Genomic DNA, 57,671 nt, shown 5'->3' with positions numbered 1-57,671 from the left:
TATTTACGCCTACGCAGGGGTGGCCGTTGGTTTTCTGACACAGGGGGTTTTCTTTCCGAATATCTTTCAGGGAACGCAGGTAGTTGGGTTGTTGACGCTGCTGATCTCGTTATCACAGGTACTGGCGCAGGCGTCCAATCTAGGGTTAAACGGAGCGGGAGGACGCTATTTTCCTTTTTTTCGGAATGCAGAACGGCAACATAACGGTTATCTGCTCATTGCCTGTTTGACTACACTACTTGGCTTTTGCCTTTGCGTATTCGTCCTGTGGTTGGCACGTCCATTGGTTATCGACTGGTATCAAAAAGATTCGGCCCTGTTTGTTGAATATTATTATCTGCTCATTCCACTAACGCTCTTTACGGTCTATTTCACGGTATTTGACAACTATGCCCGGCTGTTGTATGATCCGGTTACTGGCACAATCTTACAACAGTTCGTCCAACGGGTACTCATCCTGCTAGCGGGTGGATTATACTGGCTGGGCTGGGTTACGTTGCCGCAATTTCTGGGTGTATGGCTGTTGGCTTTCTTAGTCCCGCTATTGGTCATGATCATCAGCGTAGCCCGTGACGAAGCGTTGTTTTTCAGTCGTCAATTTATATCTATTGATGCCGCGTTGCGCCGGAATCTGATGCGTTATGCGGGCATTACACTCACTTCAGCCCTGTCGACCCAGATTGTCTGGACCATCGATAAAGTGATGATTAACAGCAAGCAAGGGCTGGGCGATACGGGTGTGTACGGTACGGCCTCGTATTTTGCGGCTGTGATCGCCATTCCGGCCACCATGTTGTATAAAGTGTCGGGAACGCTCATTGCCGAATCCTGGAAAACCAACGACATGAAAAATATTGCGATGATTTATCGCAAAAGCTGTCTAAATCAGTTGATTGCAGGTTGTCTGGTATTCGTGGGTGTAGCAGCTAATCTGTCGAATGTATTTCGATTTCTGCCGCCCGATTATGCGGCCGGTTACTACGTCATTTTATGGCTTGGTCTGGGCAAATTGATCGACATGGCCACGGGTGTAAACGGCATTATTCTGAACACATCCCGTTTCTACGCCTACGATTCAGCTTTTTTTGTTGTTCTTATTTTCATTACCATTGGAGCGAACCTCTATTTAATACCTCGTTTTGGTATTAACGGAGCAGCTATTGGCGCTGCGCTGGCGACGTTTCTGTATAATTTTGTTCGTACGCTGTTTGTCGGGATTGCTTTTAAGCTACAGCCCTTCACCTGGCGAAATCTGGTCGTCATTATCCTGGCACTGGCTGTCTGGTGGGTTTCGGTGCAAATCCCCTCCCCGACGGCCGATGCACCAAAATGGAAAGTCATTCTCGACGTTGCCTGGCGCTCTACGCTGATTACTGGACTTTTCGGTGGGTTCGTTATCGGTCTCCGTTTGTCGAGCGATATAAACGAAACAGTGATCGGATTGCGAAAGCGGTTTTTTAGTAAGTAACTAGTTATAACACAGAGATTCGCAGAGATAAAAGAGATTCACGGAGAAAACGTTGTGTTTCTTCCCTTCCTCTGTGAGTCTCTGTGTAACAAGATAGCCTATGTGGTTTTTTAAATTCTTATTCACCGAAACGGCCCGGCTTCTGCGCTCGGTAGAAGGCCGTCGGTTGCTTTGGCTAGCGCTTCAGTATGGTGACCGTCCACGTAATCAGCCCGTCGATGTTACGTTTGGGCGGTACCGATTTCGGGTGCCAGATGCTCTATCATTTGTCTGGCAGTATCGGGAGATTTTCGTCGATGAGTTTTATAAGTTCACGGCAACAACACCGAATCCGGTGATTTTCGACTGTGGTACGAATATCGGCACCAGCGTTGCTTATTTCCGTGAGTACTACCCGACAGCCCGTATCGTAGCGTTTGAAGCGGATGAGCAGATCAGCGCTACACTGCAAAATAACCTGAGCCAGAACCAGATTTCGGGCGTAGAGGTCATTACAAAAGCCGTCTGGACCAATGAAGAGGGCATCTGGTTTGGCAGTGATCAGGCTGATTCAGCGTCTATTTTTTCACAGACGGATCGTAAACTCGTTCCCTCGGTTCGCCTTCGCGACTACCTGCTTCGCGAACCCCGAATCGACATGCTCAAAATGGATATCGAAGGAGCCGAGACGGCGGTATTGACCGACTGCCAAGATGCGCTCAACAACGTCCAGAATCTGTTCGTCGAATTCCATGCCTACCTCGACCATCCGCAAACGTTAGCCGAGGTGATGAACGTCCTGGAAAACAGCGGTTTTCGATATTACATCAACACCAGCCAGTACCGTCCGGCTCCATTAGTCAACCATCGCTATAAAGGCAACGACAGCATGGACTTACAATTGAATATCTTTGCGTACAGAAAATAGTCATTAATTGTCATTTAATGGTCATTGGTAGTCATTAATGGTACGTAACAAATGACAATCAATGATTATAAATGACCGTTGAATGACCATTCAATTAGATGATCGACAAAATCCTCTCCCGTCCTGAGTTTCAGACCGAACCGCCTGTCCTGGTGGATATTGGCGCATCAGGGCAGCTACATACCCGCTGGAAATCATTTGCCAAGTATGCCATCTGCATTGCCTTCGATGCCGACGATCGTGACTTTGGCTATGTCGAAAGCGAATCCAGCCACTTTCGGAAGCTGTACACCTTCAACCACATCGTTACCAATACGGAAACCGAAACCGCTGATTTTTACCTGACCGAATCGCCCCACTGTTCCAGCTTATTGAAACCTCGTCCCGACTGGATTCAGGAATATGCCTTTGCGCCAAAATTTGAGCCGACAAAGGTCGTTCAGTTGAAAACCGGTAGCCTTCGCTCAACACTCGACAGCCTAAGCATCGGACAGGTGGACTGGTTCAAAACCGACTCCCAGGGAACTGATTTACGACTATTTCGCAACCTTGGCGACGATCGGGCGCGTCGTGTACTGACAGCCGAATTTGAACCCGGTATTGCGTCGATTTATGAAGGCGAAGACAAGTTGTATACCGTTTTGCAATACATGGAAGAAACGGGTAGCCACTGGCTGGCGGAGTTGCTGCCTAAAGGATCTCCACGCATCACCCCCGCCTTACTTGACAGTTTCACGAGCCAGCCATTGATCAAGAAATTCGTCCTGTTCTCGTTGAAAAACAGTGCGGTCTGGGGCGAAATGACCTACCTGAATCGCTTTGCTGATGAGGCAACCCTAACCCAACGCAACCTACTCCTGGGCTGGGTATTCGCTACGACGCTAAAGCAACACGGCTTTGCCCTGATTCTGACCCAGAAAGCAAAAAGTCGTTTTTCCGATCCAATATTTGCCGAAATGGAAGCCTATTCCCGTCGGCGCATCTGGGGGCGCGTGTTCGGGCTGGGCTTCTGGCCGGAAGTCGTCAAGAAATTCGATAAACTTTTGGGACGGTGAGAGTTACGCACCTGAGCACCTACCACCTTTTCGGAGGGGCCGCCGTAGCCGCCAATCGACTGCATCGGGCTCTGCAAAAGCAAATCTGGGGCAGCACTCCCATCGAAAGCACCCTGCTCGTTGGCACTGCCAACCGACTTGAAACCCACCGTCCAGAATCAGGTGTACTCTATCTGGCCAATAACTTCCTGGCTGAACAGACGGCCTTTGGGCGGTTCGTAGCCGAACGGTTGTACTTCCTCCCTCACGAACGTGACCATTCGGTTAGATTTCAGTTTTCACCCGCCAAATTTGGTGCTGCGCTTGATTTTCATCCGGCCGTTCAGCAGGCTGATGTCTTGCACCTGCATTGGATTAACTTCGGTTTTCTGTCGATTAATGGCCTCCAAACGCTATTTAAGTTAGGCAAACCGATTGTCTGGACGTTGCATGACCAATGGGCATTTACGGGTGGATGTCATTACTCGCGGGGCTGCGATCATTTTCTGAGCCATTGCTGCCAATGTCCATATCTGAAAAAGCCATCGGAACACGATTTATCGAACCGGGTATTCAATCAAAAGAAAGACCTATTTAGCAGGGCTCGTATCCATTTTACACCACCCAGCCACTGGCTGGCGACCGAGGCACAGCGAAGTACCCTCCTACGCGATTTTCCGTTTACGGTGATTCCATACGCCATCGACCAGAGCGTTTTTAAACCCATTGATCGAGCCGAAGCTAACGTTCATCTGGAACTACCCGATACCAATCGACCACGGTTGCTGTTTGGCAGCGCCAACGTAACCGACGTTCGGAAAGGGTTCAAGTATTTTGCCGAAGCGTTAACGCTACTTCATCAGCAACACCCTGACTTAACGCCCGAAATTTTGGTTTTCGGAAAAGGCCGCTCCTATTTGTTCAACGAACTTCCCTTTCCTATCCGACACTTGGGCATATTAACCTCAGCCGAAGACATAGTTGCGGCTTATAATGCAGCCGATGCTATGATCGTTCCGTCGTTGGAAGACAACCTACCGAATACAGTCATCGAAGCAATGGCTTGCGGAACCCCTGTCGTTGGATTCCGAACGGGTGGTATTCCCGAAATGATCGACCATCAGCAAAATGGCTACCTGGCCGATGTCGGTTCAGCCGAGCAGCTCGCCGATGGTCTGGCTTTTATCCTGACGAACGAAGCTCCCGAAATTCTCCGTCGGAACGCACGCCAAACCGCCGAAAATCGTTTCTCCGAAGACGTCGTAGCCAAGCAACATATAGACCTCTATACCCAATTGTTGAATGAGTGAATGATAGAATGATTGGATAGCTGGCGCAAACCCTATTCAATCATTCTATCATTCACTCATTCTATCATTAAACTATGCCATCCGTTTCCATCATCACCATCACCTACAACGCCGAGCGGTTTCTGGAGCGCACGATCCAAAGTGTGATTGCTCAAAAAGCGACCGATTTTGAATACATTGTAATTGATGGAGCTTCGACCGATGGAACGTTGGAGATTATAAAACGGTACGAACGTCAGATCACCCATTGGATTTCGGAGCCCGATCAGGGGCTTTACGATGCCATGAACAAAGGGCTTCATCAGGCGAAAGGTGAGTACGTCTGGTTCATGAATGCGGGCGATGAATTGCATGATCCCCAAACGCTGGCAAATCTGTTAAGCCAAATCAAGGCGACCAACGCGGATGTATATTACAGTGATGCCTTATTTGTGCAGGATGAGGGCGGCCGACGTTCCGGAAGCCCTATTGGGTTACGCAGTCAGATTACTCCACATACCCTACCCCATACGCTGACCTGGCAAGACATGCAAATGGGCATGAAAGTTTGTCATCAGGCTTTTGTTGCCCGGCGAACGATTGCTCCTGATTACCCAACCAATAACCTGAGTGCCGATCTGGATTGGGAAATTCGTTGCCTGAAGGAGGCCCAAAAAATCGAATTTCTTCCTTTTGTGCTGTGTAAGTACCTGGTGGGTGGCCTGTCGGTGCAACAACATCGGCGCTCCCTGATCGATCGATTTCGTGTGTTGGTTACCCATTTTGGGCTAACGAAAACAATACGCAACCACATTCGCATTTTTGTTCGTGCCCGGCGATTTCAGAAACGATGATCGGTTGAAAGAGGCCGAAAGACATATAAAATCTATGGTAACGCTTGAGTAATCAGAATGGCTCACAATGGTCTGTTGTCTGAAAATCGTATTTAACTATTTTGTAAAATTTAGCTAGAAACAATGGGATTATTACGGGTTCGATGCCATTAGATTGCGAAATGCGGATAAATTTGCGGGGTTTATTTAGAGACCCTACCGACCTTTTTGTGAAATTCCGTTAAAAAATTGTTCTAACCTATGAAACGAATAGCTGTTTTTACCTCGGGTGGCGATGCACCGGGTATGAACGCATGTATCCGGGCCGTAGTCCGGGGTGCGGTCTACCACGGGCTTGAAGTATTCGGTATCCGCCGGGGGTACAGCGGTATGATAAATGGCGATATTTTTCAGATGACCTCCCACTCGGTGAGCAACATCGTACAACGCGGTGGTACTATTCTGAAATCGGCCCGCAGTAAAGAGTTTATGACGCCCGAAGGCCGCGCTAAAGCTCATGACCAGATCAGAAAGTTTGGTATTGAGGGCCTGGTTGCTATTGGTGGTAACGGAACGTTTACAGGCGCAACGCTTTTCTATGATGAATACGGTATTCCAACCGTTGGTGCGCCCGGAACGATCGACAACGACCTATACGGTACTGATTATACGATTGGGTTCGATACGGCCGTAAACACCGCCCTCGAAGCCATCGACAAAATTCGGGATACAGCCGACTCGCACGACCGTATTTTCCTGATCGAAGTAATGGGACGCGACTCTGGGTACATTGCGATTCAGTCGGGTATTGCGGGAGGAGCCGAAATGGTCATGGTGCCCGAAGTGTTGACACCCATTTCTGAAGTGGTCGAAGCGCTGAAGTCGGGCTGGAGCCGTCAGAAATCGTCGTCGATCGTTGTCATTGCCGAAGGCGAAGAAGCCGGTAATGCAACCGAAATTGCTGAAAAAATTCGTCAACAGGTAGCGTCCGACATCGACATGCGCGTAACCACGCTGGGCCACATTCAGCGGGGCGGTATTCCAACGGCCTACGACCGTATTCTGGCCAGCCGTCTTGGACTGGGTGCTCTAGAAGGACTCATGAACGGTGAAAAGAACGTGATGGCTGGCATTGTCAATAATGAACTGGTTTACACGCCCTTCCGCGACACCATCCGCCTACCCAAGCCCATCAACGAGGACCTGTTGAGAATGGTAAAGATTCTTAGTGTTTAAAGATTGAATGTTGAATGATTGAATAGTTAGTCTCAAGAACCTATTCAATCATTCTATCATTCAACATTTAATCATTAAATATACCCCACCGCCCAATACGAAACGAAGCCTACTATTTCGCGGGTGAGGTAGTAGGCATTGAAAAATTCTTCTTCACGAGGCAACAGCCAATCACCCGGCGCGAATGACCGTTTACTGGTCAGAAAACTGGCTGGAAATGGTATTACGGTTACGCCTGCCTTCTGAAAACAGGCCAATGCCCGACGCATGTGCCAGGCCGATGTGATGAGGACGCACTCATTTTGCTGAAAACGTTGACGGAGCATTTGGGCCGTAAAGACCGCATTCTCGCGTGTATTTCTGGATTTATTTTCCAGCACAATATCGCCCGGCCGAACACCACCAATGGCCAGAAAACGGGCTGTCATTTGGCCCTCATCGTTTACGCTGGTTGCTCGAAACGGTAAATTGCCTGAGCCTCCACTGATCAGAATTTTTTGTACCGCACCGATCTTATAGAGATATAATGCCTGAGCTACCCGGTCGGCTTCGCGCCAGAGCATAAATTGAAGCGTATGGGTTGGATCGGTTTTCGCATCGGGAATCTCTTTTCGCCCATTCATCATTCCTCCGGTCAGCACAACGGCTACCCGTATCGTCGAATCCGTAGTGGCCACCGGTACTTTTTGAATCGGATATTCCCACCATAAAGCCAGCTCATTCATCAGAAATGGGTTTCCAAATACCCAAAATACGCCCAACGCAACCCCTACCAACCGACGGCGGAGCAGCATCTTTTTCGTAAAAAATGCCCACACCAAGAGCAGTACAAGCCAACCGGCAGGGGTCAAAAAAAAAGAGAGGGTCTTAGAAAAGAAATAAAACATAGACTACGAACGGTGTGGCAAGCGTTTTGTAGGAATATGAACTGTTTACTGTTTAGGGTTGACCAACGCGAGACGAACTGATGCGTCAGCCAACCTGATATGGTAAACAGTGAACCTAAAAGTATTTCTTGCCGTAAATTTGTCTTTATTCATTTGCGAAGATACGCACCCATTTTTATGAAAAACCCTCTCCTGATCGCTCTGTTTGGCTTTTTCCTGCTTCCGGCCGCCTGGGCACAGTCGACCACCGATACCCCTACCGACGGCTTTAAGATTACTGGTCATATCAAAGGACTGAAGGACACAACCTGTATTCTGGCCCACTACTTCGGCTCAACCCAATATATTCCAAAAGATACCGCCCGCGTCGATGCTGCCGGGAATATGACCTTCGAAGGCAAAAAGAACCTGCCACAAGGTTTGTATATGGTAGTAGTTCCCACCAAAAATCCGTATATCCAGTTTCTGATTACCGCCGATCAGCAGTTTTCGTTCGATACCGATACGGCTAGTATCGCCAAAAACATGAAAATAACCGGCTCGAAAGAAAACGAGCTCTTTTATGGGTATCAGCAGAAAATGGCCCAACTCTCCGAAGAAGCACAGGCACTTAATCTTCAGAAAAAAATTAAGAATGATGCCGTTTCGGTAGCGATGATCAACAAGCAGATGGGTGACCTGCAAAAACAGGCAACCGACTATCGTACGCAGTTTTTGAAAGAGAACAATGGCGCGTTTGCCGTCAAGTTGTTCAGTGCTACTGCCGAACCAGATGTTCCCCCCGCCCCCAAAGCCTCTAATGGACGGCCCGATTCGACCTGGACTTTTAACTACTTTAAACGACACTTCTGGGACAATTTTGACTTCTCCGACGAACGTTTTGTCAGAACGCCTTTCCTGCAACAAAAAATAGAGCGGTACATCAAAGAACTGACGGTTCAGGTTCCTGATTCGCTCATTAAAGAAGCCGACTTCCTGGTCAGCAAAGCTATTAATGGAAAAAACAATGAAGTAAAATACTACACCATCTATTACATCACAAAAGAGTACGAACAACCCAAAGTCATGGGTACCGATGGCTTGTTTGTGCACATGTTCGAAAAGTATTACAAAACGGGTGTAATGACCGTCTCTGATTCGTCGACGCTGAAAGCGATTGGCGAACGAGTGGCCACCTTAAAGCCGAATCTTGTTGGCAAAACACTGGTTCCGCCCGTCATGAGCGATACGCTTCGTCGGCCGATTAATTTCTCAACCCTTAAGTCGGATTATACCGTTGTGTTCTTTTACTCCCCCACTTGTGGGCACTGCCGCGAAAGTGCGCCCAAAGTACAGAAACTGGCGGATACGTATAAAGGGAAAGGCATTGACGTAGTAGCCATCGCCATTGACCAAAGTCCCGAAGACTGGAAGAAATTCATTAAAGAGTTCAAACTCGGCAATGCCATCAACGGCTACGACTTCACCTACCGAACGGATTATCGTCATCAATACGATGTCTGGACAACGCCAACGATCTACGTACTCGATAAGAACAAAAAAATCCTTGCCCGCAAACTACCCGTCGAGCAAATGGAAGACTTCATTCAGTTTCACAAGCGCCAACAAGCTGCCCAGGCTACCAAAAATCCTGCTGTAGCACCCACTAATGCGAAGGCGAGTGTGAAGAAATAGTATTAGGAGCGAGGAGTTAGAAGTGAGAAGGGCTGACGCATCAAGAACTATCTTGCGTCAGCCCTTCTCACTTCTAACTCCTCGCTCCTAACTACCTCATTTTAGTCCGTTTCACCAGATACGCCGTCAGAATCTGGTCGAAACCCTGGGCAATGTCAGCTTCGATGAAGTCGATTTTATACTGACCACATTTCATTTTTAGCTCCTGAAAATAGGATTTAACCGCCTGCTGGTAGGTCTCGCGAACCTGCCCTGGCTGGAGTTTGACTTTCTCACCTGTTTCGAGGTCGATGAATTCATAGGGACGTTCGTCAAACGCAAAGTCTTCTTCGGTTTTCTTATCCGTAACATGAAACAACAGCACCTCATGCAGGTTATGGCGCAGGTGCTGAAGGGACGAAAACAACGCATCCGACTTATCGGCGTTCTCAAACATATCGCTGAAAATAACCACCAGCGACCGCTTATTAATTTTTTCGGCAACCTGGTGGATCACGTCAGCCGCCGAGGTCCGACGCAGGGGTTTTGGCTGATGCATCAACTGGTCCAGTTGGGTAAACAGCTTATGTACATGCGACGGTGTTGATTTGGTTGGCGTTTGCAGGTCGATCTGATCGGCAAAGGTTGTCAGACTCACGGCATCCTTCTGACGCTGGAGCATATACGCCAGACAAGCAGCGGCCATCACACTAAAGGTTATCTTCCCATAGTTGGCATCCGGGTAATACATCGACGACGACGTATCGACCAGCAGATGACAGCGTAAGTTCGTTTCTTCTTCATACCGTTTGACGAACAATTTTTCGGTCTTACCAAAAACTTTCCAGTCTATATGGCGGGTTGTTTCACCGGTATTATAGAGTCGATGCTCCGCAAATTCCACTGAAAAACCGTGAAAGGGCGATTTGTGCAGCCCGGTAATAAATCCTTCGACCATCTGGCGGGCCAGGAACTCGACATTACCAAACGAACGTACCTGACTAAGATTAAGGGGTTGCTTCATGTAGTCTAAAGAGCGAAAGAGTGAAAGAGCGAAAGAGCGAAGGGCTGGGGCGCCAGCAAAAACCATCCGGCAGGTTTTCGCTCTTTCGCTCTTTCACTCTTTCGCTCTTTAGATTCGCTCTTTGAAATTAACGCAAAAACCGAACCGTTTGACATCTCCCACAGGAATTGCACAGGGAAATTCAAACGGTTCGGTTGGGTACAGCTTACCAGATGGGTTAGAGTACAGGTTCCAGCATAAACTGGTAATCAACAGGGGTATCGAATGCTGTAGGCGCCAGCGCTATGGCCTGGCCTTTTCCTACAACCCGAAGTGACACATTGGCGATTCCTTTCGAAACCATGCCCAATGCACGGGCTGCCGCATGCGTAAGATCGATGATCCGTCCTTTTGAAAAAGGCCCTCGATCATTGATTCGTACAATTACCGAACGGTTGTTGTCAAGGTTTGTAACTTCAACCAGGGTATTGAGTGGCAGGCGGAGATGAGCGCCTTCAAGGGCTTCGGAACTAACGCGCTCACCGTAATAGGTCTTCCGCCCATTGAACTTCTTGGAATAAAAAGACGCTTTGCCTTTCTGTATGAGGCCCGGAAGGGCCTCCGCCGGTTTCATGTTGCTAAAAAACAACATAAGGGACATGATCAAACTCATACAGCTATTGGTTACGTGAAAAAAATAAACGGGGCATATGCAGATCAGCATCTCATACACCACCCGTCCCCAAAAAGTGCAATTCCTGTATAACAAAGATAACCCAGAGGGACTTAATAACCAAGCATTTAGCCAAAAAACTGTGGAACGGCCTCCACAAACCCCGTTTCATTTTGTGGCAATTCTACCCCAAAATATATTTATTGGCTTTGTTTTTGTTCTTTGGTTTATGACCGTACTTTAGTGGTTGTGAACTCACTAAACCTAATTGATTGTGGACGAAAGAGACCGCGAGAAGATCTATTCCAGGCGTGTTCGGGCGGGAAAACGAACGTATTTTTTCGATGTTAAATCGACCCGTACCAACGATTACTATTTAACCATTACCGAAAGTCGCCGACATCCGCAGGGAGATGGCTTTATCTATGAGAAGCACAAAATGTTTCTCTATAAAGAAGACTTCGACAAGTTTGTTGAAGCATTGCAGGAAACCGTCGAGCATGTGAAAACCGAACTAATGCCTGATGTGGATTTTGCGCAATTCGTCCAGCGCGAACGCGATGAGCAAGACGACTTCGCCAGTGAATTAAAATGGGAGTAAACCCAAGATTTGCCATGGCCCACCGTTGCCATTATGAATTTTGCTTACAAGCTACTGTATGACGTAAACTTTACATCCCAACAAATCTGCGGCTTTATAGCTCAACTTACCCTTAGCCTTCAGCATTCCACCGAAGGCTTTTTTTGCGGTCCGCCATTACGGGTGTATTTTTGCAAAAATCAATGAGCGATTGAGTAATTGAGTGCTTGAGTGAATAGCTGACACAAGCAATATTCACTCAAGCACTCAATCGCTCATTCACAATTAACTATGGGTTTACAATGTGGAATCGTGGGTTTGCCGAACGTAGGCAAATCGACGCTGTTTAATGCGATTTCGAGTGGAAAGGCCGAAGCCGCCAATTATCCGTTCTGTACAATAGAACCAAATGTCGGTGTAGTGACCGTTCCCGACGAACGACTGGATATTCTCGAAGGGCTGGTAAAACCACAAAAAGTGGTTCCAACCATCATTGAGTTTGTCGATATTGCCGGGCTTGTCAAAGGAGCCAGCCAGGGCGCTGGTTTGGGCAATAAATTCCTGGCCAATATTCGTGAGGTCGACGCCATCGTGCATGTGATCCGCTGCTTCGAAGACGACAACATCGTACACGTCGAAGGTAAGGTCAATCCGATTGCGGATAAGGAAATTATCGATGCTGAATTGCAACTAAAAGATTTAGAGTCGGTCGACAAAAAAATCCAGAAAATTGCGAAAGCGGCTCAGGTTGGAGATGCCAAAGCCAAAGCCGATCTGGAAATCCTGAAGCTGTACAAAACCGCCCTGGAAGCAGGCAAAAGTGCCCGGACGGTTAACCTCTCGCCCGAAGAACGTGAAGCTGCCATTGGCGACATTGCACTACTGACTATCAAGCCGGTCATCTACGTAGCCAACGTTGACGAAGGCTCGCTGCCGAACGGAAATGCTTACTCGGATGCGCTTCGCGAGGCCGTGAAAGACGAAGGGGCCGATGTTGTGGTGATTAGCGCGGGCATCGAATCGCAGATTGCCGAGATGGAAGACCCCGAAGAACGTGAGCTGTTTCTGGGCGAATACAGCCTGACCGAATCTGGATTGAGCAAACTAATCAAAGCGTCGTACAAGCTGCTGGGCCTGATTACGTACTTCACAGCGGGTGTCAAAGAAGTTCGGGCCTGGACCATCCACCGTGGCTGGAAAGCGCCACAGGCCGCCGGCGTGATTCACTCCGATTTTGAGAAAAAATTCATCCGGGCGCAGGTCATGAAGCTTCCCGACTTCCAGCAGTTCAAAACTGAATCAGGCGTTCGCGAAGCCGGTAAGCTAGCCGTGGAAGGCAAAGAGTACGTCGTGCAGGATGGCGACATCATGGAATTCCTGCATGGAGCATAAGTTTTGTAGGGCGGGTGGAAACCCGCCTTTTTTGTTTTAAAATAACTAGCGGGTTTCCACCCGCCCTACGTTACTTACGTTTATTGATACCCAATCGGCGATAGGCCACTAGCTGATCGGCGCGGGAGGCTGGCGGACGATGGTAGACCAGAATTTCGTAATCATTTTCGGTGGAGGAATACGTTCCTTCTACGAAATTCTCATCGACTCGAGGCTGTGTACCCGTTGTTTTAACGATGTAATCGTAGTTATAAACGCCCTGTTTCAACAGAATCGACGCCCGATAAGCGCCCAGCAAGGCATCATATTCCATTCGATTTCGATCGGTTAGTTGCCAGAAATTAAAGGCCCCGTTCACGAACATATCGACACCGGGAATCTCGGGTGTTTTGAGCGTAAAAATCGTTTCGATGTAATCGGCATTGGTCGCACCGTTGCCCGTTTCGCGGTGGTCGATCACAAATAGGCCATTGAAATCGTCACTCTGAATGTAAATTCCCCGACTACGCGGCTGATCAACCTGCACGAAGACAACGTTTCGGTCGGCATTACGGTCGATACGGTCGATATAGTTGGCGCGGGATAAGACCGTTCGGGTATCGAAAAACCGGAACTCATTACCTCCTGGCATGGTGTTGGTCAGGTCAATCAATCGATATTCAAGCACCTGATCGAACGCCTGCACATTCGTTGGCCGTAGTCCGTGAAGGGTACGGTCGTCGCGGTAATTCTGACGGATCACAACCTTGAAATCATCCTGGGGAGAAATCACCTGATAACCCCGATAATTGATCGTAAAATCGATCTGCTGATCAACAAACTGGCGACCCGGATCGCTTGAAAAACGGGCCGATGCGGCTACGTTGAGCCGGTTCTGATAGGTCATGAACCGACGCGTCAGAATGATGTTGTTCCGGTTACGTTCGTCATAGACCACCAGCACATAATTGCCCGGTAGCTTTACTTTGGGCAGTGTAAACCGATAATGAAAGTAGGGAACCTTGGTATTGACCGAAATCTGATATTCCGTAATGGGGTTATCATTGTATTCGTAGGTAAATTCAATGTCGTTCAGGATGGATCGCTGCCAGTCGGCGTTACAATGCACCAGCCTGGCCCGAAATGATCGATAAGTACCCGTCAGGTCATCAAACTCCAGTTGAAGGGGCACTTCCTCATCCAGCGAAATTACTGGCGGGTTTAGGGTTAAAGCCGGGTCATTCAGGTTGGCGCTCACCTGCGGAAACAACAGCACAGTTTGCACATGCGAATCGTAAATATGGTCGATGGTCTGGAGCTGCTGTGCTATAGACAGCATCGGTAGCCACCAAAATAAAAAGGCCAACAACGGGATACAAACGCGCATGAACGTTAATTTTAGGGTCATCATTGACAAAGTAAATGGATAATGAATAATGTAGAATGAATAATGGTGTGTCCGTTTAATATTATTCATTCTACATTATTCATTGTTCATTAGTTAACTCAACGCAGCGTAGCTATGGTCAATTATAACCCGAAAGAATGGATTCGGTTTATCCTCACTGTAAACCGTGCGGATACAGTTCGGAAATTAACCCCCATTCTGATTGGCGTAGGTGTTTATTCGTTTACTATCGTTCATCTGCTCGAGCTATTCGACCTGAGTGAAAATCCGCATTTGAAAAACTTTTCGCTCATGCATACGCTGCTGAGCTTTGTAATTTCGATGCTGCTGGTTTTTCGGACCAACACGGCCTATGATCGTTGGTGGGAAGGACGGAAACTGTGGGGTAGTCTGGTCAACAACAGCCGCAATATGGCTCTGAAGTTAGATCAATTACTAGGTAGTTCGGAAGCCGAAAGCCGCGCATTTTTCCGGGCGATGATTCCCAATTTTGCCTTTGCCCTCAAAAATCACCTTCGGAGCAAACCGATTGAACCCGAATTTACCAGTACAACCGTTTTTGATGCCCAGCAACTGCACATGAACGAACATGTTCCTCAACAAATTGCACTGGCTATTTTCGGCAAACTGGTCGATCTGCAACGCCGGGAGGTTTTGCTGGCCGAACACCTGGTTGTTCTCAACCCGGAAATTCAATCATTCATGGACGTTTGTGGAGCTTGTGAGCGGATCAAAAACACCCCTATTCCGTTCTCCTACAGCTCATTTATCAAGAAATTCATCTTCATGTACTGCCTTACGCTGCCCTTTGGGTACGTATCGAATCTGCATTATCTGGTTATTCCACTGGTCGTATTCGTATTTTATGTGCTGGCCAGTCTGGAGGTCATTGCCGAGGAAATTGAAAACCCATTTGGCACCGACGATAACGACCTCCCGCTCGACACCATCTGCAAAGGCATTCACAAAACCGTTACCCAGTCGTTCGATCACAAACTAACGCTGGAGCAGGCCGAATCCTCAGACAGCCCCAAGAAAGGTTTTCGGTATGATCAGTAAGGCGGTGGTGCGGCATACCGACATCCTGTCCGCAGGTATACAGTAGGTAGTTAACCTGCGGACAGGATGTCCGCCTTACTCAAACAACCCAATCTGACCGGCAGGCCGAAACAGTTCCGTTGTCAGGGATGGCACCTGACGGCCGCTCAGATACTTCTGGCAGGCAATGCGATGCAGTTGAGCAATCTGCTGGGCGTACGGCCCCTCGCCTGACATCCGGGTTTTAAAACGTGAATCGGCCAGTTGACCGCCATGACAATCGGCTATTTGCTTAAGAACACGCTCGGTCCGATCCGGGAATGTTTGTTTCAACCAATTGGTGAACAATGGACCTAAAGCGCCATTTAGACGAACGATAGTATAAGCCGCCCAGCAGGCTCCCTGCTCAGCCGCCTGTTCGATCAATTTAGGAATTTCGTGATCGTTCAGGCTGGGTATAATCGGGGCTGTCATGATCCCTACGGGTACTCCTGCCTGATGTAATATCCCCATCGTTTTCAATCGCTGAGCCGCTGTAACCGTTCGGGGTTCCATCAGCAACCGAAGGCTTTCGGTCAGTGTAGTGATGGAGATGGCGACATTAACCAGTTTCAGTTCGGCCAGAGGCTTCAGAATATCTAAATCCCGCAAAATCAGCGCATTTTTTGTGATAATCGTAACCGGATTTCGATACTTCAGGCATAGGGCGAGCATCTGGCGGGTAAGTTGGTATGTTCGCTCGGCCGGTTGATAGCAATCCGTATTTCCCGAAAAGTGAATGACAACGGGCTTGTAAGCACGAGCCTGGAACTGCTTTTCGAGCAAGGCCGGTGCATTCTTCTTGACCATGATCTTACTTTCAAAATCAAGACCAGCCGAAAATCCCCAATACTCGTGTGTAGGTCGGGCATAGCAGTAAATACAGCCGTGTTCGCACCCCTGATAAGGGTTAATAGAAGCCTCAAAACCAATATCAGGGCTATTTGGGCGACTAATGATCTGCTTCGGTGTTTCGTCAAAAAACTGCGTCTTTATGACTGGCTCAGGAAAATCATCATCAAATGACGCTTGCGCATCAGCCGATTCATACTGATGTTTTGCAAATGAGTTCGCCGTGTTGAATTGCGCTCCTCTACCTTTTTTATAATTACCCATATACAATACAAGTAAAATCTTTGTATATTTTACTTGTATTGTATAGCTAAATTTTCAGGTGAAGATTACCGAGGTAGTTCGCTATCCATGAATTTATTCACCTTCAGTATAACCGATTACCGACTATATGCTAACGCTTCACCGTCACGCGCAGGTAAGTGGCTGGTATTAAGGTTGTATCTTCGGAAGCACTTTGATTCTGGCTGGCAAACAGTTCCTCCAATTCGCGCTGTAATTCCTGGTCTTTCCCGTTCTTTTCTGCTGCTTCGAATGCGTTCATGGTCGGGCCGTAATAGTTTTTGAAGCGCGACAGGAATTCAGACGTAGGGAATGGCGCCTGAAATGTATACGTTGCCCGCTCAAAGGCGATATTCTCTTTGGGTATCCCAGCCTGGCCAAAGCGTTCAACTACGTTACTTTCCACTCCCCAAAGCATGGGGCTAATGAAACCTTCCGGCGGGGGCGGGGTGTAGGCTGAACTGATGCGCAGTATCTGGGCAACTAATGTGGGGTCACCAGGAATCCAGTTTCCCATCACAATCCGGCCTCCCGGTCGGGTTACCCGTACCATTTCCTTAGCAACCTCAACAGGTTTGGGAGCAAACATGGCCCCGAAGAAACTGATGACCAGATCAAACGTCTGGTCGCTTAAATCACTCAGATTGGTAGCATCTCCCTGCTGAAACGTACAGTTGGCGATCCCTTCGCTTTCGGCCCGTTTATTGCCAGCTTCCACCAGATTCCGGGCAATATCAACACCTAAAACTTGGGCACCAGCTTTTGCGGCTGGTATGGCAGTGGTACCATCCCCACAGCCCAGATCAAGTATACGTAGCCCTTCGGTAATATTTAGTCTGGCGATCAAATCGGCACCGCTTTCCCGCATCGTTTCAGCCATCCGTGTAAAGTCGCCTTTTTCCCATAATGCCTGGTTTGGATTCATCTTTTTTGAAGGTTAAAAGTTTGCGATATGTTTTACGAGCATATTAAGACTAGTCCTCACGAAATCGCTATCAATATCTTGAATATCAGCCTTTTTTCAGTAATCCAATCTATTTTCTTATCGTATAACTGAGATGTGGCTCATACCAGTATGCACTGGCAGCCAATGACATACGCTTCCCGATTTGGGAACAGGTTTTGAATTGAGATGCAGCAGGTAAAACAGGATAGTAATCAGGGGTAAAAAAGCATCAGGGCAGATTCGGTAGTTTAACCCAAAACGGGTTAAACTACCGAATCTGCCCTGATATAGAAGGAGTCAATTAAGCCAGTTTCTTCTCCCACTCTTCAGCTTCGAGCATTGCGGTTTCCCACTCGTCCTGAAGCTGTGCGATCTGGGCTACAATACGCCGATACTCATCATTTTTAGCTTGCATGAGCTTGTCATCGCCATAGGTAGCCGGATCGGCGAGTTCGGCTTCCAGCCGCTTTTTGCGATCCTCCAATTGACCAATCTTGGATTCGGCTTCTTCGGCTTGCTGGGTAAGCTTTTTAAGCGTTTTCTGCCCTTCTTTGCGCTCATCGTCCGATGCGCGAGTAGCGGGGGCGCTACGCGCAGGGGTTGCCGGGATTGCAGGAGTTTCAGCATTTCCCTGGGCTCCCTGCCCCTTGCTCCCAGCTCCCTGCTTTTTCTCTTCCATCCACCATTCGTACTCATCGTACGTACCCGGATATTCCTTGATCTGCTCGTCTTCGATGTACCAGATCTTATTGGCAATCTGCGATACAAAATAACGGTCGTGGGAAACGACCACATACGTACCTTCGTACTGCTCCAGTGCCTGAATCAGAATGTTCACCGACTGCATATCCAGGTGGTTGGTCGGTTCGTCGAGCAACAGGAAGTTAGCCTGCGACAGGAGTACTTTAGCCAACGCCACCCGCGATTTTTCGCCCCCCGATAACACTTTGATTTTTTTGAACACTTCTTCATTGGAGAACAGAAAGCACCCCAAAACGCCCCGCAGTTCGCCTTCGGTCTTGGTCGGATTGGCATGTTTCAACTCATCGAGCAGTGTGTCTTCTACGCTCAGCGATTCCAACTGGTGCTGTGCATAAAAGCTAAATGACACGTTATGCCCCAATTGCCGACGCCCATCGTTTAGTGGTTCAGAACCCGAAATAATTCGTAACAGCGTCGACTTACCACGGCCATTAGCACCAATCAGCGCCACCTTATCACCCCGTTCGAGCCGAATATCGGCATGGGTCAGAATGCGTTTGGGGCCGTAATGCTTCGTAATATCGTCGAGGTGCAGAATATGTCGACCGGGTTGGGTTGAGAACTGGAACTTGAAGTTCACCCGCGCCGACTCGTCGATCACGGCATCCACCAGTTCCATCCGGGCCAGTTGTTTGACCCGGCTTTGTGCCTGTTTGGCTTTTGTAGCTTTCGCTTTAAAGCGTTCAATAAATCGCTCCGTCTGCCGGATTTTAGCCTGCTGATTTTCGTAAGCTCCTTTCTGGATCTCATTGCGTAATGCCTTTTCTTCCAGATAGAACGAATAATTGCCCGGATAATAATTCAGCTTGGCACCCGCTACCTCTACCGTTACGTCAATGACATTATCCAGAAATTCCCGGTCGTGCGAAACCACAATAACGGCACCTTCGTAGGTCTGAATGTATTTCTCAACCCATTGGATAGAAGGTAAGTCGAGGTGGTTGGTGGGCTCATCGAGCATGAGCAGCGAGGGCTTTTGCAGCAACAGTTTCGCCAGAATAACCCGCATCCGCCATCCTCCCGAGAAGGTCCGTAGCGGCTTTTGCAGATCATCCGTCGAAAACCCCAGCCCTTCCAGAATTTCCTCGGCTTTTGCTTGTACCGAATACCCATCCAACGCATCAAACTCTTCCTGCACTTTCCCCAGCTTATCGACCAGTTCATCGCGGTAATTGGTTTCCATCTCGTGGAGGAGGTCGTCGATTTGTTTTTGCAGTTGATTCTGCCGCTCGAAGGCCTGCATAGCCACCGATAAGATGGAGTCATCGGTCTGATACGACAGCAAATCCTGATTCAGGAATCCGAGGGTTACATCACCCGCTTTGGAGATAGTTCCGCCATCGGCCTGATATTCGCCATTGATAATTCGGAGGAGCGTGGATTTTCCTGTACCGTTCAGGCCGATCAGACCAATTTTTTGTCCAGGTTTAATATGTAACGAGGCATTTTCATAAAGAGCCCGGCTACCGAGGTAATACGAGAGGTTTGTGATGGAAATCATGGAGGCAAATTTACCAAAAAGAAGCCGGATACTTGCATTGTTAAATTCCAAAACACTATATTTGCAGCCGCAAAAGCCTCCTTAGCTCAGCTGGTAGAGCGACGCATTCGTAATGCGTAGGTCGCAGGTTCGAATCCCGTAGGAGGCTCCATTAATCCCGAAACAGCTAGTTTCGGGATTTTTTATTGATACGTGTTAACGACTTCTACAGCCCCAACAGATAGACAATCTATTAACGCATTCAATAGCCATCAACGCCCCTCCACCATGGCAATTTCTTCCTCTGTCAACCCATATAATTCATAAATCAGCTTATCAATCTCAGTTTCTGATGATGAGGTATCAGCGGTTGAGTCGCAGGACTTTGTGAATAGTGTAGTCATGCTATTATTAAACTACAAAATGAACCTATCTGTAATGTTTTAAACGGTCAGTCGTCTTTGCATTAACGAGTTGCTTTCCAATACGCAAAACGTTAACTGGTCTAAGCACCAAATCGTTAAACCATCACTATGGTTCGCATTAGTTTAAAATGGCTTGAAGTATACGTAGACCAACACGAATGACGACTGACTTATCAAGAAAAAAGTTTTTCAACCACAAGGGCTGGGCAACCATGCTCCTGCTCCTGGTAGCGCTTGCCGTTGGTAGCTGCCGGGTCGCCAAAAAAACTGAAACAAAAAGTTACTATCGTCAGGCTATCCAACAAGCGGAAACTATTTTATCACAGGCAAAAGATGAAATAATGACCCCAGCCATTTCAGTAGCAGTCGGTATGGACAATCGTATTGTATGGGCAGCCGCCAGGGGGTACAAGAATATAGAAAGGCAAGAGCCTGCCGATACGACAACCCAATTTCGAATTGGCAGTTCGTCAAAGGCCGTTACCTCCATGGCATTGGGTAAACTCCTTCAACAAAATCTGGTCCAATTGGATGACCCAATTCAATCGTACCTATCCTTCCTTGATCCATTCTATCCCTCCATTACAATTCGGCAACTAGCAGCCCATACGTCTGGGATCCGGAATTATAAGAATAATGAATTTAACAGCAACGTTCAGTTCGGCAGTATCCGAGAAAGTGTGGACGTGTTTATCCATGATTCTCTATTATTCCAACCAGGTACCAGGTTCAGTTATTCCACTTACAACTATACGGTTCTAAGCGCCGTTTTCGAACAGGTAACGAAAACCGAGTTTTTACCCTTTATGAGTAAGGAAGTATTTGTCCCCTTGCAGATGTATCATACCGTCGGTGATGATAAGACTAAAGATATTGTCGGCCGCGCCCAGTTTTATAATTTTCAAAAGCAGGATAGTACCTTTAAGAAAGCAATTGAGGTCAATAATAGCAACAAATGGGCAGGAGGAGGCCTGCTTTCTACACCTTCGGATTTGGTCAAACTGGGTAATTCACTGCTGAACCATACATTTCTTACCGCTAGAACCATTGCCATTCTCACCGAACCACAAAAACTAACGAACGGCAAAATCAACGGTTTGAACTACGCCCTTGGTTGGAAGAATGATACGGCCCGGCTATTTCAACAAAGCCAAAATGTGCAGCAGATCCATCATGGAGGGAGTGCCGGTGGAGGGACATGTATGTTGGTTATGTTTCCGGCTTATAATCTATCCATTTCAATGGTCATTAATCGGGATGGGTATGCCTCTGCTGACCTATTTAAGTATATATATCCCATTGCAGAAGCGTTCATTACTGAAAAAAGATACGCTAATTCCGTGCGAAATAGAATGAGCGACTAGTACTTGTAGAAATTTCCAGTTTTTGAAGCTGATACCTGGTACCTCATGAGTCTCAATTTTGGGAGGATTTCGTGAGAATCTGAGACGGCGGAGATTTTGTGACCCATTTTAATTTATTTCACCCAGAAAGCATCCAGCGGTGTGCTGAGGTGCTTTGTAAAGGCCGGGCGTAGGGTGGAACAGGACAATGGTTAAGAGAGGCCAGTTGGCTTCGAAGGCTTGCTGGACCTGCCGGTAGGTCATGCCCTGTTGAAGGGTGATGCTATTGTTCATAGACCAAGTTTACGAACCAGTATTGAGTAAAGACAATCGACTTGTGAATGGGCTAAATTCGGTTTGTACTTCTACGCACAAAGTAAGTAGTTCACTCTCCGCTGATGCGCGCTCTAATGGCAAAGTCCCCCTCCGAAATAGCCACTTCAAGTGGACTGCTTTCCGGCGGGGGAATCTGGTTAAAAGTTGGTTACTTAAAGGCCACGTTGAAACTCCCTTCCGTCAACGTGCCTTTGTATAGACCCGAGGCATCATATGCCGTAAAGCTAAACGTACCTACCACGTTGGTGGCCGTCTTTTTGGTGATCGTCACCGTGCCCGTACCATCATTGCGGGTCGAGTAATCATATTTGTTGACCGTGATGATACCCATGTTGACCTTGTTAATGGGAAAAGTCCCCTCACCCACCGTTTTAGGTAAGAGCAGCGCTACCAAATTACCTGTTTTGCTATCGAGCCCATAGATGCCGAAGTAGTTATCATCACCGGGAGAGGTTGTCAGCGCATAATTCAAGTCAGGTGTATAGAGATAGCCATCTACTTTGACCTGAAACCCACCCAGGGCCTGCGTAGTAGATTGAGCCGGAGTTGTCTGAGTGGTTCCAGGTGAAGTTGGGGTTGTGTTTGTGGTTGGAGTCGGCATCACATCGTCAGACTTTTTGCTGCATGAGCAAAGACAAAGGGTAGCAGAAACTGTGAGTAGGATAACCAGATTAGCAGTTTTCATGACTGAGATAAAGTTGTTTTTAGTATTTGTTTCGTTTGATGGCTCAAAGCTACAACTAGCCTAAGGGCATAGTAAGGCCTACTATACAGGGGGAGGGTTTCACTTTAAAGTCGGTGGAAATGAGAGCAAAAATGGTTACTGGCTGAGGTTTGCCTCGCTGCCCATGGCACGACTAAAGCCAGTCGGAGTCGCGTCTTTGCCTTCACTGTTTGCCAAAGTATGAGCCTTCAGTCTAGCCTCCTTTTCAGTGAATACCCGTTTATCTGACTACCAAATTACCTAAGGCTTACTCTGAGCTTTTTACAATAATGCTTTAGAGTCAGTGTATCATGTTATGAAAGTCGAAATTTGTAAGACAGTTGTATAGGCAACATATTGTACAATATATCCGACTACTTAGAGGACAAAATCCATAGGGGTCTGTAAAAGAAGCTTTTACGTTTCGTTAACATTCTTTTACAGGGCATTAACAGACGACAGGATAGAAACTTTTAGCTTTGCTACCTACCGCAGTGGTTGAAATCCTTGAAAATAAAAGAATGCCTTAACTATGAAAAAAATCATTTATGCGCTGATCTTACCGATGGTTGTGGTAAGCGGGCTAGTATTTGCTAATCGTGAGATTAAAAATGAAGTTTCTAAAAAGTCAATCTCAAAGCTACTCTCTGCTGAAAGGAAAGCTGCGTTAAAGAAATGGGAAGCTACCCCTGATGGTATAAAGTATAAAAAATGGGAAGCGTCTCCTGAAGGTAAAAAAGTGTATGCCGGTGAAGCTAAAATACGGAAGCATTTAAGTGCTTTTACCAATATGGAGGCTGTTATAACCTCTCTTTCTCTTCCGCCAGGCTCACGATTAGGTTTCGGAATGATGGTCAGGATTAATGGTGACGATTATATTATTAGTTTTGGAACGGAAAAGTCTGACAAGAATATTTTGAACGTTAACAATGAATTTCGGCAATTGCATAGCCTGAACGTTAATGACAAAATAATTATAAGAAGCCATAGTGTATCGCACGCGCCCAAGTATTCCTATCCAATAGTATCGGGCGACTATGTAGAACGAGATAGTAAACTAATTTACAAACGCGCCCCTCGCCAAGGCGGTTGCTAAGTAAAGTTATGATGGAATGACCCTAACGGACTTTAGAAGTAAAGAGGGTCAGAAATAAGGTAAATAGCTGTTTTCAAAAGGCTCGAATACTGAAACACTTTCACTAGTAACCTGGACAGTATCAGATTGTGATCTCACAAAACAATATATCGAAATACTACACCTCGCTGAGTTTATGATACATTGATAAAACAAATAGGTCGGAGGAACTCCCCAACCGGCTCTGACCAAACCAAGTAGCCGGTAAAGGCCGCTCGATTAAGTACGAAAGTATGTACTCCTAAACGGCAACCTGTCCCCTGCGGATAAAAAGTTTTCATTATTGACTAATCCGCCCCTTTTCTTTCCCTATTTACTGACTGTCAATAATTTACACTAAGAATCTGTTTAAACTTTTAAAGGAAATTCAAAAATGCGTGTTTTTGTCATGCTGACCGGTTTTAATGAAATTTGAAAAGTTTAAACAGCTTCTAATATAAAAAATCCCGAAACGATTGTTTCGGGATTTTTTTATATCCAGGATTTTCGCAAAAAAGCCGTGCTACGATTTAGATCTTTTGAGTTTATGTTGGTCTTTAGTAGTCCAGATTGTTCATTTATATCTAGAGTAGGCAGGGCCATACACTAATAAAATAATAGTGTTCACCACTTTGGCATCAAGCTTATAGCTCATCAGCCAATATAGCCGGTCAACATCATTTAATACACTTATTTTAACTGCAATAATCTTATTGTTACTAAATTTCATATTTAAATAATTTAATTAGTAAATTTGGTAAAACTCAAAATACCATTTCTCCCAGATTTAAGTTTTCTTTTGAGAAAATCACGCTGACACAATGTCCGACGTACTACTTGGCCCGGTTATTGTTTAGTCTTTTATACGTTCATCGCAGTCTGGAGACAGATTGTCGTGGATTACATATATGGGTATATGGGAAACGCTGACTTGAAAAGGTCAGCGTTTTTTTGTTATCAATAGCTCCTGTTACTTTTTAAGAACGTATAGAGTCTTAATAATACGTTTCCCTGATACCCATGCTTACCTTTTATCCAATTACAACCTCGTCTTCCGGGACGAGGTTGTCGTGTTACGTTTATTCCTGGCCGAGGTCTTTCAACCGTATTCTGCCAATTTATCATAAAATTCACACGATCTGTATCGATATTCAATTAGAAACGGACTCCTTATCGCTTCTATCGTAAAGCGTATTTTACCCTATTCGTTTCAGAAAATGATCGCATCCCTGTACTCGCTTCTTACGTTTGGCCTGCTGATGAACACAGCCACAATGAGTACGCCAAATCCTGGCAAAACCAGTCAGCATAAAGCAGACTCTAAATTTTATGAAGTTCGTATTTATCACCCAACTCCGGGTAAATACGCTGAGATTGTCGACCGCTTTCGGCAGTACACCTTGAAGATTTTCGAAAAGCACGGCATGGAAAATATCGGTTACTGGACCCCTACCGATACGACAAACAAAGAACTCATTTATATTCTGGCCTATCCTAGTCGGGAAGCCCGGGATGCATCGTGGAAAGCCTTTGGCAGCGATCCGGAATGGAAAGCCGTTGTTGCCAAAACGGAAGCGAACGGCAAACTGGTGGATCATGTCGATCAGATTTTCATGACCGAGTCAGATATTTCGCCCAAAATCAAGCTCACCCAAAAATCGCCCGAGCGCACCTTCGAACTGCGTACCTACACGCCAGCACCGGGCAAATTACCCAATCTGCTGACTCGCTTCCGCGACCATACGATCAAGTTATTCAGCAAACACGGCATGACCCACATTGGCTACTGGGTTACGCAGGAAAAAGATGCTACCGCTCAGCCGAAGCTGGTTTACATTCTGGCACATCCGAGCGAAGCCGAAGGTAAACAGCATTTCGATGAGTTTCGGAAAGACCCCAAATGGGTAGCCGTCAAAGCTGAATCGGAGAAAGATGGCGCGCTGACCACCAAAGTTGAGTCGATCTACATGAAGCCAACCGATTACTCACCCATCAAATAAAGCAGACGTCAATCGTCTATCCTGCAAACCTCAGTTTTTGGCTTTTTGCCAAACAACCTCTTTCACAATCGGTTTCATGACGTAAACTCAACCACGTTATGAAACCGATTGATCGTTTTGTTAACTTTTTACTTGATAAACCTGGTAGCAGCCGTGTTTCTCGTCAGGAATTTCTTGAACTGACAGGTCGTGGACTAGCTCTGGGTGCCGTAGGTAGCACACTGACTGCGTGCGATAAAAAGCCCGACACGAGCGCAGCCGCCACAGGAACAACCAACACACCTAGTGGCCCTGTTCCTAACCTCCCGGCCACGTCACCACCGGCTACTGTTCCTAGCGACCCAACCAAACCCATCGAGCTGGAACAGATCAAAGCCAAAACCGAACAGGAAGAAGCGCCAACACCCTCTCCCCTGCCCGACGATCAACGGGTTGGTTATGCAATTGTGGGGTTAGGACATCTCACGCTCAACCAAATTTTACCCGCTTTCGGTGCCGCTAAAAAATCAAAAGTGGTGGCTCTGGTCAGCGGGAGCCCTGAAAAATTGCAAAAAGTAGCAGCTCAGTACGGCATCAAAAAAGAAAGCTGTTACAGCTACGCCGACTACGACAAACTGCGCGACAACAAAGACGTACAGGCTATTTACATTGTGCTTCCCAATGGCATGCATGCCGAATATACCATCCGTGGAGCGCAGGCGGGCAAGCATATCCTCTGCGAAAAGCCCATGGCAAACACCGCAGCCGAATGTCAGGCCATGATCGATGCCTGTCAGAAAGCCGGACGTAAACTGATGATTGCCTATCGGATTCAGTATGAACCGCACCACAAGATCGTTCGGGAAATGGTGCAGAAAGAGCAGTTTGGGAAGGTAAAATCAATTATGGCCAACAACGGTCAGAACTCCGACAATCCCGATCACTGGCGATTCAAAAAGGCGTTGGCCGGTGGTGGAAGCCTTCCCGACGTAGGGCTATATTGCCTCAACACCATTCGTTACGTATTGGGTGAAGAACCCTCTGAAGTAACAGGCTATGTACACAGTACGCCCAATGACCCACGCTTTACAGAAGTGGAAGAGCAGGTGAACTGGCTGATGAAATTTCCGAGTGGTGTCCAGGCCTGTTGCGCCACCAGCTACGGTCATCACGACGATAAGAACTATAAAGTACTGGCCGACAAAGGCTGGATAAAAATGGACCCCGCTTTCCCGTATAAAGGATTAAAACTGGCCACCAGTCAGGCTCAGGGTAAAGAGAATCAGGAAACGCAGCATGAAATCGGCGATCAGGACCAGTTTGCTACGGAAATTGATCATTTTTCGGAATGCATTCTCGACAACAAAACCCCATTTACGCCGGGTGAAGAGGGCCTTCAGGATCAAAAAATCATCGAAGCCATTTATCAGTCAGCCCGTGAAGGCAGGCCAGTGAAATTGGCACCTGCTAACAAGAAAGACGCCTTTCGGGGCCCCGAACCGACCGCCTAATTCAGAGGACGACAAACTCTACGCGCCGGTTCTTCTTTCGGTTGTCTTCGTTGGTGTTTGGGGCAATGAGGTCGATGGGACCACGTCCAACCGCTTTCAGTCGGGTTTTGGCAATGCCCTTACTCACAAGGTAGTCGACAACGGCCTGGCACCGATCGCGGGAGAGTTTCACGTTCAAATCAAAATCGCCCTGATTATCTGTATGCCCACGGATTTCGAGTTGCATCGATGGATTTTCGATGAGCATGGTGGCTAGTTGGTCAAGCTCTGGGAACGATTGTGGCCGGAGAACAGGGGAACTTTGATCAAAATAAATACTCTCCAATCGGACAGGCTTACCTTTTTCGATCACACCAAATGGTTTTGGTGTGATCGTTCTCGGAGCAACGGCGGCTACTACCGGAGCTGGTATAGTGCCTGATAGTATGGTTCTCTTTATGGGCAACGGGGCATCAGGAACATCTACCCGCGCCGTCTTTGCCGATTTTACAACGGCTTCGGGAAGCGCCTGTGCCTGACTTACATCGGGTGTTTTTCTGGGTGTTAAGATGACCTGCGCTTCGTTCTGTACACTATCCAGCCGGATAGATTTTGTAAAATCGCCATAGCCGGGTGCCGAACTAGTGAGTTGATAAAATCCCTTACGTGGTAAATTCGTTTTGACCAGCCCAGTAGCCGTATCGGGCGAAAGCAACAGGGTAGCCTCACCTGCCTTACCCGAAATCGAAAAGTGTGCGTCAGTGATGACTTTCTTCGTGTGGCTGTCGGTGGCCCACACGGTCAGTTTAATCAGGTATGGATCTAACTGAGCATCAAACTCATGACGGCTGCCCGTCGGTGATACAGCAATGGCCATACTGGTAAAAACGGTTGTATACCCCGCTGCACTTACCTCAATAGCCAGCACATCGGACTCCGTAAGCACATGCTCCAGACGCCCATTTGCTAATGAAAACCGTTGTGTTTTACCGGTTACTTTGGAGGTTATCGTTACAGCCGCCGATGCCAGTGGTTTACGAATATCAACGGCAAATGCCTTGATGGTTAAAATGCTGGGGCTGACTTTGCGCCCTGAGTCCACATTGGCCGCCATCACCGGACTCGCTTTGGGTGACGCTTTGATTCGTGAATAATCAACCTCTCTCCGTTGGGCCATACCGGCACTAACGAACAGCAGATAGGCCACTGTTGTCAGAAATACCTTGCTGATTTGGAGAGCCATAAGTTGCTTATCCTTTTTGAAACCTATAGAGTCTCTGAAACTGTATAGGGTTGCCTCACCTAACTGCTCAACAGCAACTTAGTTTTTCGCCCAATCAATGATGCGCCGTTGACGATACCGGCGGGTTTATCATGATGTGCGCCCGGTGCGTGCCGGGGTCCATAATCCAGGGCATACCGGGTGCTTCGGGTTTGGTAGGCAGGCCCGTGCTTTCGGCCGTAGCGTATGGGATATACACCACATAGCGAAGGTAACCATCTTTCACCTCACCGGTTGCGGGGTTATAATCCTCGTCTTTGGCCGAATAGGAGAACAGTGACGACGGGTGCGAAGGCATCGTCAATTTCTTATCCTTCGTTTCCTGCTCCCGAATGGCCAGAATCTCGTTGGGTTTTTTCCCTTCTTTTTTCAATACCCGCCCCCGCTCCATAAATGGGTCCAGATCGCGATGGTAGCAAGAAACACTCAACCCTTTTTGGGAGGGATCATCGGCCAGACAGATCAGCTCGTTCGTTCCTTTTCGAAGTATGGTAAATTCATTTTTTGCCGAGTAGCCATATACCGTAGCGCCGTCGCGTTTGTCGGCAGGAGCGGCCAGAACTGCCACTTTAATCTGGGTGTCGGGCGACGGAATGGTAGGTGTCTGGGCGAATGCACTGCTGAGTGCCCCGACGAGAAAAAAGCTGCTCAAAAACGATTTCATAGATTCGGATGAGTTTAGAACCTGTTGGTATATAGCCAACGTATGATCTGGCGGCCGGCAAACAAATTAACGCGTTTCCTATAAGCTATACAAGCCTTGTCATAATAGATATAAGATAGAGATTTGTACGATTTACTCTACTGATAACCTCGCGCCTGTAGCCCGAACAATTCCGCGTATCGCCCGTCCTTTTCCAGCAGTTCGTAGTGTGAGCCAATTTCGAGCAGAGTTCCATTTTCGAGCACCAGAATACGGTCGGCCATGCGAACGGTGCTGAATCGGTGCGAAATAATGACCGACGATTTACCTTCAGTAAGCTTGGCAAACCGTTGAAACACTTCGTATTCGGCACGAGCGTCCAGAGCGGCCGTAGGCTCATCGAGGATGATCAGCTGCGCATCGCGCATATACGCCCGCGCCAGGGCCACTTTCTGCCACTCGCCCCCCGACAGTTCAACCCCTTTGCCGAACGAACGGCCCAGTTGCTGATCATACCCACCGGAAAGTTTGGCAATCACCGTATCGGCCAGGCTCCGTTGGGCCGATGTCTCAATTCGATCCTGATTAGTGCGCTGGTCAATGTCGCCAACGGCAATATTAACCCCTGCCGACATTTTGAACCGGGTATAATCCTGAAAGATCACCCCGATATTCCGTCGAAGTTCAGCCAGGTCATACTCACGAAGGTCGTAACCATCGAGTAGAATTCGGCCTTCAGCCGGGTCGTAAAGGCGGGCTAATAACTTTACCAGGGTCGTTTTGCCTGCGCCGTTTTCGCCTACCAACGCCAGTTTTTCGCCCGCCTGAAGCGTAAATGATAAATTCCGCAGCGCCCATCGATCGGAGTTGGTGTACTTAAAGCCAACATTTTCGAAGACAAATCCTTCCCGGATTGGACTGGGGAATGGTCGTGAGGTAGATGGCGAATGAATCAGGGGTTGTATAGCGAAATAATCGAACAGGTCCTGCAAATAGATGGCTTCCTGCGTAAGGCTGCTCAACTGAAGTAGAATTCCTTCCAGCGAACCCCGCACCTGCCGAAATGAACCCGCCAGAAATGTCAGGTCGCCCAACGAAATCTGTCCGCCAACAGCCCGCATCACAATCCAGACGTAAGCTCCGTAATAACCTGCCGTTCCCAGCGCTGTCAGCAACGTACCCCAACCAGCACGGCTGATAGCCAATGCCTTATTTTTCAGGTAATATTGCCACGACAGTTCGCGAAACCGATCGATCAGAAAGCCCGATAACCCAAAAATCTTAACCTCTTTAGCCGTTTCGTCACTGGCTCCAATATACCGCAGGTAATCGAGTTCGCGTCGTTCGGGTGTCCAGGAGCGAGAGAGCGAATAGCTACGCTGATTGAAGTAATTATCGCCAATAAATGAGGGCGTTACCGCCACCAGAATCAGGAGTAGCAGCCAGGGATTATATACCGCCAGACCAGCCGCCAGAAAGCCAACCGAAATCAGTTCCTGCACCTGCCCAAATACGCCCGAAAGCAGGACTGTTCGACCCGTAGTCTGCCGCCGGGCACGTTCGAGCTTATCGTAAAAGGTAGCATCTTCAAACTGTTCCAGATCAAGCGTTGCCGCATGTTCCATCAGTCGAATGGATGTCCGATTCGCAAACAGATCGCCCAGCAGGCTATCCATCAGCGCTACTGCCCGCCCTAGTGAAGTTGAAACAATAGCCAGACCGAATTCAGCACCGACCAGCCACCAGAGTGTGCGCTTATCGGCATCAGGATGTTTGGAAAGCGCGACAACCTGATCGATAATCAGTTTGCCCACATATAGGGTAGCCGTTGGGATGGCCGCCCGAATTAACCGAAGAAACGCATTGCCCAGAAACAGGCCTGGCGACACCTGCCAGACCAGTCGGAAAAACGCTGGCAGATTTCCCAGCGCGGCAAAACGCTCGCGCCAGCTTATCTGGTCTTTTGTTTCGGTAGGATTTGCATGAGTTGGTACTGTTTTTGCCATAACATCAAAAAGACAAGTACAGCACGGGATTAGTTCATCGGCAATCGCTCCGAATGAAGCTGTTTGATAGAGGTTTACGATAAGCGTGGATACAACAGCATGAAATCAGTTACCTACTCTTTATGGTTACAGGCGTCTGTTGCCGGTATTCGCTCCGGGAATTTCCCGTGCTCTCCCTCGTATTACATCGCAATGACTAACCTATACTCGTTTTTATCATGAAAAACCAAACTACTTTTCTTTCCCTGATTTTCCTGTTAAGCTTGTTCGTGATCTCCTGCAAAAAAGATGATGGTCCCGATCCGAATCTGTCGCCGGAGGTGTTCACCGTAACGGCTAAACAACCAGCCAACAGCAACGATGTCGTTCTGAGCTGGACACGCGCGAAAGACCCCAACGGCGATCCGGTAACCTATTCGGTGGTGTATAAAGATACGCTGGCCAAAAACCTGACCGATACAACCTTCACCATCAAAAATGTGGGTTATGGCCTTACAGTAGCGGGTAGCGTCATCGCGTTCGATAACCATAAAGCGGCTACCCCTATCTCGTTTAACCTCGTGATTGGTACCAATCCCTACGCTACTATTCCCGACGGAGCTTTTGAACAACGACTGATCGACCTTCGATTCGACGATACCAAGGATGGGAAAATCCTGTTGGCCAATGCTCAGAAAGTAACCAGTCTGACTGTTGCGAGTCAGGGGATCAGCAATTTGCAGGGCATTGAAGCGTTTGTGAACCTAACCTATTTAGACTGCTCCAGTAACCAGCTTACCAGTCTGGATATCAGCAAGAATACAGTGCTGACGGAGTTAAACTGCTCGGCGAACAAGCTAACCAATCTGGATCTTACGAAGAATACGGCTTTAACGACACTGACCTGTTCAAACAATAGTCTGAAAGGGCTCGATCTCAGCCAGAACCCAAGCCTAAGTCAGCTCAACTGTGCCAATAATCAGACCCTGACCAGTCTGGACCTGTCCAAAAACACAGCCCTGACAAGGCTAATCTGTAGCAGCACCGGCCTGACGAATCTGGAGCTGACCAAAAATATCGCCTTAACAAACCTTGATTACTCATTCACAAAACTGACTGGACTGGACATTAGTCAGAATACGGCCTTAAAGGAGTTGAACTGTTCGGCGGTTGGATTGACGAGTCTGGATGTGTCGAAGAATACCGCCCTGGTCAAACTCTTATGCTCTTATAATCAACTGTCAAGTCTGGATGTGTCGAAGAATACCGCCCTGTCTACTGTGGATTGTGAAAGTAATCAGCTTACCAGTCTGGACCTGTCAACGAATATGGGCCTTACGACCTTGAATTGCCCGTACAACCGCTTAACGGGTTTAGTGCTTAGTAGCAACACGGCTCTGTCAGAATTGACTTGTTATAGCAATCAACTGACGGGTCTGGACGTCACGAAAAATACGTCTCTAAGCAATTTGGCATGTTACGACAACCAGTTGACGAGCCTGGATTTGAGTAAGAACACCTCATTGAGCTATTTACGATGCGACAGTAACAACATCCAGACGATCTGCGTACCCAGCCTGTCGCAGGTGAAGCCATTCTGGCAAAAAGACGCATCAGCAACGTATCAGGTTTGTAAGTAAGCAATCAGCAACTAGCCATTTAATATTAACAGCAAGACTCCATCTGAGTCTTGCTGTTCTGTTATTGACTTAATTTAGTCACCAGTTTCTTAAACACGTCAAAAGCCGGTTTCGGTGAATAATCGTCGCGGAGCAGACCAAATTGATAGAAAATATCGTCCCGCGAACTATTGGCATCACGCAGGTTGAAAAGCTCGTAGCGATGAATGGTAAACACCTCCCGATAGTCATGTACCGCTCGAATGATGGTTTCTAAAACGTCAACCTGCCGTTCGTACGAACGTGTGGAACTGGTGGGCCAGCCATTTTCACCAATATGAATCGGTACAGTTGCCGGTATCCCTGCCTGTGACATACTGACCTGCCGAAACTGCCGCAAAACGCCATGTACCGCTTCCCGTAGTGATAGATGCGCGGGCAAGGGTATGAAGACATCGGGGAAGAAATCAAGCGCGACATAATCGAGCGCATCGACAAAGGGTTGCCCACCAAGTTGCCCTATTTCCGTCCAGAAATCATCGGCCGGATCGAAATTGATGGTTGCACTGAATCCGACGCCAATCGGTAAATCGAGTCGGCGTATTTCTTCTTTAGCAGCCAACACTCCTGCTACCAGTGCGGCTCGTACATTTGGCGCAATGCCATCGCCACCCGGTCCGGTCGAGTTGGCTTCTTCAGTGATCTGTAGGGTTGACAGGTATGGGGCATACTGCCGGAGCGTTTCCCGAATAAATTCCAACCAGGGTTCCAGCGGTTCATCCATCGCCCGGTAGCACAGAACCAGATCCAGCTTTCGGTTTGGGGCTACATACTGCACAAAGTTTTGCGGTGTTACAGACCCTACAATACCAGCTCCGGCATATCCCCTATAAACACGCACCCAAAATGGTCGGCCATCGGGCTGAAGGTCATTCAGAGCAGCTAAAATCGCTTCCGGCTGATCGAGCGGGCCAGTCAACAAACCACCTTCGCCCCCTGTGGCGCTTCCCGGATAAATACCAAATGTGAACGAGTGCATAAAGATGTCGATTGATTCAGCCACGAAAGTATTCGGTCTATCCCCAACCCTAGCCACGCAAAACGGATCAATGAGCCCGCAAAACGGATTTCTTAACGAACTAGTCAATTGAACCGCCAGGACGTGAAGTACAAAACGCGGACGAGCGCCTTGCGATACTACTTGTTCCGTTCACGCATTGGGTGTAGCTTAGACCTATGGAAATCATTTCGCACAATTACGGCTGCTATTTCGATGTGTTTCAACGGAGCTATCCAACTGAATTTCACAACTCGTTAGGTTACTCGGAAAATCATATCCAACTGGCCGATGAGGTATCGGAGGGCGAATTGAGCGAAATTTGCTTTCAGGGAGTGCGCATCCATTATGGCGATTTTATGACCCGGCAAACCGATACAATCTGGACTACCGAAGACTTTGCATCGGTCGAAATGACCTTTCAATTGCAGGGTCAGGCTGAGTATGAGTCCTCCTCTCCTTTACGGTTTGCTCCACAACAGCATAATCTGAGTTACCGACCGTATGCCGACCTGCGTAGCCGTCTGGCGGTTGGTAGTCATCGATACGTAGGCATTCAGTTGACCGAATCCTTCGTGTCCCGATTTGCCGATGAAGACTCACCCACGTTTGGTAAACTGTTCAACCATATCAGTCAACGAAAAGCCGCAACGCTCTCAGATCGAAATCTTTGCATTACACCCGCTTTGCAGGTTCAGTTACTGGAATTAATTGCCCCCAATCGGCGAAAACCACTCAAGCGTCTGTATCTGGAAACTACCGTACTGGATCTGTTACGACAGCAACTTGATCAGGCAGACGCTAACCAACAGAAAATAACCTCCTCATTATCTCCTCGAGATGTGGAAAAAATCATGGCCGTAAAAGCCTTGCTCGAAGCCGACCCACTTGGTTCATATACACTTCTGCAACTTTGCCGCTCGGTAGGATTGAACGATTATAAACTCAAAAAAGGATTCCGGGATGTGTTGGGCACTACTGTCTTTGGCTACCTGAACGATCTTCGAATGACGTATGCCCGACAATTGCTTCGCGATACGAATTGTACCGTCGGTGACCTAGCCTGTCAGCTCGGGTATAGCGAAACACACCATTTTTCGACAGCTTTTAAGCGAAAATTCGGTTATTTACCGAGCCAAATCGGCGACAAACGCTAAACCGCACCATCTGGATGAGATTACCCTTTCCCCAGTTAATTCTTTCTTTAATTCTGGTTTTTACCCTTCGTGTAACTACTCAAGCCAAACCACTTATCACCGATGAGCCAGTAGGTGGTATCCAATTCTTCAAAGGGTCGTGGCAGCAGGCACTGGCCGAAGCGAAGCGGCAAAATAAGCCGGTGTTTGTTGATGTGTACACCAGCTGGTGCCCGCCCTGCAAGCGCATGGCCAAAGAAGCATTTCCGAATCCGAAAATAGGGTCCAAATTCAATGTTCACTTCATCAATTATCAGGTCGATGCCGAAAAAGGCGAGGGCATCGACATTGCCAAACTGTATGCTGTCGCCAGTTACCCGACGGCACTCTACATCACTCCCGATGGCGCGTTGATTCATCGGGCTGTCGGCTATGGTGGCATCAATGGTATGCTTGATCAGGCAGATCTTGTCCTGCGCATTCCTCAGTTGAAAGCTACGCTGGCTAAAGGCGATAAGGACTTTGCCGATGGGCGACGTGACCCTGACTTTTTGAAAAAGTACCTCGCCATGCGCCAGTCACTCGGCCGCCCAACATCCGATGTGCTGGATGCTTATCTGGCTACCCTGTCCGACTCCGAACGGGTAACCACCGAAACGATAGCCTTTGTGGCCAGTCACCTCCAGACATCCGACTCTAAAGCATTCGACTACCTGATCAAAAACCGCCCATCGCTGCTGTCTTCCGACCCTATCAAGCGGAATCTCGCAACAACCGTCTTCAAAGCCTTTTACCAGACACTCGACCGTGATTTTAAGCAGGCCATTGCGACCAGCGACGAGCCATTGCTGGAAAAGGTGATTGTCAACAACGAACGCAATACGGCTTCAGCCAATCCATTTATGCCTCGAAACGACTCTATAAAACTGGAATCGGCTAATGAGTACCGGCTTAGATTCTATAAAGAAACCAAAAACTTTGCCCGATACCGACAAGTTGCAGAATCGGTAGCCCAACCCTTGATGAGTCAATCCGTTACGGAGTTGCAAAATTTGGATTCGCTTACTGCTGCCCGAATGAAAAGTATGATGCCTTTCATGCCCGATACGCTCAGAAAAAGGCTGGCTAGTGCACAAACAAACCAGCTCATGGCTAATCATGTCATGTCGTGGAAAGTGGCGCATACCTTGTCTGAGTTAGCTGATACCTATCGCCAGCAGGGGGCATCCTCAGCCGACTGGGAGCAGGCATTACCCTGGATAGAACGGTCGCAGATCCTCTATCCGTCAACTGAATCCCTACATATCTACGCTCAACTGCTGGCCAAGCTAGGTCGTAAAACCGAAGCGATCAACAGACAGAAGCAAGTCATCATTGACATGAAGCAAGCAGGCAGGCCCACCAACGAATATGAAGCCGAGTTAACCCAGATGAGCCGAAACTAATTTTAGCTACCTATCCCACTACACGAGCTAGCTGATAGTAAAGCGATTAGCCCATTTTCAAGTAATCAACTTCAGGGAGCTACCTAATTTTAATCTACTTCACCATAATGAATTCATGATTTAGCGAGAACTTACTTGCTTTACTAGCCTCATACTATGTTTACCAATCCAAATGCCGGACCTTTTGAGCGATTTGCCTCGAAAGCTACGCAAGCCACGGGCTCTTCTACCGCTTTTCTGCTGGCCTTCCTGACCATCATCATCTGGATTATCACCGGTCCAATTTTTGGTTATTCCGACACCTGGCAGTTGGTTATTAATACAGGTACGACGGTTATCACCTTTCTGATGGTATTTCTGATTCAAAAGTCCCAGAATAAAGATTCTCTGGCGATGCAGGTAAAGTTGAATGAGTTGATTGCCGTGAACCGAAAAGCCAGTAATCGCCTGCTGAACGTCGAAGATCTATCGGAAGAGGAAATCCGGGCGCTCCATCGATTTTTTGGCGAATTAGCCGAGCGGTCAAAAACGGAAGCCAGTCTAACCGTATCGCATTCGATAGAAGAAGCGGAAGAGATTCACCAGGAAAAAGTAGAGAAATTCCAACAGCGAAAATCAGATCGGTTGAGATCCAGAGACGCAGCAAAAACCACGAAAGCTCCCTCGAAGCGGGTTACCAAAAAAGCACCGCCTTCTGCCGAAAATCCTTAACTTCACAGTCCCAAATTAGTTGGGCAACAATTTTAGTGGCCGTATTGACCAACTCATCCATTTCGAGTCTATTCAGATAAGCGCTTCCTGAACAGTCTATCATGAAGTTGGGTTACGCCATATAGGATAGTACACTGTCCTCTTTATTTTCAGCTTACATCAACGTATGAATCAGCCGACCGCTGCGCACTTTTCTCTTCAATTTTCTGAGGAAGAATCGGTATTGCGCCGTTCTTACGATCAGTTCCAGACGGCCCTGAGTATTGGGCTCATTGCTACCTGGTTCTGGGATATAGGACAGGATAAAGTATATGGCGATTCCAACCTGCTCTCGATGTTCAATTTGGCGGATTCGCCAAATATGATGGAAGGGCTTCCGTTAAGCACGTTTACCGATACTATTCACCCCGACGATCGCTCCCGGGTCATGCGGCTGATTGATGCTTCTATTCGTTCTGGCCAAACCTACGAAGCTGAGTACCGCATCATACACAAACATCAGGAGTATAAATGGGTACTTGCCCGAGGACAGTCAACGTACGACGAACACCATCAACCACTTACGCTTTCCGGTATATTGATCGACCTGACGGAACGTAAAAAAGCGGAGTTACGCTCCCAGATAGCGGAAGATCGTCTCCGGCTGGCGATTGATTCGGCCCAGCTCGGCACCTGGGATTTTAACCCTCTTACCGAAACGCTCATCTGGTCGGATCGGTGTAAAGAGCTATTTGGTCTTTCCCCATCCGCTTATATCGATTACAACGTCTTTTTGAAGGGCCTTCACCCCGACGACCGGGAACGAACCGATCAGACGGTGAAGGAAGCCTTACGACCCGGTAGTAGTGGTCGGTATGATATTGAATACCGAACGATTGGTATTGAAGATGGGCAACTACGCTGGATTCGGGCCAATGGGCAGGCTTTGTTCAATAAAGAGGGTACCGCTCAGGAGTTTATCGGTACGGTGATCGACATTACCCACAGCAAACAGAACGAAGCGATCCTACGCCAACTCGTGGTTGAACAAACCCAGAATCTGGAACGACAAACGCACCATTTGCGAACCGTTCTGGATGCATCGTTGAACAGTATCATCGCCATGACCGCCATTCGGGATGAGACCGGCCAGATCGTCGATTTCATGATGGATACAGCCAATCAGGCCGTTATCCGAAGCAATTTTATGACGCCCGAGCAAATCATTGGGCGAAGATTACTGACAACGTTTCCGGGAAATAAAGAGAATGGCTTTTTCGACCTCTATGTCCGTGTCGTTGAAACGGGGCAATCGGGGCAAAGCACACAATATTATCGCGATGAATTTGGGCTGGAAGGCTGGTTTGAGGTGTCGGCCGTCAAACAGGGTGAAGATGGGTTGGTGGTGACCTACAACAACATCACCGAGCGCAAACAAACCGAACTAGCCGCCCAGCAGCAGGCGCTTGAACTCAAAACCGCCAACGCCGAACTCAAACGGTCCAACGAAAACCTTCAGCAGTTTGCGCATATTGCCTCACACGATTTACAGGAGCCCCTTCGGCGTATTCAGTCGTTTAGCGATCTGCTCAAAACACAGTTTGCCGATAACCTGTCGGATGGCGAGTCGGATATGATTTCCCGGATTCAGCGGTCGGCCCAACGGATGCAATTGCTGATCAAAGACCTGCTCACGTATTCAAAACTCAGTACCCAGCGTGAGCCCTTCGCCCGAGTGTCGCTGACCGATGTGCTGGAGGATGTGACCAGCGATCTGGAAGTGATGATTACGGAGAAAAATGCCCTTGTCGACATCGCTGAGCTACCAATCGTTCTGGGTAGTTCGTCACGATTGCGGCAACTCTTTCAGAACCTGATTACCAATGCTCTAAAATTTGTCCCGTCCGAACGGCAGCCGATTATTCGAATATCGGCCCGGTCGGCTAACCCCGATGAGCTTCCCTCCCGCCTACATGATCAATCGGCAGGTTCGTTTTGGCTTGTTATGGTGGAGGACAACGGCATCGGTTTTGACGAACGCTACAAAGACCGCATTTTCACTCCGTTCCAACGCCTGCACGACGCCGGGACGTATGCTGGTACGGGTATTGGCCTGGCCATTTGCCAGCGTGTGGCCGAAAGTCATGGCGGAGCAATCGATGTAAGCAGCCAGCCCCGTCAGGGTTCTACATTTAAGGTTTTTCTGCCCGTGATTTCGGGATAACAAACTAAGCTTGTAAGCGGTGCTATCGCCTAGTCTGGCAGACTCGTGACAGGCCATCGGGCGTTCTGAAAAACCGTCTGATAGTCGGCAAAAGCCTGTTTGGCCCCTGCTACAACTTCATCAGCGTGATTTTCGCCCATACGGGTCAGGAAAGCACCAAATTGTTTCCAGTGGCTCCCCGTAGCCGGACCATAGCCCTGGAAAAACCGGGCATGGACAAGTAAGGGCTGAACAGCCGGATTTTTTTGCAGCCATTTCCAGATTACAGTCCCTCCCAGCATCGAGCCTTCGCCTACATAGGCAGCGCCCAGCAAAGCTACCGGCGACCAATGACTAAATAAGCCGGGCATAGGTTGCGGGACAGGTTCATTCAACTGTTCCAGATCGGCCAGCAGCCAGGCTGTTTTTCGCCGGGTGTCGGGGGTATAATCCCGGAAAAAATCGGGGTATCGATCTATGGCCGCTTCGAGACTCTGATGAAACAGCAAATGCGTTCGCAGCAGACGTGTGTATTCATCGGCCGTAAGCGTACCGTTCTGTAAGGCTTCGGTGTAAAAAAGGGTTTCTGTTTGGGAATGCAGGGGTTGGGTTTCGTACCGCAGTCGTTCCAATAACGTCATCGTGTAAAATCAATTCGGGTGTTTTTGTCCAGCCAGAAGTCGCACAGTTGGCTAATCAGGGTTCGGGTCGCCTGGTAACTACCTGGTTTTACGACATACGCATTGACCCCTGCTTCATAGGCCGACCGGATATCTTTGGGACTATCGGATGTGCTGAAGGCAACAATGGGCAGGAATTTTGTTCGGTCGGTAGCGCGGGCCTGTTCAATAACCTCAAAGCCGTTTATACCATCCAGATTCAGATCCATCAAAACCAGCTTTGGCAACGGAGGGCTGTAGGCCTTATAAGGGCCCTGACCCAATAAGTAATTGAGAGCCTCTGTACCACTCGACAGCACCGTGTAGGTAACCGGCCGGTCCAGTTTCTGAATCAGACGCCCAAAAATATCCGCATCGTTCGGATCATCCTCCACATACAAAACATCCACCATACGATCCTTACAGAATGGTCGCTACAGGAAATGAGACAGAAAAAGTAGCTCCTCGATCGGGTTCACTACGGAACCAGATTTTTCCCTGATGCCGGTTAATAATTCGTTTTACAATAGCCAGCCCTACACCCGATCCTTCAAAATTGCGTGCGTTTTCCAGACGTTTAAACAGATCAAACATCTTGCCTGCCTGTTTCATATCGAAGCCGATTCCATTGTCTTCAATGGTATAAACAACTTCTTCATCGGTTTGTTGGCCATTTATCCGCACTACCGCATCCGTCCTGTTTTGCGTATATTTCACTGCATTACCAATCAGGTTAGTAAACAGTTGAAGCGCCATAGTCGAATCGGCGTTGACGGGCGGTGTATCCCCAATCTCGATCTGCAACGACCGACCTTTGGCCGTTACCATCAACTCTTCGCGGATACCCTCCAGCAACTGGCGCATATCAATCGGGTGCGTATCCAGATCCGTGCGGCCCATGCGCGAGTAATAAAGGATATGCCGAATCAGGCTACGCATTCGCTCGGTGGAGTCAACAATTTTCTGAAAAAGCGCCTGAGCATCGGGATCAAACTCTTTTCCATGCTCTTCGAGCAGGATTTCCGAATAACATCGAATGGACGATAAAGGCGTGCGTAGGTCGTGCGATACGGTATAACTGAACGCATCCAATTCTTCGTAGGCTACCTGAAGCCGCTGGTTCAGCATTCGAATGGCATTAGCCTGTTTCGTCAACACCTGTAAAATATCTTCCCGCAGCTTCACCACCGTACCGATTTCAGTTTCGGTCCAGTGATTTGAGGTATTCCGCACGATTTCGGTCCAGGCTTCAAAACTCTTCCGGGGGCTTAATCGGAGCTGACCATCACCTTCAACCGTAACAGGTTTATCAGGATTGCCCGCCCAGGTAACTTCCCGAACTCGTTCGGGCTTGAACCAGAGTACATACTCTTTCAGCTCCCGCGATAATGCAATCGCCAGCATCCCGGCGCCTACTTCCCGGAACGCTTCGGCGGGTGGGTAAAAACTGGCCAGATGATTGGTTTCCAGAAACGTTTCGGTATTCGTGGTCGCCAGCCATTGCCCAAGTTCCCAAAGTTGGGTTTCGTCGGGTGTTTGGCCAAGCCGATAAATTTTGTCGTTAAATAAAAGGGCCACCCCTGTTGCGTTGGTCACATCGAGTGCCGTTACTGGAAACTTGGTCAGTGCACGGGCAACATCATCTGTAAGCAAAAGCTGCTCATGGAGCCGCTGCGCATTCTGGGTGTATTGCAGTAGATTGGTTTTATCTTCCTCGCTCCGTCGAAATTCCAGCGCCGACGATAGCAACTGACTGACAAATTTAGCCGCCTGCCGGGCCGGGTAATCCACAAACCGAGGGGTAGTATTGTGGCATGAAATCAACCCCCATAGCTCACCCCGATAGAGGAGCGAAATACTCATAGATGCCTGAACACCCATGTTTTTGAGGTACTCGATATGAATGGGCGATACAGCCCGCAACACTGAATGAGTCAGGTCGAGTGGCCGATCGGCGGGCCAGTCGGGTTCTGACAGAATCCGCGACGGTGTACTGCCAACATCGGCAATTAGTCGAACCAGGTTGATCTTATACAGCTCCCGAGCCTGCCGTGGAATATCGGAGGCTGGGTAGTGCAGCCCTAAATACGGTTCCAGGTGTTCATCTTTCGCTTCGGCCACGACATGACCATGCCAGTCGGGACTGAACTGATAGACCATAACCCGGTCGTACCCAATAATGGTTTTAATACGCTGGGCTGTGTTCTGCAACAAGTCGGGCAATGTCCGGCTGGCCTGCACTTCGGTCAGCGACTGCGCGATCAACTGCTGATTCATGGCCGTATTTCGCTCATCACCCGCCGATTCCCATTCCAGAATCACCAATCCCTGGTATTCATGGATAATCAGATTCCAGGTTTTGCCATTCAAGGTCACCGGCTGTGGATTGATCGATTCCCACGAATGATTACGCCGACCTACATTTAGCAATTCAATGATGGTACTGGCAGGCAGATCCGTTCCTGAAAATAACGTATTGATGGATTTTCCCAGCATGTCAGCGGCTGGTATGCCCAACAGGTCGATAATGTTATCGCTAACGTGAACGACGGAATAGGTATCGGGGAGAATGGCCAGTAAGTAGCCGTGCGACTGGACGTGTCCGAGGATATGGATTGGTTCGCGTTCGCAATTAGTTAGGTCAACAGCAAAAGAACTCATCAATCAGTAAGTTGAGTAAGTAAGGCTACAGTCAACTAGTTTCTACCAGTATAAAAAGACTGTAACGTTAAAGCGCAATATACGCAATCAGTAGGTTAATTTATAAATCAACAGGGCTTTTTCATACCTCTTCTGGAACCCAGTCAATGGTATGCATTGATACTTAGACTGGAAATGAATACGATGTAATCTTACCTCCATTACTAGCCTCCCAGTACACGTTTATTAAATCGATTGGCTCAACCAATGTTTTACAAAAGTTGAATGAATCTGTGCATGCTTGCTGACAAATGCATTTATTTGGCGAGAAATTCAGGCATATGGTTTATGCTCACCATAGATCTATAGTACCTGCTTTTTACTCCTTACCTAAATCCAAACTGTATACATGCCAGGTCAGATCTTAGTGGTTGGTAGTTCAAACACCGACATGGTCGTTCAAACGGCCAAATTACCAGCCCCCGGCGAAACCGTACTGGGCGGTACTTTTTTTATGAATCCGGGTGGTAAAGGGGCCAATCAGGCTGTTGGAGCTGCCCGACTGAACGGAAACGTAACCTTTGTCGCCAAGGTTGGTGCCGATATTTTTGGGGAGCAGGCTATTGCCGGATTTCAGCAGGAAGGCATTAACACAACCTATATCCAGACCGATTCTGACCATCCGTCGGGCGTTGCCCTGATCAATGTCGATGCCGCTGGAGAGAACTGTATCACGGTAGCTCCCGGAGCGAATGCCCATCTCCTGCCCGACGAAACCAATACAGCGCTTCAGTCAGTGGGAGCGGATGCCCTGGTGCTGGTTCAGCTCGAAATTCCACTGGACACAGTGGCCTATGTTGTCCGTGAAGCCACTACCCGTGGCTTACGGGTTATTTTGAATCCGGCCCCAGCTCAGTCGTTGCCGGACGATCTGTTCCCGCATCTGTTTTTGATTACCCCGAACGAAACCGAAGCCGAGCTTCTGACCGGAATTCGGGTAACGGATATAGCTACTGCCGAACAAGCCGCTCAACGACTGCACGATCTGGGCGTTTCGAACGTCGTGATTACACTGGGCTCAAAAGGAGCCTACCTATCGACCGGAACGCAGAGTCAACTCATCGCCACAACACCCGTAAAAGCGGTCGACACCACAGCCGCTGGCGACTGCTTCAATGGAGCCCTGGCCGTTGCCCTGGCCGAAGGAAAATCCTTACCCGAAGCCATTTCATTTGCCTGCAAAGCCGCATCGATCTCCGTTACGCGTATGGGCGCACAGGCATCCATGCCCCGGCGAGACGAAGTCGATTAATGCTTCCCTCACCGGCCCCTCACCCCTAGCCCCTCTCCTGTTTTGGGAGAGGGGCTAGGGGTGAGGGGCCGGTGAGGGGAATTATTTACCGTCGAAACTTTGAATCATGTTCCGATAAAAGGTTTTGGCTTTCCACTGACCACCCGCAATGATGCGCCGAATGGTGTAGAGGGGCAACTGCTCATCACGACCATCGGCTAGGGTAAACGCTGCCGCATAGCCCCGCTTCTGGATTTCGGGAAGCGCCTGCTTGTTCCAGAGCCCAAACGGATAGGCGAAATATTTTACGGGCTTGCCGGTAATACTTTCCAGCTTGGCTTTCGGCTCTTCAATCTGAGTTTTCCAGTCGTCGCCCTGGTATTTTTTTACATTATGGTGATCCCAGGTGTGTGCTCCGATGGTATGCCCCCGATCGGATAAATCCTTGATCTGAGTCTTATCCATGTACGGCTGTTTCCCCCGGCGACCAATGGCAACGGTCATAATGAAGAATGCGCCTTTGAAACCGTGTTTATCCAGAATAGGCACCGCCGTTTCGTACTGATCCAAGTCACCATCATCGAAGGTCAGCATAACGGGTTTCGAAGGCAGTGGTGCTCCCGTTGTCAGATAGGCATACAACTGATCAGGCAGGATGGTATGGTAGCCACTATCAGCCAGCATCTGCATCTGTTCCTTAAATGCCGCTACCGGGATGATATAGTCTTTCGCCGATTGGGAATCACTACCCCGCCAGTCACGAATCTGGTGGTAACACAGCACAGGCACCTGTGGCCGGGCCAGAATAGCAGCCGCATTGGCGATTTTATCGGCCGGGATGCTCGACGGATCGGGGGCTGGTGCTGTGGCTTCGGCTTTAGCCTCCGACGGAGCACTGGCAGACGTAGCGTTGGTGGTATCGGTAACCGCTTCATTGGAAGCCTTCCCGTTTGATTGACAACCCGTTAAACCTGGGGCGAATACGACAGACAGACAGATAGCTGCTGCCAAGGCAAGTGATGAACTTTGACGAATGAACATAGTAAACAAATATGCTCTAAAATAGGAAAAAGTATTCGGGTGAAGGAATTAAAGTTACGCACCAACCTCAATTTTATTTTTCACTCACACAAAATTCATACCTTAAAATAATTGCTCGCATTGTGAATCAGTCAGATACCTTACGAAGCCTTTATATTTACCAGACCTATGCGTCTGAAAGATAAACTCCCACTCAGTTATCTGCTGTTTACGACCCGAGGCCGCATCAATCGGTCGACCTACTGGACCGTCTCGGCGTTTATCTGGAGTACCTTCTATGTGCTCCACACCCTCCTCCACGAGTCGATCGGCGAGGGAGCCACCTATGTTCTGTATCCGCTGCTGCTCGGTTCGCTCCTGTCCACCGCCACCAAACGACTACACGATACGAACCGCTCCGGTTATTGGCTCCTAACCGTTTTACTACCCGTTCTCGGACCGCTCTGGCTCATCTATCTGCTTGGCTTTCGGAAGGGCAATCCGCAGAAAAATAACTTTGGTACGGTACCTAATGAAGCTGCCGATTATTTAAAAAACGATAATGGCCAGCCAATTCCAGATCGCACTACACCTAAACACATCATCAACGATGTTACTCAGCTAAATCCTGTCGTCGTGGCTGATGTGTTTCGCCCTAAAACTGTCGAAGAATTACAGGAAAAGATTCGCACCACTACAGGATCAGTTTCGGTAGGCGGAGGTCGGTTCAGTATGGGTGGGCAAACGGCTAGTTCCAACAGCCTGCATATCGACATGCGTGGGCTGAATCAGGTGCTGCATTTCTCGAAAGAAGATCGGGTAATTAAGGTGCAGACGGGCATCCGGTGGTGCGATATTCAACGGTTTATCGACCCGCAGGATTTGAGCGTTAAAATCATGCAGACGTATGCCAACTTTACGGTGGGCGGTTCGCTGAGTGTCAATGTGCATGGACGCTATATGGGCCACGGGCCGCTCATTCTGGCCGTACGGGCGATCGAGCTGATTCTGGCCGATGGGTCCTTGGTGAAAGCCAGTCGTACCGAAAACCCAGAGGTATTTTTTGGCGCTATTGGGGGCTACAATGGGCTGGGCATCATTGTAACGGCCGAGCTGGATCTGGAGGAAAACGTCGCGGTTCAGCGTGAGTATCAGAAACTTCCCTATACCGACTACCGAGCTTTCTTTTTCGAGAACATACGAGACAATACCGATGCCGTTTTTCACAATGGCGACATGTATCCGCCAGCCTTCCGAAACATGCGGGCCGTTACGTGGGTGAAAACAACGAAAAAGCCGACCGTTAAAACCCGGCTGATGCCGCTTCGGGAATCGTATCCACTGGAACGGTATTTTATGTGGGCATTCACCGAAACGGTCTTTGGCAAATGGCGTCGGGAACATATCATCGATCCGTTGCTGTACCGAACCCAACCGATTCACTGGCGCAACTACGAAGCTGGCTATGACGTCGCTGAGCTGGAACCGCGCTCCCGCAGTAAACGCACCTACGTATTGCAGGAATACTTCGCTCCTGTTGGTCGATTTGTGGAGTTTGCGGAGAAAATGAGCGAGATTTTTAACCGCTACCGGGTCAATGTTATCAACGTATCGGTCCGGCACGCCCGAGCTGATGCCGGTTCGTACCTGGCCTGGGCGCGTGAGGAGGTATTTGCGTTTGTGGTCTATTACAAACAACATACCGACGAAGTAGCCCGAAATAAAGTCGCCATCTGGACCCGCGAACTGATCGACGCGGCTCTGTCGGTAGGCGGAACCTATTATTTACCCTACCAACCTCATGCAACACCCGAACAATTTCACCGGTCTTATCCGACTGCGACAAAATTATTTGCGCTCAAACAAAAACTAGATCCCGATTTCCGGTTTCATAATGTATTCTGGGACACGTATTATTCGAGTTCTAGCTCGCTCCCTTATCCGAAGAAAACACAATTATCCTAGCCAAAGCCCCTCTCCTGTTTTCAGGAGAGGGGTTGGGGTGAGGTTGACACGCAACACAAACCAACAAATCCAATGACCACGCAAACGTCCGAATTTCACGCAGTCTTCGATCATACGAAACCCCGCGACGCCTTTTATCGCTTTTTGCAGGTGGTTTTTCACCTCTATCCCGAAGATAAATTCCACCACCTGATCGGTGAGGTGACCAAACGCGAAACCGCCGACGAACAGATTTACAAAACGATCCAGAATCGGCTGTCGAGCATCAAACCCTTTCTGTCGGAATTTACCTATGCGCTACCAGCTCTTAAGGTACAGAAGAAAGAAATGACCCGGCAAATGCTGGAACTGCTGCCCGTCGGGGCCACGGTAAATGGGTATGTTGAAATCGGATCGCCGGGCCGGTACATCAGCGAACTGCGAAAAAGTCTGCCCATTAGCGGCCCTATTTACCTGGTGAATGATGTAGCGCCTACCTACAGCCCAGCCGATATTATGGAGCGTGGGCAGTTGACCAAACTGGGTACGTTTATCGAATCGCACGATTTCGACCCCATCGGTGCCAGCGACATTCCCGATGCGAGTGTCGATCTGGTCACCTGCCTGATTGGTCTGCACCATACCCGAACCGAAAAACTTCCGGGTTTCCTGGCGTCGATTTACCGGATATTGCGTCCGGGGGGCTGGTTCATCCTCCGCGACCACGACGTTAAAACACCGGATATGGCTACGTTTGTGTCGCTGGTCCATACGGTTTTCAATCTCGGCCTGAATGTAAGCTGGGAAATCGACCAGAAAGACTACAAAGATTTCAAACCGATGGAGGAATGGAGCCGGTTAGTAACCAGCGCTGGCTTTACAGATGCCGGGAAGCGACTCCTTCAGGCTAATGACCCATCGGACAATACGCTGGTGCTCTTCACGAAACAATAACGATGATAACCCAATCGATAAACGCTAAAGTGGGCCTACGTGTGCTGCTGTTCCTACTTAGTTTACTGACGTTTTCTGCCTGCTCCGACAAAAAGAAATCGAGTCAGGCAGAAGCGACTAGTAGCGAAAAAGTCCGGAAAGATACCAGTGAGATGCAACCGCCTGCCGCATTTACAGAACAGGCTGAATCCGGCAAAGTGGCTGCTACTCAAACGAGTACCTGGCAATATTCAAACCGTGTCGATAAGGAAGGGCGTACAGTGTATAAGGCATCGATCACCTCACCCAAGCTGCTTGAGTTCGATTTCCCATACAATGGCGGCTCCATGGCAACGCTGACGATTCGCAAGCGGGAAGCCGATACGCACGTGTACATTCAGGTATCGAAAGGGCAGTTTAACCGGAGTTTTCAGGAAGGCAAAGCACGCGTTCGGTTCGACGGAAGCACACCAATTACCTATTCGTTTTCAGCCGCCGAAAATGGCAGTGCCAATGTTATTTTCTTCGATTCAGAAAAAGCCCTGATTAAACAGATAAAAGCCGCCCGTACCATGTTTGTCAATGTTGATTTTGCCGGTCAGGGCAATCGACAGATTGAGTTTCGAACAGCCGGACTAAAATGGAATAACTAATCCTATGCTTCGACTACCCATCTTAACCGTCATTATGGTCATTGTGGCCGTTGTTCTTTTCGTTCGGTATGGCCGGAACCAGTTGACCATTCCGGCTGGGAAAGGCTGTGTGGTGCCTAAAGACTGGCTGGTCAGTAATCCGCACCCGATTACGCCGAAAGAGCACGTACGTCCGGCCGACCAGACCTTTCTGACCTATCCCGAATGGTTTCTGGTACACAGCCCTGCCGAAATTGCCGATTATGCGCAGGGCCATACGACAACTAATTTTCCGTACATGAGCCATGTTAAACAGCTCTGGCAAAGCTACGGCATTGTATACGATCAGATCAAGGAAGCCTTTCCGTTCAACACGGGCTATCATGTCATGATTTGGGTGATTGGTGTCAGCACCACCGTCGAATATGCCCTGAAAGCCCTTTACGAAGTGGTTGTTGGACGATTGACCAACCCAGCGAATGGTGCGGTAGTGACCGACGAAGACAAGTTCAATGCTCAGTTTACGCAGGATTACGTCGATTTCATTCGGGAACTACCCTGGTATGAATTCGACTTCAGATCGCGCATTCCCCGGCTGTTCCGCGAAACCTCCTTCTGGGGGCCACATTTCATCCGTAAGTGCGAACGCAAATACATGCTGCTGACCGAATTGCTGGTGAAAGCCGGGTATGGCTACCTCATCAAGTTAGGCACAAAGGCCGCTTACGACGAAGCCCTGCTGACTACCGCCGTCCTTGTCGATAAACTGCCCACCACATTACCGCCAGCCGCTAAAGCCAAACTTCTGCAAACCTACCCCGACAGTTCGGCTTTACTGCTGCTTCCTCGCTATGAAGCGTTTCATCCGGCTGTATCAGCACTCGTTCAGCAGGGCGTAACCTTTCGCGAGATCGCTGGCAACAAATCGGCATTACTCATCACATTGCTGGCTCCCGAATCCTGGCAACCTACTTCACCCGACTTACAGTTAGTATTTACCCAACCAATCACGACCAAACCTGGCCTGAAACGTGTGGCGCTTGTCACTACAGTAGATAGGCTCCACAAAACGATTCGCTATGTGCAGGAGCAAGGTGTAAAAATTGAGCACGTGTACGACTATTAATAGCCTACATATGACTGGCCAGCCGCTAGTACGACTAGGGTAAACTAGCGGGGTCAATCTCGTCGATGTTGGCCCGGTTGGCATTTGTGTGGTTACCAAAGCGTTTTTCTAACTGACGCTGTAACTTAGCGACTACGCTATTGAGCAATGCATACCAGTTATCACCCGATTCGTCGGCAAATACGTCGTTTCCGGGCACCCCATACTTGATACCAACATGCTTGTCGTTGCTTCGCTGGTTGGGTTCCACTTTCAAATACACATCGGCTGTAATAACATCTCCTTTGTAGAAACGCTGAAGCTTCGACAGCGCATCCAGCACAGAAGCCTGGAGATCATCATCCAGGGTAAACCCTACCGACTCAATATCCAGTCGAACCTTATCTAAATTCTGGTCTTGTTGCATAATCTGTTTCGTTTGAAAAGCCGTCGGATCACGACAGTGGCTCTGTTCTATAAATCCGATTAACCGAATTTTGTTTAAAACCAACGGTTGCTTTTCAGACGACGGTATTGGTCAAATCGACGGGGTGATTCATTTCATCAAGCGCACATCGTAGATAGCCCCGGCAGCGGCTCCCTGGGTCGCTTCAAATTTTACAGTGATGGTGTCAGCTCTTAGAATTGCGTCGGGGATAGTGTAGCTCTCGTCGAAAAAACCAGCGTTGGTTTCCTTTTCAAAGGCTACGGTTTTGAGTAAGGTGTTGTTCAGATAAAGGTTGAACGACTGGCCTTTATCGGCTCCGTGGTAAGTGATTCGTAACTTTTTAGCCGCCTTCCCGGTGTTCTTAAGCTCATAACTAAACCAGCCTGTTGCCCGTCGGTAATGCACGTCCTGAAACACACCCGTTTCGGTGCGCTCCCCCTGAAAGTTGTGATCGGATTCGGGCTGCTGTTCGCCGGGCGCTACCTTATCGACGGTTACTTTTTCCAGGGCTAGTGTCAGTTCATCGTTTTTGCGAAGTCGATTTTCGGTGCTGTCGATTCCGTCAGGCGTTGAGAAAGGCCAGTACACCACATAGCGACTGTCATGAATCTGAAAGAACGGCTGCAATTGCAAATTCTTAAACCGATTCTGGTGCACTACATCCGAGAGGGTGTAGGTGAGCGGTTTGCCCGATACAGGCTTCAGAAATGACGAAAAATCGGTACGATTGCTTACCAGCAAAGGCGCCTGCGTCAGCGGATAAAGCGGCCCGTGGGCAATGTGCCCCATCCGGCTGTCGTCGGCCTTCAGACCCGTTAGATGTTTATCGTCCGTTACAGCACCTAATACAATTGGCCCATGCAGAAACGAAACCCAATTCGACGAATCGGGCAGTTGCTCGGCTGTCGTCGTCATCGGCAAAGAAACGGTTAGCTTATCGCCCGATTTCCATACCCGATCGAGTTTGATATATGACTGAGCATCGGGCTCGGCAGCAACAGCTTTGTTATTGATCCAAACGCTCATGCCTTTGGTCCACTGTGGCTTACGCAGGTGCAGGACGAAACGCGAAGGCTTTTTCAGGTTTAGCGTCAGTTCGGTCTTTTCATCAAACGGAAACTGTGTCTGTTGGGTCAACGTGATGCCTTTCCCGGCCCAGTTCAGCACTGATGGAATAAACAGATTAACGTACAGGTCGTTGGCATGATGGGCATAGATTAACTCACCATATTTGCCGTGATTTTCCATACCCGATCCTACGCAACACCAGAATCCTTCCTGTGGCTGTGAGTACACACGGTAATGCTGAGGACGCATCGGGGTGAAGTACACAAATCCACCCGATGCGGGATGTTGCGACGACAGAATGTGATTATACAACGTCCGTTCGTAATAGTCCAGGTAATCGGCCGACGGATTCGACAGGAATAAAGTCTCTGTCAGCTTCAGCATGTTGTAGCTGTTGCAGGTTTCGGGGCCTTCGACCGAGTTGACCATCGACGTGAAATTGGTAGCCGGATGAAAATGCTCGCGAACACTGTTACCGCCAATCGAAACCGTACGATGCTGAACTACCGTTTTCCAGAAGAAATCTGCCGCATTGGCCCAGGCTGTATCTCCAGATTCCTGCGCTACGCGCATGTAGCCAATCACTTTAGGAATCTGCATGTTGGCATGTAGTCCATTGAGCTTATCCTGATGCGCTACCAGTGGATTCAGGGTCGTATTGTCCGAAAACCGACGAGCCAGTTGCAGGTATTTTTTCTCGCCCGTCATGGCTGCCACATCCGCAAAGACTTCGTTTAGCCCACCGTGCTCCGACTTGAGCATGGTCTGTAGCTGACTATCCGATAGATTGGCCGTTAGGTTCATCATCCAGTCGGTCAGTTTGATAAGCATCGCCTTTGCCCGTTGGTTACCGGCAATCTGGTAGGCATCCCGCAGGCCCGCATACAGTTTGTGGATGTTATAGAGGGGCACCCATTTTTTGTTGAGCGAAAACGAACCTGCATCTATTTTCCCCTGAGCAATCTCCTGCCACATCGCTTTGCCGCCCGGAATGCCACCAACGTAGCCATCACCATTTCGCTGCTGGCACGTGTCCAGCACGGCCACCATATAGGTAAGTCGTTTCTGCGCTTCAGCATTACCCGTTGCAGCTACCATCTGGGCCAGTGCCGTTAGGTAATGCCCCCCAATGTGCCCATCCAGACCCGTATTCTCCCAGTTCCCATAACTAGCCACCTTTGTCGGCAACCCTGCTTCCCGCCGATAAGGAGCCAATAATCGGTCCGGATCGAGCTTTAGCATATACGTCAGATCGGTCTGCTCGGCCACCTTAAACGGTCCCGGCAATAAGCGCACAGAAGCCAACGGAAAGGTTTTTAGTTGCGATTTCTGACTGTAAACGCTTGTTGTTATCAGGAGCGGCAGAAAAATAAGGCGTAGTAGTAGGGTAGGTAGCTGCTTCATGGCATTGCGTCGTTTAGCGGATATGCCGCTAAGTTCCGAGTTAAAATCGGCTATTTATAGAGTATAGGTACTTTATACCCTGAACAGGCTGAGTATAGGTCGATGGTCCGTTGAAGGTTTTGTCGACTTATTTTCTGGATTGCAACTGTTTTAAGATGGCGGCCAACTCCTTCGGCTTACGCATGTACGGCGACAGATCGAATAAGGACACTTTTCGAAATTCAACGGGATGGCTTTCGCTTTGTAGAGAGATGTAGCCCTCCTGGATTAGCTGGCCGTCTTTTTTTACGGCTGGGTCATGATGCGACACGTTACCACCACCAATCTGCGGTTTTTCGTAGGTCAAAACGGTATCACCTTCAACAATGTGTTTGATGAGCGAATCGCCCAGCACCAGTGCTTCGGCATGTACCCATTTGTCGCCCGCGTAGGTCTTCGACCGGGAATCCATACAGTGTGCGGTAAACAGCTTGCCATCCAGTACGACATTAGTACCGGGCGTACAGAGATTAGCCGTGTGTCGCTCGTGCTTACCATCCCCGCCCAGAAGCTGCATTTCGAGCGAAATAGGAAAATCCTGCTTCAGGCCCATTGATTCCGGCGATTGGCCGTGTAGCATAGCTCCACTGTTGCGGATAGCCCAGCCTGGCCCACCTTTTACCTGGTCGCCCACAAACCGATATTCGATAACCAGCAGATAAGCCGAAAACGGTTTTTTGTAGAAAATATGGCCGTACTGTTCATCAAAGGCCTGGTACTGGTCGTAGCGCACCACCATTTTGCCGTCCTCAACCCGAAATGTATTGCCAAAATTATCGCCCAGTGGATGACCACTCAGTTTAACCGACCAATCGTTCAGGTCTTTGCCATTGAATAAGTCGATCCATTTTCCCGGCCTGGATTTGGGCTGAGCCAGACAGAGCACCGTCGTACTCAACAGTGTAAGGAGTAATGAGAAGAATCGCATAGGTCGAAGCGTTAGAGATGCATAGTTAGAACGGGAGAAGTTATAAAAAAAGGACAAGACAGTGCCTTGCCCCTTTCCAAACCTACCTAAACTCTATAGTTTAAACCAGAGCCACAAAGTGCACAAAGAGAAAATGCACTGATCGTAAGTAGATTGCGTTCTGCGTTCTTTGTGGCTCAGTGTTTACTAAATTTCCGGGCTTATTTATTGGCCAGCCGAGCTTGTTTTCGCCGAAGCGGCCGTTGAACCAAACAGGAGCCAGTCCAGGCTAAATAGATCGCGGTTAGGCGTTTCGGATCTGACAAACACGAAATATAAATCGTGTTGACCACCCGGATCTTTTAGGGGGGCGCTCAGCTCTTTATAGTTCTTCCAGTCGCCAGTAGCCGGATAGGCCAATGTACTGATGACCGTTCCTGTTGGCGAATCAGTATGCACTTCGATAGTAGCTCCTTTATCTTTCGATGAATAGAAATACGTAAGCTGGTCAATCCCTTTCAGGTCGATGCCCTTCAACACAAAATACGACCCGTTGTGAATGCTGCCTAGTCGTTTTCCCTGTCGGTTAATGTTGTGGACTTCATCAGCTTCGCTGCCCAATACTTTTGTGGGTCGCAGCACGAGTATGTCTGTTCGGGTCAGTGCTAATTGGGTGCGTGGCTTACCTGTTGGCGGAGTCGAAGACCCTTTATCGGTATAGGAAGCCGTCAGCACATAGCGCCCGACCTGTTCTTTCCCAACGTGCTGGTTCAATGTGAGCATACCCTGCTGAGGAAGCCGGTTTTCAGACGGTTCATTCCCTACCGATAAGATGTATTTCACCATTTCGGTGGTTTCTTCACGCGAAAGCTGCGGGTGGGCACTCATAGAATGTTCTCCCCAAACGCCACCACCGCCGATAATTATTTTGTTAGCCAGCTTGGCTGTTGCCGTTTTATCATCCCGATACCGTTTAGCGACCTCACTAAAGGCGGGGCCTACCGACTTAGCCGTTAATTGATGGCAGGCTTTGCAATCGGAACCCGCAATCAGGCTTTTGCCCATACTAAACGAGGCAGTTAATTGCTGGTGCCCCACCTGCGGCTCCGGATTCACCTTGGGAATGTAGTTCAGCACCACGTTCACTTTCTTTTTATCGATGGGCTTATCTTCCTTGTCCTTAATGAGCACATTGTAGTTAAGCGAGCTCGACTTTGGGGAAAAGAACGTGCGGTTCTGCGTCGTCTGAATCGCTACCTGCGGTGCCGTGTTGCCCACCTTAATGGTCAGCTTATCGGTAGTGGATTTGCCCTGCTGGTCCGTAACGGTTAGCGTGGCTTTGTAAATGCCATTTTTCCGGAAGGTATAGGTGGGGTTAGCCTCCGTCGAGGCAACGGTATTGCCCTCAAAACGCCAGGCATACGTCAACTGGTCGCCTTTATCAAAATCGTGGCTTTGGTCGCCTTTGAAAGCCACCGTTAATGGAGCCAGCCCGATCGTATCGGTTGCGATGGCTTGTGCCACCGGAGCGCGATTACCCCCGTTGAAGTCAATTCTGACCAGCCGGGCGTCTTCGTTGTCGATGCCATACACGGAACCATACTCCAGCATATACACACTCCCTTCAGGGCCAATCTCCATATCAACAGGTCGCCGAAAATCGCCGGTTTTGGGCATAAACGACTCCATGTACTGGTAATTCTGCTGTTCATCCAGCCGAACGGCAAACACCCAGTTGCGCATCCAGTCGTACATAAACAGGGCTTTGTCGTAGTAGGCAGGTAGTTTGGTCGATGATTTCAGGTTCGGGTCATAATGATAGACTGGCCCACCCATCGCACAGCGACCGCCTACGCCCAATTCCGGAAACTCATCCGATTTGTTGTAAGGGTACCATACCATCGGCTTTTGGGTAGGCGGCAGCGTTTTCATACCTGTATTGTTGGGCGAGTTGTTGACCGGCGCATTTACATCGAAAAGCGACCCGACGGCTTTGGTAGAAAAATCATACTGATGATACGGCTTGCTGTCACCCACAAAATAGGGCCAGCCATAATTGCCCGCTTTTTTTGCCTGATTGAATTCATCATAGCCCCGTGGTCCTTGTGGCCCATCGGTGCCCGAATCAGGTCCAATTTCACCCCAATAGACAATTGATGTTGCTGGGTCAACCGAAATACGATAGGGATTCCGGCAGCCCATCACATAGATTTCAGGACGCGTTTGTGCTGTGCCTTTCGGAAACAGGTTGCCTTCCGGAATCGTGTAGGAGCCATCGGGTTCAACATGAATACGGAGGATTTTGCCGCGTAAATCGTTCGGATTTCCGGCCGATCGCTGGGCATCGAAGGTGAGTCGACCTTCGCGCTGGTCGATGGGTGCAAACCCACTCGATTCAAAAGGGACGGTATTATCGCCCGTAGAAATAAACAGATTGCCGTGGGCATCCCAGGCCATCGAACCGCCCGTATGGGCACTCACTTCCAGGTCAATCGGAAATTCGATGATCGGCTTTTCGCTGGCTACATCGAGTGTACTATCATCGTTGATTCGGAAGCGGGCAATGCGTTGTCTGGTTTGCTCGCCGGTCTGAATGGTATAGAAAAAATAGAGGTAATGGTTCTGCCTAAAATTCGGGTCGATGGTCATACCCAACAGGCCATTGAGGTATTTGTCGACGGCTTTTACGGGAAAATCATACAGCAGCCGGGTCTTTTTCGAGGCTGGATCATAGAGATAAAACTTACCCGCCCGCTCCACAAAAAATACACGACCATCGGGCGCTACGGCCAGTTCCATGGGCTCATTCAGATCGTTGGAGAGAACCGTTTTGGTAAAGCGATTCTCCTCTGGGCGGTTTAGGGTATCGGCCAGAACCGGGCCGGGTCGGGTGAGCGAGCGATGGGACATCCGATGGTCGGATAGTGTAGCTACCCCAAGCAGCAGGCTGGCCGATAAGCTGTATTTGATAAACGATAGAATCATAACTGAACGAAATGCCGAACTGGTACGAGTTTTAGGAATAGCCAATCACCGTTTCTGCCCACTCGTGTTAATGGTCAATAGATGATTTGAATAATGCAAAAGTAGTATTCCAACAGTCTAAAGAGGGGTTGGTTTTCGTCAAAAAAAGGGGGTAAATTGGTCCTTAGTGCTGAAGTGGTTTTTTCAATACAGTTTTTACTTCCTGAGTACCTGTTGAGTCTATCTTACCAGTTATGCCCAGTCTGAACCAGACCCGTTTCGTTTTGAACACAGTACCGTAAATGAAGGACTTTCGCATCGTGATGCGATGTGCGTTACATAGCATAAAAAAGGATTTATCCGGATAGGCAACATCGCTACGAACGAATATTCATTAAAAGAATACGATTTACCCCTGGACGATCAGGAAGGTTTTACTGGTAACCGAATATGTCCGTTTCTGAACTAAATCTGTCCAAAAATGGACAACTCTTCACTTAGCCCAATCGTAAAACTGCCTTTTCAGGCTTCCTAGCCACTTTTGACACGTTTGGCCTATGATTTGTACGACAAAGCCTATACTAATACAACCTTCAATCAGTGAATAAGGCTTAATTCTGACAACTCTATATCTTTTTTATCATGAAACGGCCCTTTTTAGGGGAGCTAGAGGAAGTTGTCCTGCTGACGGTGGCTGCTCTGCAGGAACAGGCATACTGTGCCGCCATTACCCAAACCATTGATCAGCAGATGGCCCGCAGTATTAGCTTCCCCACAGTCCACACTACCCTGCAACGGCTTCAGGAGAAAGGTTTCGTCTCCTCCCAGATGGGTGGTGCCACCGCCGAGCGGGGAGGTCGGCAAAAACGACTCTTTACGATCACGATGTCTGGTCAGCGAGCCCTGATCGAATGCCGACAAGTACGCAGCCAATTGTGGGAGCAAATTCCAACCCCCGTTTTACAGCTATGGGGCATTTAACAAATCCTAACAAGCGGCATTCAAGGCCACCGAAACGCCGACCGGCGGCCCGGCGGCCACCCCCCTGGGCCGACTGGTTATTGAGCCAGTTTAGTCCGCCCGGTATGGAAGATGAGCTGCAGGGCGATCTGCTCGAAATGTACGCGTACTGGGTGAAGACCGTTGGTGTACGGGGTGCCCACTGGCGGTATGTCTGGGCCGTACTGCGGGTGATTCGTCCCTTTGCCTTGTTTAGGCCCCAACCAATGAGTACGCTCAACCTAATTCCTTTAGCTCGACTATGTTACTCAATTATGTTAAAGTTGCCTGGCGCAACATTAGTTAGGACTTTCGCTTATAGGGTAATTGCTGTAATTCTGGGGTTCGCTAATTCTTGACTCAAATAGTCGGAAAACAGCCTGGTACGTACTCGATACATGGTTTCACCCACTTGTCGAGCCTTAAC

47 protein-coding genes, 1 tRNA gene and 1 pseudogene (1 of these 49 running past the window's edge) are annotated in these 57,671 nt (G+C 48.7%); 27 read left to right on the top strand and 22 right to left on the bottom strand.

The genetic code is table 11. From position 1 onward, the window contains the following. The 6 genes from ACYVFD_RS31450 to pfkA all read left to right on the top strand — a co-directional run. Positions 1-1,468, top strand: the 3' portion of a protein-coding gene (locus tag ACYVFD_RS31450; protein WP_461094582.1) for a lipopolysaccharide biosynthesis protein. It extends 35 nt beyond the left edge of the window; 1,468 of the gene's 1,503 nt are visible here — the last part of the coding sequence; the start codon falls outside the window, past its left edge; it ends in the stop codon at positions 1,466-1,468. A gap of 100 nt (positions 1,469-1,568) precedes the next feature. Continuing rightward, positions 1,569-2,375: an FkbM family methyltransferase gene (locus ACYVFD_RS31445; protein ID WP_461094581.1), complete on the top strand. Its 807-nt coding sequence runs from the start codon at positions 1,569-1,571 to the stop codon at positions 2,373-2,375. Between the two features lie 98 nt (positions 2,376-2,473). Further along, on the top strand, positions 2,474-3,430 hold the full coding sequence (locus tag ACYVFD_RS31440) for a hypothetical protein (protein ID WP_461094580.1): 957 nt from the start codon (positions 2,474-2,476) through the stop codon (positions 3,428-3,430). Further along, positions 3,427-4,719 (top strand): glycosyltransferase family 4 protein, encoded by a 1,293-nt coding sequence (locus ACYVFD_RS31435; protein WP_461094579.1) that lies wholly within the window; start codon positions 3,427-3,429, stop codon positions 4,717-4,719. The genes ACYVFD_RS31440 and ACYVFD_RS31435 overlap by 4 nt, the downstream gene beginning before the upstream one ends. A 74-nt stretch (positions 4,720-4,793) precedes the next feature. Continuing rightward, positions 4,794-5,552, top strand: a complete 759-nt coding sequence (locus tag ACYVFD_RS31430; RefSeq protein ID WP_461094578.1) for a glycosyltransferase family 2 protein — start codon at positions 4,794-4,796, stop codon at positions 5,550-5,552. Between the two features lie 240 nt (positions 5,553-5,792). Next, positions 5,793-6,767 carry a 6-phosphofructokinase gene (gene pfkA / locus ACYVFD_RS31425; protein WP_461094577.1) on the top strand — a complete coding sequence of 325 codons (975 nt, stop codon included), beginning with the start codon at positions 5,793-5,795 and terminating at the stop codon, positions 6,765-6,767. A 74-nt stretch (positions 6,768-6,841) separates the two neighbouring features. Here pfkA and ACYVFD_RS31420 read toward each other — a convergent pair whose 3' ends face one another. Next, a complete protein-coding gene (locus ACYVFD_RS31420) occupies positions 6,842-7,561 on the bottom strand; it encodes a YdcF family protein (RefSeq protein ID WP_461094576.1) in 720 nt (239 codons plus the stop codon). A 270-nt stretch (positions 7,562-7,831) separates the two neighbouring features. Between ACYVFD_RS31420 and ACYVFD_RS31415 the strand changes: the two genes are divergently transcribed. Then, positions 7,832-9,328, top strand: a complete 1,497-nt coding sequence (locus tag ACYVFD_RS31415; RefSeq protein ID WP_461094575.1) for a thioredoxin-like domain-containing protein — start codon at positions 7,832-7,834, stop codon at positions 9,326-9,328. A 91-nt stretch (positions 9,329-9,419) separates the two neighbouring features. On the opposite strand, the gene ACYVFD_RS31410 is transcribed toward ACYVFD_RS31415, so the two are convergent. Beyond that, positions 9,420-10,331 (bottom strand): DUF58 domain-containing protein, encoded by a 912-nt coding sequence (locus ACYVFD_RS31410; protein ID WP_461094574.1) that lies wholly within the window; start codon positions 10,329-10,331, stop codon positions 9,420-9,422. Between the two features lie 217 nt (positions 10,332-10,548). Continuing rightward, a complete protein-coding gene (locus ACYVFD_RS31405) occupies positions 10,549-10,983 on the bottom strand; it encodes a septal ring lytic transglycosylase RlpA family protein (protein ID WP_461094573.1) in 435 nt (144 codons plus the stop codon). Positions 10,984-11,257: 274 nt separating this feature from the next. On the opposite strand from ACYVFD_RS31405, the gene ACYVFD_RS31400 reads away from it, so the two are divergent. Next, the gene (locus ACYVFD_RS31400) at positions 11,258-11,584 is read left to right on the top strand and encodes a DUF3276 family protein (RefSeq protein ID WP_461094572.1); all 327 of its coding nucleotides are present in this window, start codon (positions 11,258-11,260) and stop codon (positions 11,582-11,584) included. Positions 11,585-11,854: 270 nt separating this feature from the next. Beyond that, positions 11,855-12,955, top strand: a complete 1,101-nt coding sequence (ychF, locus tag ACYVFD_RS31395; protein WP_461094571.1) for a redox-regulated ATPase YchF — start codon at positions 11,855-11,857, stop codon at positions 12,953-12,955. Positions 12,956-13,025: 70 nt separating this feature from the next. Here ychF and ACYVFD_RS31390 read toward each other — a convergent pair whose 3' ends face one another. Next, on the bottom strand, positions 13,026-14,273 hold the full coding sequence (locus ACYVFD_RS31390) for a type IX secretion system plug protein (RefSeq protein WP_461094652.1): 1,248 nt from the start codon (positions 14,271-14,273) through the stop codon (positions 13,026-13,028). Between the two features lie 183 nt (positions 14,274-14,456). Here ACYVFD_RS31390 and ACYVFD_RS31385 point away from each other — a divergent pair, with 183 nt between their 5' ends. Further along, complete coding sequence (locus ACYVFD_RS31385) at positions 14,457-15,401, top strand: bestrophin family protein (RefSeq protein ID WP_461094570.1); 945 nt, start codon at positions 14,457-14,459, stop codon at positions 15,399-15,401. Between the two features lie 75 nt (positions 15,402-15,476). On the opposite strand, the gene ACYVFD_RS31380 is transcribed toward ACYVFD_RS31385, so the two are convergent. The 3 genes from ACYVFD_RS31380 to ACYVFD_RS31370 form a co-directional block, all read right to left on the bottom strand. After that, positions 15,477-16,535: a PA0069 family radical SAM protein gene (locus ACYVFD_RS31380; protein WP_461094569.1), complete on the bottom strand. Its 1,059-nt coding sequence runs from the start codon at positions 16,533-16,535 to the stop codon at positions 15,477-15,479. Between the two features lie 130 nt (positions 16,536-16,665). Further along, on the bottom strand, positions 16,666-17,478 hold the full coding sequence (locus ACYVFD_RS31375) for a class I SAM-dependent methyltransferase (RefSeq protein WP_461094568.1): 813 nt from the start codon (positions 17,476-17,478) through the stop codon (positions 16,666-16,668). A gap of 322 nt (positions 17,479-17,800) precedes the next feature. After that, positions 17,801-19,762, bottom strand: coding sequence for an ABC-F family ATP-binding cassette domain-containing protein (locus tag ACYVFD_RS31370; RefSeq protein ID WP_461094567.1), 1,962 nt, complete (start codon positions 19,760-19,762; stop codon positions 17,801-17,803). A gap of 75 nt (positions 19,763-19,837) precedes the next feature. Here ACYVFD_RS31370 and ACYVFD_RS31365 point away from each other — a divergent pair. Both ACYVFD_RS31365 and ACYVFD_RS31360 read left to right on the top strand, forming a co-directional pair. Next, a tRNA-Thr gene (locus ACYVFD_RS31365) sits at positions 19,838-19,913 on the top strand. A gap of 411 nt (positions 19,914-20,324) precedes the next feature. Then, positions 20,325-21,530, top strand: a complete 1,206-nt coding sequence (locus ACYVFD_RS31360; RefSeq protein WP_461094566.1) for a serine hydrolase domain-containing protein — start codon at positions 20,325-20,327, stop codon at positions 21,528-21,530. Positions 21,531-21,638: 108 nt separating this feature from the next. Here ACYVFD_RS31360 and ACYVFD_RS31355 read toward each other — a convergent pair whose 3' ends face one another. Together ACYVFD_RS31355 and ACYVFD_RS31350 are read right to left on the bottom strand one after the other, a co-directional pair. After that, complete coding sequence (locus ACYVFD_RS31355) at positions 21,639-21,803, bottom strand: hypothetical protein (protein ID WP_461094565.1); 165 nt, start codon at positions 21,801-21,803, stop codon at positions 21,639-21,641. Positions 21,804-21,993: 190 nt separating this feature from the next. Then, positions 21,994-22,530, bottom strand: a complete 537-nt coding sequence (locus ACYVFD_RS31350; RefSeq protein WP_461094564.1) for a DUF6252 domain-containing protein — start codon at positions 22,528-22,530, stop codon at positions 21,994-21,996. 550 nt (positions 22,531-23,080) lie between these two features. On the opposite strand from ACYVFD_RS31350, the gene ACYVFD_RS31345 reads away from it, so the two are divergent. The 3 genes from ACYVFD_RS31345 (at position 23,081) to ACYVFD_RS31335 (ending at position 27,152) form a co-directional block, all read left to right on the top strand. Beyond that, positions 23,081-23,644: a hypothetical protein gene (locus ACYVFD_RS31345; protein ID WP_461094563.1), complete on the top strand. Its 564-nt coding sequence runs from the start codon at positions 23,081-23,083 to the stop codon at positions 23,642-23,644. Positions 23,645-24,879: 1,235 nt separating this feature from the next. Further along, complete coding sequence (locus tag ACYVFD_RS31340) at positions 24,880-25,662, top strand: NIPSNAP family protein (RefSeq protein ID WP_461094562.1); 783 nt, start codon at positions 24,880-24,882, stop codon at positions 25,660-25,662. A 98-nt stretch (positions 25,663-25,760) separates the two neighbouring features. Beyond that, entirely contained in the window at positions 25,761-27,152 is a 1,392-nt protein-coding gene (locus tag ACYVFD_RS31335; RefSeq protein WP_461094561.1) for a Gfo/Idh/MocA family protein, read from the top strand. A 1-nt stretch (position 27,153) separates the two neighbouring features. Here the strand turns inward: ACYVFD_RS31335 and ACYVFD_RS31330 are convergent, their stop codons facing one another. From ACYVFD_RS31330 to ACYVFD_RS31320, 3 genes are all read right to left on the bottom strand, one after another. Further along, positions 27,154-28,374 (bottom strand): OmpA family protein, encoded by a 1,221-nt coding sequence (locus ACYVFD_RS31330; protein ID WP_461094560.1) that lies wholly within the window; start codon positions 28,372-28,374, stop codon positions 27,154-27,156. A gap of 94 nt (positions 28,375-28,468) precedes the next feature. After that, a complete protein-coding gene (locus tag ACYVFD_RS31325) occupies positions 28,469-29,077 on the bottom strand; it encodes a hypothetical protein (RefSeq protein WP_461094559.1) in 609 nt (202 codons plus the stop codon). Positions 29,078-29,214: 137 nt separating this feature from the next. After that, positions 29,215-31,062 carry an ABC transporter ATP-binding protein gene (locus tag ACYVFD_RS31320; RefSeq protein ID WP_461094558.1) on the bottom strand — a complete coding sequence of 616 codons (1,848 nt, stop codon included), beginning with the start codon at positions 31,060-31,062 and terminating at the stop codon, positions 29,215-29,217. Between the two features lie 218 nt (positions 31,063-31,280). Here ACYVFD_RS31320 and ACYVFD_RS31315 point away from each other — a divergent pair, with 218 nt between their 5' ends. Further along, on the top strand, positions 31,281-32,681 hold the full coding sequence (locus ACYVFD_RS31315) for a hypothetical protein (RefSeq protein ID WP_461094557.1): 1,401 nt from the start codon (positions 31,281-31,283) through the stop codon (positions 32,679-32,681). Between the two features lie 61 nt (positions 32,682-32,742). Here the strand turns inward: ACYVFD_RS31315 and ACYVFD_RS31310 are convergent, their stop codons facing one another. Further along, entirely contained in the window at positions 32,743-33,699 is a 957-nt protein-coding gene (locus ACYVFD_RS31310; protein WP_461094556.1) for a hypothetical protein, read from the bottom strand. 197 nt (positions 33,700-33,896) lie between these two features. On the opposite strand from ACYVFD_RS31310, the gene ACYVFD_RS31305 reads away from it, so the two are divergent. The 4 genes from ACYVFD_RS31305 to ACYVFD_RS31290 all read left to right on the top strand — a co-directional run bounded on the left by ACYVFD_RS31305 (position 33,897) and on the right by ACYVFD_RS31290 (position 39,212). Then, entirely contained in the window at positions 33,897-34,874 is a 978-nt protein-coding gene (locus tag ACYVFD_RS31305; RefSeq protein ID WP_461094555.1) for a helix-turn-helix transcriptional regulator, read from the top strand. 14 nt (positions 34,875-34,888) lie between these two features. Beyond that, on the top strand, positions 34,889-36,298 hold the full coding sequence (locus tag ACYVFD_RS31300) for a DUF255 domain-containing protein (RefSeq protein WP_461094554.1): 1,410 nt from the start codon (positions 34,889-34,891) through the stop codon (positions 36,296-36,298). Between the two features lie 156 nt (positions 36,299-36,454). Next, positions 36,455-37,009 carry a low affinity iron permease family protein gene (locus ACYVFD_RS31295; RefSeq protein WP_461094553.1) on the top strand — a complete coding sequence of 185 codons (555 nt, stop codon included), beginning with the start codon at positions 36,455-36,457 and terminating at the stop codon, positions 37,007-37,009. A gap of 166 nt (positions 37,010-37,175) precedes the next feature. Beyond that, positions 37,176-39,212, top strand: coding sequence for a PAS domain-containing sensor histidine kinase (locus tag ACYVFD_RS31290; protein ID WP_461094552.1), 2,037 nt, complete (start codon positions 37,176-37,178; stop codon positions 39,210-39,212). Positions 39,213-39,241: 29 nt separating this feature from the next. On the opposite strand, the gene ACYVFD_RS31285 is transcribed toward ACYVFD_RS31290, so the two are convergent. From ACYVFD_RS31285 to ACYVFD_RS31275, 3 genes are read right to left on the bottom strand one after another with little or no spacing between them, the layout of a single operon-like run. After that, the gene (locus ACYVFD_RS31285; protein WP_461094551.1) at positions 39,242-39,832 is read right to left on the bottom strand and encodes a biliverdin-producing heme oxygenase; all 591 of its coding nucleotides are present in this window, start codon (positions 39,830-39,832) and stop codon (positions 39,242-39,244) included. Continuing rightward, entirely contained in the window at positions 39,829-40,263 is a 435-nt protein-coding gene (locus ACYVFD_RS31280) for a response regulator (protein WP_461094550.1), read from the bottom strand. Before ACYVFD_RS31280 ends, ACYVFD_RS31285 begins: the two co-directional genes overlap by 4 nt. A 7-nt stretch (positions 40,264-40,270) precedes the next feature. Continuing rightward, positions 40,271-42,511 carry an ATP-binding protein gene (locus ACYVFD_RS31275; protein ID WP_461094549.1) on the bottom strand — a complete coding sequence of 747 codons (2,241 nt, stop codon included), beginning with the start codon at positions 42,509-42,511 and terminating at the stop codon, positions 40,271-40,273. Positions 42,512-42,899: 388 nt separating this feature from the next. Between ACYVFD_RS31275 and rbsK the strand changes: the two genes are divergently transcribed. Next, positions 42,900-43,802 carry a ribokinase gene (rbsK, locus tag ACYVFD_RS31270; protein ID WP_461094548.1) on the top strand — a complete coding sequence of 301 codons (903 nt, stop codon included), beginning with the start codon at positions 42,900-42,902 and terminating at the stop codon, positions 43,800-43,802. A gap of 81 nt (positions 43,803-43,883) precedes the next feature. Here rbsK and ACYVFD_RS31265 read toward each other — a convergent pair whose 3' ends face one another. Beyond that, positions 43,884-44,822: a polysaccharide deacetylase family protein gene (locus ACYVFD_RS31265; RefSeq protein WP_461094547.1), complete on the bottom strand. Its 939-nt coding sequence runs from the start codon at positions 44,820-44,822 to the stop codon at positions 43,884-43,886. A gap of 168 nt (positions 44,823-44,990) precedes the next feature. On the opposite strand from ACYVFD_RS31265, the gene ACYVFD_RS31260 reads away from it, so the two are divergent. From ACYVFD_RS31260 to ACYVFD_RS31245, 4 genes are all read left to right on the top strand, one after another. Continuing rightward, the gene (locus ACYVFD_RS31260) at positions 44,991-46,766 is read left to right on the top strand and encodes a DUF805 domain-containing protein (RefSeq protein WP_461094546.1); all 1,776 of its coding nucleotides are present in this window, start codon (positions 44,991-44,993) and stop codon (positions 46,764-46,766) included. Positions 46,767-46,838: 72 nt separating this feature from the next. Continuing rightward, a complete protein-coding gene (locus tag ACYVFD_RS31255; protein ID WP_461094545.1) occupies positions 46,839-47,699 on the top strand; it encodes a class I SAM-dependent methyltransferase in 861 nt (286 codons plus the stop codon). A 2-nt stretch (positions 47,700-47,701) separates the two neighbouring features. After that, positions 47,702-48,331 (top strand): hypothetical protein, encoded by a 630-nt coding sequence (locus ACYVFD_RS31250; RefSeq protein WP_461094544.1) that lies wholly within the window; start codon positions 47,702-47,704, stop codon positions 48,329-48,331. Positions 48,332-48,335: 4 nt separating this feature from the next. Next, positions 48,336-49,436: a hypothetical protein gene (locus ACYVFD_RS31245; protein WP_461094543.1), complete on the top strand. Its 1,101-nt coding sequence runs from the start codon at positions 48,336-48,338 to the stop codon at positions 49,434-49,436. Positions 49,437-49,470: 34 nt separating this feature from the next. On the opposite strand, the gene ACYVFD_RS31240 is transcribed toward ACYVFD_RS31245, so the two are convergent. The 4 genes from ACYVFD_RS31240 to ACYVFD_RS31225 form a co-directional block, all read right to left on the bottom strand. After that, positions 49,471-49,842: an HPF/RaiA family ribosome-associated protein gene (locus ACYVFD_RS31240; RefSeq protein WP_461094542.1), complete on the bottom strand. Its 372-nt coding sequence runs from the start codon at positions 49,840-49,842 to the stop codon at positions 49,471-49,473. Positions 49,843-49,971: 129 nt separating this feature from the next. Next, positions 49,972-52,335 carry a beta-L-arabinofuranosidase domain-containing protein gene (locus ACYVFD_RS31235; RefSeq protein WP_461094541.1) on the bottom strand — a complete coding sequence of 788 codons (2,364 nt, stop codon included), beginning with the start codon at positions 52,333-52,335 and terminating at the stop codon, positions 49,972-49,974. A gap of 127 nt (positions 52,336-52,462) precedes the next feature. Beyond that, entirely contained in the window at positions 52,463-53,302 is an 840-nt protein-coding gene (locus ACYVFD_RS31230) for a 3-keto-disaccharide hydrolase (RefSeq protein ID WP_461094540.1), read from the bottom strand. A 204-nt stretch (positions 53,303-53,506) separates the two neighbouring features. Further along, a complete protein-coding gene (locus ACYVFD_RS31225; RefSeq protein WP_461094539.1) occupies positions 53,507-56,266 on the bottom strand; it encodes a PQQ-dependent sugar dehydrogenase in 2,760 nt (919 codons plus the stop codon). Positions 56,267-56,887: 621 nt separating this feature from the next. Between ACYVFD_RS31225 and ACYVFD_RS31220 the strand changes: the two genes are divergently transcribed. Continuing rightward, positions 56,888-57,226: a PadR family transcriptional regulator gene (locus ACYVFD_RS31220; protein ID WP_461094538.1), complete on the top strand. Its 339-nt coding sequence runs from the start codon at positions 56,888-56,890 to the stop codon at positions 57,224-57,226. Next, positions 57,214-57,603 carry a permease prefix domain 2-containing transporter gene (locus tag ACYVFD_RS31215; RefSeq protein WP_461094537.1) on the top strand — a complete coding sequence of 130 codons (390 nt, stop codon included), beginning with the start codon at positions 57,214-57,216 and terminating at the stop codon, positions 57,601-57,603. Before ACYVFD_RS31220 ends, ACYVFD_RS31215 begins: the two co-directional genes overlap by 13 nt. Here the strand turns inward: ACYVFD_RS31215 and ACYVFD_RS31210 are convergent. Next, positions 57,561-57,671, bottom strand: a pseudogene (locus ACYVFD_RS31210) (IS701 family transposase); the annotation flags it as partial. The gene ACYVFD_RS31215 and the pseudogene ACYVFD_RS31210 sit on opposite strands and share 43 nt — an antisense overlap.

The sequence above is a fragment of the Spirosoma gilvum genome (assembly GCF_054776815.1).
Note: the sequence above shows the minus strand (reverse complement) of the source record. Positions and strands in the feature narration are given on the sequence as shown.

Bases quoted from the DNA above. Each gene is read 5' to 3' on its own strand.
- ACYVFD_RS31380 (WP_461094569.1), bottom strand. From the start codon at position 16,535: ATGGGTAATTATAAAAAAGGTAGAGGAGCGCAATTCAACACGGCGAAC.
- ACYVFD_RS31310 (WP_461094556.1), bottom strand. From the start codon at position 33,699: ATGCACTCGTTCACATTTGGTATTTATCCGGGAAGCGCCACAGGGGGC.
- ACYVFD_RS31370 (WP_461094567.1), bottom strand. From the start codon at position 19,762: ATGATTTCCATCACAAACCTCTCGTATTACCTCGGTAGCCGGGCTCTT.
- ychF (WP_461094571.1), top strand. From the start codon at position 11,855: ATGGGTTTACAATGTGGAATCGTGGGTTTGCCGAACGTAGGCAAATCG.
- ACYVFD_RS31220 (WP_461094538.1), top strand. From the start codon at position 56,888: ATGAAACGGCCCTTTTTAGGGGAGCTAGAGGAAGTTGTCCTGCTGACG.
- ACYVFD_RS31440 (WP_461094580.1), top strand. From the start codon at position 2,474: ATGATCGACAAAATCCTCTCCCGTCCTGAGTTTCAGACCGAACCGCCT.
- ACYVFD_RS31320 (WP_461094558.1), bottom strand. From the start codon at position 31,062: ATGGCAAAAACAGTACCAACTCATGCAAATCCTACCGAAACAAAAGAC.
- ACYVFD_RS31305 (WP_461094555.1), top strand. From the start codon at position 33,897: ATGGAAATCATTTCGCACAATTACGGCTGCTATTTCGATGTGTTTCAA.
- rbsK (WP_461094548.1), top strand. From the start codon at position 42,900: ATGCCAGGTCAGATCTTAGTGGTTGGTAGTTCAAACACCGACATGGTC.
- ACYVFD_RS31390 (WP_461094652.1), bottom strand. From the start codon at position 14,273: ATGCTGTCTATAGCACAGCAGCTCCAGACCATCGACCATATTTACGAT.
- ACYVFD_RS31260 (WP_461094546.1), top strand. From the start codon at position 44,991: ATGCGTCTGAAAGATAAACTCCCACTCAGTTATCTGCTGTTTACGACC.
- ACYVFD_RS31235 (WP_461094541.1), bottom strand. From the start codon at position 52,335: ATGAAGCAGCTACCTACCCTACTACTACGCCTTATTTTTCTGCCGCTC.
- ACYVFD_RS31360 (WP_461094566.1), top strand. From the start codon at position 20,325: ATGACGACTGACTTATCAAGAAAAAAGTTTTTCAACCACAAGGGCTGG.
- ACYVFD_RS31330 (WP_461094560.1), bottom strand. From the start codon at position 28,374: ATGGCTCTCCAAATCAGCAAGGTATTTCTGACAACAGTGGCCTATCTG.
- ACYVFD_RS31285 (WP_461094551.1), bottom strand. From the start codon at position 39,832: ATGACGTTATTGGAACGACTGCGGTACGAAACCCAACCCCTGCATTCC.
- ACYVFD_RS31350 (WP_461094564.1), bottom strand. From the start codon at position 22,530: ATGAAAACTGCTAATCTGGTTATCCTACTCACAGTTTCTGCTACCCTT.
- ACYVFD_RS31345 (WP_461094563.1), top strand. From the start codon at position 23,081: ATGAAAAAAATCATTTATGCGCTGATCTTACCGATGGTTGTGGTAAGC.
- ACYVFD_RS31385 (WP_461094570.1), top strand. From the start codon at position 14,457: ATGGTCAATTATAACCCGAAAGAATGGATTCGGTTTATCCTCACTGTA.
- ACYVFD_RS31335 (WP_461094561.1), top strand. From the start codon at position 25,761: ATGAAACCGATTGATCGTTTTGTTAACTTTTTACTTGATAAACCTGGT.
- ACYVFD_RS31245 (WP_461094543.1), top strand. From the start codon at position 48,336: ATGCTTCGACTACCCATCTTAACCGTCATTATGGTCATTGTGGCCGTT.
- ACYVFD_RS31430 (WP_461094578.1), top strand. From the start codon at position 4,794: ATGCCATCCGTTTCCATCATCACCATCACCTACAACGCCGAGCGGTTT.
- ACYVFD_RS31355 (WP_461094565.1), bottom strand. From the start codon at position 21,803: ATGAACAATAGCATCACCCTTCAACAGGGCATGACCTACCGGCAGGTC.
- ACYVFD_RS31250 (WP_461094544.1), top strand. From the start codon at position 47,702: ATGATAACCCAATCGATAAACGCTAAAGTGGGCCTACGTGTGCTGCTG.
- ACYVFD_RS31290 (WP_461094552.1), top strand. From the start codon at position 37,176: ATGAATCAGCCGACCGCTGCGCACTTTTCTCTTCAATTTTCTGAGGAA.
- ACYVFD_RS31215 (WP_461094537.1), top strand. From the start codon at position 57,214: ATGGGGCATTTAACAAATCCTAACAAGCGGCATTCAAGGCCACCGAAA.
- ACYVFD_RS31340 (WP_461094562.1), top strand. From the start codon at position 24,880: ATGATCGCATCCCTGTACTCGCTTCTTACGTTTGGCCTGCTGATGAAC.
- ACYVFD_RS31420 (WP_461094576.1), bottom strand. From the start codon at position 7,561: ATGCTGCTCCGCCGTCGGTTGGTAGGGGTTGCGTTGGGCGTATTTTGG.
- pfkA (WP_461094577.1), top strand. From the start codon at position 5,793: ATGAAACGAATAGCTGTTTTTACCTCGGGTGGCGATGCACCGGGTATG.
- ACYVFD_RS31295 (WP_461094553.1), top strand. From the start codon at position 36,455: ATGTTTACCAATCCAAATGCCGGACCTTTTGAGCGATTTGCCTCGAAA.
- ACYVFD_RS31275 (WP_461094549.1), bottom strand. From the start codon at position 42,511: ATGAGTTCTTTTGCTGTTGACCTAACTAATTGCGAACGCGAACCAATC.
- ACYVFD_RS31405 (WP_461094573.1), bottom strand. From the start codon at position 10,983: ATGAGTTTGATCATGTCCCTTATGTTGTTTTTTAGCAACATGAAACCG.
- ACYVFD_RS31300 (WP_461094554.1), top strand. From the start codon at position 34,889: ATGAGATTACCCTTTCCCCAGTTAATTCTTTCTTTAATTCTGGTTTTT.
- ACYVFD_RS31280 (WP_461094550.1), bottom strand. From the start codon at position 40,263: ATGGTGGATGTTTTGTATGTGGAGGATGATCCGAACGATGCGGATATT.
- ACYVFD_RS31375 (WP_461094568.1), bottom strand. From the start codon at position 17,478: ATGAATCCAAACCAGGCATTATGGGAAAAAGGCGACTTTACACGGATG.
- ACYVFD_RS31230 (WP_461094540.1), bottom strand. From the start codon at position 53,302: ATGCGATTCTTCTCATTACTCCTTACACTGTTGAGTACGACGGTGCTC.
- ACYVFD_RS31225 (WP_461094539.1), bottom strand. From the start codon at position 56,266: ATGATTCTATCGTTTATCAAATACAGCTTATCGGCCAGCCTGCTGCTT.
- ACYVFD_RS31415 (WP_461094575.1), top strand. From the start codon at position 7,832: ATGAAAAACCCTCTCCTGATCGCTCTGTTTGGCTTTTTCCTGCTTCCG.
- ACYVFD_RS31410 (WP_461094574.1), bottom strand. From the start codon at position 10,331: ATGAAGCAACCCCTTAATCTTAGTCAGGTACGTTCGTTTGGTAATGTC.
- ACYVFD_RS31255 (WP_461094545.1), top strand. From the start codon at position 46,839: ATGACCACGCAAACGTCCGAATTTCACGCAGTCTTCGATCATACGAAA.
- ACYVFD_RS31315 (WP_461094557.1), top strand. From the start codon at position 31,281: ATGAAAAACCAAACTACTTTTCTTTCCCTGATTTTCCTGTTAAGCTTG.
- ACYVFD_RS31445 (WP_461094581.1), top strand. From the start codon at position 1,569: ATGTGGTTTTTTAAATTCTTATTCACCGAAACGGCCCGGCTTCTGCGC.
- ACYVFD_RS31325 (WP_461094559.1), bottom strand. From the start codon at position 29,077: ATGAAATCGTTTTTGAGCAGCTTTTTTCTCGTCGGGGCACTCAGCAGT.
- ACYVFD_RS31265 (WP_461094547.1), bottom strand. From the start codon at position 44,822: ATGTTCATTCGTCAAAGTTCATCACTTGCCTTGGCAGCAGCTATCTGT.
- ACYVFD_RS31240 (WP_461094542.1), bottom strand. From the start codon at position 49,842: ATGCAACAAGACCAGAATTTAGATAAGGTTCGACTGGATATTGAGTCG.